This window comes from Mesorhizobium sp. WSM4313 (genome assembly GCF_002294725.1).
Lineage (GTDB): Bacteria > Pseudomonadota > Alphaproteobacteria > Rhizobiales > Rhizobiaceae > Mesorhizobium.
The window spans coordinates 1-55,617 of the sequence record NZ_NSFT01000020.1; the positions used below are offsets into that span (position 1 = coordinate 1).

53 protein-coding genes (1 of these 53 only partly in view) are annotated in these 55,617 nt (G+C 64.8%); 17 read left to right on the forward strand and 36 right to left on the reverse strand.

Annotation, left to right across the window (positions count from 1 at the left end):
• The coding region (locus CK219_RS27555; RefSeq protein ID WP_095769767.1) for an ABC transporter permease at positions 1 to 825 on the reverse strand (825 nt) is incomplete at its 3' end.
• Between the two features lie 439 nt (positions 826 to 1,264).
• Here CK219_RS27555 and CK219_RS27560 point away from each other — a divergent pair.
• The gene (locus CK219_RS27560; protein ID WP_095769768.1) at positions 1,265 to 2,266 is read left to right on the forward strand and encodes an ornithine cyclodeaminase family protein; all 1,002 of its coding nucleotides are present in this window, start codon (positions 1,265 to 1,267) and stop codon (positions 2,264 to 2,266) included.
• Positions 2,263 to 3,759, forward strand: coding sequence for a histidine ammonia-lyase (hutH, locus tag CK219_RS27565; RefSeq protein ID WP_095769769.1), 1,497 nt, complete (start codon positions 2,263 to 2,265; stop codon positions 3,757 to 3,759). Before CK219_RS27560 ends, hutH begins: the two co-directional genes overlap by 4 nt.
• 18 nt (positions 3,760 to 3,777) lie before the next feature.
• On the opposite strand, the gene CK219_RS27570 is transcribed toward hutH, so the two are convergent.
• The 13 genes from CK219_RS27570 to CK219_RS27630 form a co-directional block, all read right to left on the reverse strand.
• On the reverse strand, positions 3,778 to 4,581 hold the full coding sequence (locus CK219_RS27570) for a 3-methyl-2-oxobutanoate hydroxymethyltransferase (RefSeq protein WP_095769770.1): 804 nt from the start codon (positions 4,579 to 4,581) through the stop codon (positions 3,778 to 3,780).
• A gap of 28 nt (positions 4,582 to 4,609) precedes the next feature.
• Positions 4,610 to 4,924, reverse strand: coding sequence for a MocE family 2Fe-2S type ferredoxin (locus CK219_RS27575; protein WP_095769771.1), 315 nt, complete (start codon positions 4,922 to 4,924; stop codon positions 4,610 to 4,612).
• A 28-nt stretch (positions 4,925 to 4,952) separates the two neighbouring features.
• Positions 4,953 to 6,044, reverse strand: coding sequence for a fatty acid desaturase family protein (locus CK219_RS27580; RefSeq protein WP_095769821.1), 1,092 nt, complete (start codon positions 6,042 to 6,044; stop codon positions 4,953 to 4,955).
• 24 nt (positions 6,045 to 6,068) lie between these two features.
• Complete coding sequence (locus CK219_RS27585; RefSeq protein ID WP_095769772.1) at positions 6,069 to 6,983, reverse strand: sugar phosphate isomerase/epimerase; 915 nt, start codon at positions 6,981 to 6,983, stop codon at positions 6,069 to 6,071.
• A 50-nt stretch (positions 6,984 to 7,033) separates the two neighbouring features.
• Positions 7,034 to 8,122 (reverse strand): Gfo/Idh/MocA family oxidoreductase, encoded by a 1,089-nt coding sequence (locus CK219_RS27590; RefSeq protein ID WP_095769773.1) that lies wholly within the window; start codon positions 8,120 to 8,122, stop codon positions 7,034 to 7,036.
• A gap of 77 nt (positions 8,123 to 8,199) precedes the next feature.
• On the reverse strand, positions 8,200 to 9,264 hold the full coding sequence (locus CK219_RS27595; protein ID WP_095769774.1) for an ABC transporter ATP-binding protein: 1,065 nt from the start codon (positions 9,262 to 9,264) through the stop codon (positions 8,200 to 8,202).
• Complete coding sequence (locus tag CK219_RS27600) at positions 9,264 to 10,052, reverse strand: ABC transporter permease (RefSeq protein WP_095769775.1); 789 nt, start codon at positions 10,050 to 10,052, stop codon at positions 9,264 to 9,266. Before CK219_RS27600 ends, CK219_RS27595 begins: the two co-directional genes overlap by 1 nt.
• Complete coding sequence (locus CK219_RS27605; RefSeq protein WP_095769776.1) at positions 10,052 to 10,921, reverse strand: ABC transporter permease; 870 nt, start codon at positions 10,919 to 10,921, stop codon at positions 10,052 to 10,054. The genes CK219_RS27600 and CK219_RS27605 overlap by 1 nt, the downstream gene beginning before the upstream one ends.
• A 27-nt stretch (positions 10,922 to 10,948) precedes the next feature.
• Positions 10,949 to 12,013 (reverse strand): ABC transporter substrate-binding protein, encoded by a 1,065-nt coding sequence (locus CK219_RS27610; protein ID WP_095769777.1) that lies wholly within the window; start codon positions 12,011 to 12,013, stop codon positions 10,949 to 10,951.
• Between the two features lie 39 nt (positions 12,014 to 12,052).
• Entirely contained in the window at positions 12,053 to 13,027 is a 975-nt protein-coding gene (locus tag CK219_RS27615) for a PfkB family carbohydrate kinase (protein ID WP_095769778.1), read from the reverse strand.
• A complete protein-coding gene (locus tag CK219_RS27620) occupies positions 13,027 to 14,055 on the reverse strand; it encodes an ADP-ribosylglycohydrolase family protein (protein ID WP_095769779.1) in 1,029 nt (342 codons plus the stop codon). The genes CK219_RS27615 and CK219_RS27620 overlap by 1 nt, the downstream gene beginning before the upstream one ends.
• 2 nt (positions 14,056 to 14,057) lie before the next feature.
• Complete coding sequence (locus CK219_RS27625; protein ID WP_095769780.1) at positions 14,058 to 14,783, reverse strand: GntR family transcriptional regulator; 726 nt, start codon at positions 14,781 to 14,783, stop codon at positions 14,058 to 14,060.
• Positions 14,784 to 14,917: 134 nt separating this feature from the next.
• Entirely contained in the window at positions 14,918 to 15,688 is a 771-nt protein-coding gene (locus CK219_RS27630) for an IclR family transcriptional regulator C-terminal domain-containing protein (RefSeq protein ID WP_095769781.1), read from the reverse strand.
• A gap of 101 nt (positions 15,689 to 15,789) precedes the next feature.
• Here CK219_RS27630 and CK219_RS27635 point away from each other — a divergent pair, with 101 nt between their 5' ends.
• From CK219_RS27635 to pcaF, 3 genes are read left to right on the forward strand one after another with little or no spacing between them, the layout of a single operon-like run.
• Positions 15,790 to 16,647, forward strand: coding sequence for a CoA transferase subunit A (locus CK219_RS27635; protein WP_095769782.1), 858 nt, complete (start codon positions 15,790 to 15,792; stop codon positions 16,645 to 16,647).
• Complete coding sequence (locus CK219_RS27640; RefSeq protein WP_095769783.1) at positions 16,644 to 17,447, forward strand: CoA-transferase subunit beta; 804 nt, start codon at positions 16,644 to 16,646, stop codon at positions 17,445 to 17,447. The genes CK219_RS27635 and CK219_RS27640 overlap by 4 nt, the downstream gene beginning before the upstream one ends.
• A complete protein-coding gene (gene pcaF, locus CK219_RS27645) occupies positions 17,448 to 18,653 on the forward strand; it encodes a 3-oxoadipyl-CoA thiolase (protein WP_095769784.1) in 1,206 nt (401 codons plus the stop codon).
• 13 nt (positions 18,654 to 18,666) lie between these two features.
• On the opposite strand, the gene pobA is transcribed toward pcaF, so the two are convergent.
• From pobA to pcaD, 6 genes are read right to left on the reverse strand one after another with little or no spacing between them, the layout of a single operon-like run.
• A complete protein-coding gene (gene pobA / locus CK219_RS27650; protein ID WP_095769785.1) occupies positions 18,667 to 19,839 on the reverse strand; it encodes a 4-hydroxybenzoate 3-monooxygenase in 1,173 nt (390 codons plus the stop codon).
• Positions 19,839 to 20,891 carry a 3-carboxy-cis,cis-muconate cycloisomerase gene (locus CK219_RS27655; protein ID WP_095769822.1) on the reverse strand — a complete coding sequence of 351 codons (1,053 nt, stop codon included), beginning with the start codon at positions 20,889 to 20,891 and terminating at the stop codon, positions 19,839 to 19,841. The genes pobA and CK219_RS27655 overlap by 1 nt, the downstream gene beginning before the upstream one ends.
• Positions 20,892 to 20,902: 11 nt before the next feature.
• Positions 20,903 to 21,517, reverse strand: coding sequence for a protocatechuate 3,4-dioxygenase subunit alpha (gene pcaG, locus CK219_RS27660; protein ID WP_095769786.1), 615 nt, complete (start codon positions 21,515 to 21,517; stop codon positions 20,903 to 20,905).
• On the reverse strand, positions 21,517 to 22,269 hold the full coding sequence (gene pcaH, locus CK219_RS27665) for a protocatechuate 3,4-dioxygenase subunit beta (RefSeq protein ID WP_095769787.1): 753 nt from the start codon (positions 22,267 to 22,269) through the stop codon (positions 21,517 to 21,519). Before pcaH ends, pcaG begins: the two co-directional genes overlap by 1 nt.
• Positions 22,262 to 22,660: a 4-carboxymuconolactone decarboxylase gene (pcaC, locus tag CK219_RS27670; protein ID WP_095769788.1), complete on the reverse strand. Its 399-nt coding sequence runs from the start codon at positions 22,658 to 22,660 to the stop codon at positions 22,262 to 22,264. The genes pcaH and pcaC overlap by 8 nt, the downstream gene beginning before the upstream one ends.
• The gene (gene pcaD / locus CK219_RS27675; RefSeq protein WP_176477173.1) at positions 22,653 to 23,489 is read right to left on the reverse strand and encodes a 3-oxoadipate enol-lactonase; all 837 of its coding nucleotides are present in this window, start codon (positions 23,487 to 23,489) and stop codon (positions 22,653 to 22,655) included. Before pcaD ends, pcaC begins: the two co-directional genes overlap by 8 nt.
• A gap of 68 nt (positions 23,490 to 23,557) precedes the next feature.
• On the opposite strand from pcaD, the gene pcaQ reads away from it, so the two are divergent.
• The 8 genes from pcaQ to CK219_RS27715 all read left to right on the forward strand — a co-directional run bounded on the left by pcaQ (position 23,558) and on the right by CK219_RS27715 (position 31,679).
• Positions 23,558 to 24,475 (forward strand): pca operon transcription factor PcaQ, encoded by a 918-nt coding sequence (gene pcaQ / locus CK219_RS27680; RefSeq protein WP_095769789.1) that lies wholly within the window; start codon positions 23,558 to 23,560, stop codon positions 24,473 to 24,475.
• A 181-nt stretch (positions 24,476 to 24,656) separates the two neighbouring features.
• Positions 24,657 to 25,973 (forward strand): ABC transporter substrate-binding protein, encoded by a 1,317-nt coding sequence (locus tag CK219_RS27685; protein ID WP_095769790.1) that lies wholly within the window; start codon positions 24,657 to 24,659, stop codon positions 25,971 to 25,973.
• A gap of 19 nt (positions 25,974 to 25,992) precedes the next feature.
• Positions 25,993 to 26,733, forward strand: a complete 741-nt coding sequence (locus CK219_RS27690) for an ABC transporter ATP-binding protein (RefSeq protein ID WP_280950927.1) — start codon at positions 25,993 to 25,995, stop codon at positions 26,731 to 26,733.
• Positions 26,730 to 27,458: an ABC transporter ATP-binding protein gene (locus tag CK219_RS27695; protein ID WP_095769792.1), complete on the forward strand. Its 729-nt coding sequence runs from the start codon at positions 26,730 to 26,732 to the stop codon at positions 27,456 to 27,458. Before CK219_RS27690 ends, CK219_RS27695 begins: the two co-directional genes overlap by 4 nt.
• Positions 27,455 to 28,351, forward strand: a complete 897-nt coding sequence (locus CK219_RS27700) for a branched-chain amino acid ABC transporter permease (protein WP_095769793.1) — start codon at positions 27,455 to 27,457, stop codon at positions 28,349 to 28,351. The genes CK219_RS27695 and CK219_RS27700 overlap by 4 nt, the downstream gene beginning before the upstream one ends.
• Positions 28,348 to 29,409 carry a branched-chain amino acid ABC transporter permease gene (locus CK219_RS27705; protein WP_095769794.1) on the forward strand — a complete coding sequence of 354 codons (1,062 nt, stop codon included), beginning with the start codon at positions 28,348 to 28,350 and terminating at the stop codon, positions 29,407 to 29,409. Before CK219_RS27700 ends, CK219_RS27705 begins: the two co-directional genes overlap by 4 nt.
• Positions 29,410 to 29,411: 2 nt before the next feature.
• On the forward strand, positions 29,412 to 30,197 hold the full coding sequence (locus CK219_RS27710) for a coniferyl-alcohol dehydrogenase (RefSeq protein ID WP_095769824.1): 786 nt from the start codon (positions 29,412 to 29,414) through the stop codon (positions 30,195 to 30,197).
• Between the two features lie 36 nt (positions 30,198 to 30,233).
• Positions 30,234 to 31,679, forward strand: a complete 1,446-nt coding sequence (locus CK219_RS27715) for an aldehyde dehydrogenase (protein WP_095769795.1) — start codon at positions 30,234 to 30,236, stop codon at positions 31,677 to 31,679.
• Positions 31,680 to 31,846: 167 nt separating this feature from the next.
• Here CK219_RS27715 and CK219_RS27720 read toward each other — a convergent pair whose 3' ends face one another.
• The 5 genes from CK219_RS27720 to CK219_RS27740 form a co-directional block, all read right to left on the reverse strand.
• Positions 31,847 to 32,701: a sugar phosphate isomerase/epimerase family protein gene (locus tag CK219_RS27720; RefSeq protein WP_095769825.1), complete on the reverse strand. Its 855-nt coding sequence runs from the start codon at positions 32,699 to 32,701 to the stop codon at positions 31,847 to 31,849.
• A 1-nt stretch (position 32,702) separates the two neighbouring features.
• The gene (locus CK219_RS27725; protein ID WP_095769796.1) at positions 32,703 to 33,479 is read right to left on the reverse strand and encodes an ATP-binding cassette domain-containing protein; all 777 of its coding nucleotides are present in this window, start codon (positions 33,477 to 33,479) and stop codon (positions 32,703 to 32,705) included.
• A complete protein-coding gene (locus tag CK219_RS27730; RefSeq protein WP_095769797.1) occupies positions 33,476 to 34,462 on the reverse strand; it encodes an ABC transporter permease in 987 nt (328 codons plus the stop codon). Before CK219_RS27730 ends, CK219_RS27725 begins: the two co-directional genes overlap by 4 nt.
• Before the next feature lie 130 nt (positions 34,463 to 34,592).
• Entirely contained in the window at positions 34,593 to 35,582 is a 990-nt protein-coding gene (locus tag CK219_RS27735; RefSeq protein ID WP_095769798.1) for a substrate-binding domain-containing protein, read from the reverse strand.
• 60 nt (positions 35,583 to 35,642) lie between these two features.
• Positions 35,643 to 36,719 carry a LacI family DNA-binding transcriptional regulator gene (locus CK219_RS27740; protein WP_095769799.1) on the reverse strand — a complete coding sequence of 359 codons (1,077 nt, stop codon included), beginning with the start codon at positions 36,717 to 36,719 and terminating at the stop codon, positions 35,643 to 35,645.
• A 146-nt stretch (positions 36,720 to 36,865) separates the two neighbouring features.
• On the opposite strand from CK219_RS27740, the gene CK219_RS27745 reads away from it, so the two are divergent.
• Positions 36,866 to 37,897: a hydroxyacid dehydrogenase gene (locus tag CK219_RS27745; RefSeq protein WP_095769800.1), complete on the forward strand. Its 1,032-nt coding sequence runs from the start codon at positions 36,866 to 36,868 to the stop codon at positions 37,895 to 37,897.
• Positions 37,898 to 38,123: 226 nt separating this feature from the next.
• Here CK219_RS27745 and otsB read toward each other — a convergent pair whose 3' ends face one another.
• The 8 genes from otsB to CK219_RS27785 form a co-directional block, all read right to left on the reverse strand.
• A complete protein-coding gene (gene otsB / locus CK219_RS27750) occupies positions 38,124 to 38,906 on the reverse strand; it encodes a trehalose-phosphatase (protein WP_095769801.1) in 783 nt (260 codons plus the stop codon).
• The gene (locus CK219_RS27755) at positions 38,903 to 40,693 is read right to left on the reverse strand and encodes a trehalose-6-phosphate synthase (RefSeq protein WP_095769802.1); all 1,791 of its coding nucleotides are present in this window, start codon (positions 40,691 to 40,693) and stop codon (positions 38,903 to 38,905) included. The genes otsB and CK219_RS27755 overlap by 4 nt, the downstream gene beginning before the upstream one ends.
• A gap of 148 nt (positions 40,694 to 40,841) precedes the next feature.
• Positions 40,842 to 43,004, reverse strand: a complete 2,163-nt coding sequence (locus tag CK219_RS27760) for an amylo-alpha-1,6-glucosidase (protein WP_095769803.1) — start codon at positions 43,002 to 43,004, stop codon at positions 40,842 to 40,844.
• A gap of 151 nt (positions 43,005 to 43,155) precedes the next feature.
• Positions 43,156 to 44,214, reverse strand: a complete 1,059-nt coding sequence (locus tag CK219_RS27765) for a glycosyltransferase family 4 protein (protein ID WP_095769804.1) — start codon at positions 44,212 to 44,214, stop codon at positions 43,156 to 43,158.
• A gap of 79 nt (positions 44,215 to 44,293) precedes the next feature.
• Positions 44,294 to 45,106: an ABC transporter permease gene (locus tag CK219_RS27770; RefSeq protein WP_095769805.1), complete on the reverse strand. Its 813-nt coding sequence runs from the start codon at positions 45,104 to 45,106 to the stop codon at positions 44,294 to 44,296.
• 3 nt (positions 45,107 to 45,109) lie between these two features.
• Positions 45,110 to 46,390 carry an ABC transporter permease gene (locus CK219_RS27775; RefSeq protein WP_095769806.1) on the reverse strand — a complete coding sequence of 427 codons (1,281 nt, stop codon included), beginning with the start codon at positions 46,388 to 46,390 and terminating at the stop codon, positions 45,110 to 45,112.
• A 9-nt stretch (positions 46,391 to 46,399) separates the two neighbouring features.
• Entirely contained in the window at positions 46,400 to 47,452 is a 1,053-nt protein-coding gene (locus tag CK219_RS27780) for an ABC transporter substrate-binding protein (RefSeq protein WP_095769807.1), read from the reverse strand.
• On the reverse strand, positions 47,449 to 48,594 hold the full coding sequence (locus CK219_RS27785; protein WP_095769808.1) for an ABC transporter ATP-binding protein: 1,146 nt from the start codon (positions 48,592 to 48,594) through the stop codon (positions 47,449 to 47,451). Before CK219_RS27785 ends, CK219_RS27780 begins: the two co-directional genes overlap by 4 nt.
• A gap of 284 nt (positions 48,595 to 48,878) precedes the next feature.
• Here CK219_RS27785 and CK219_RS27790 point away from each other — a divergent pair, with 284 nt between their 5' ends.
• The 3 genes from CK219_RS27790 to CK219_RS27800 all read left to right on the forward strand — a co-directional run bounded on the left by CK219_RS27790 (position 48,879) and on the right by CK219_RS27800 (position 52,860).
• Complete coding sequence (locus CK219_RS27790; protein WP_095769809.1) at positions 48,879 to 50,267, forward strand: PLP-dependent aminotransferase family protein; 1,389 nt, start codon at positions 48,879 to 48,881, stop codon at positions 50,265 to 50,267.
• A gap of 4 nt (positions 50,268 to 50,271) precedes the next feature.
• Positions 50,272 to 51,516, forward strand: a complete 1,245-nt coding sequence (locus tag CK219_RS27795; RefSeq protein WP_095769810.1) for an FAD-dependent oxidoreductase — start codon at positions 50,272 to 50,274, stop codon at positions 51,514 to 51,516.
• Positions 51,517 to 51,654: 138 nt separating this feature from the next.
• Positions 51,655 to 52,860 (forward strand): ROK family transcriptional regulator, encoded by a 1,206-nt coding sequence (locus tag CK219_RS27800; protein WP_095769811.1) that lies wholly within the window; start codon positions 51,655 to 51,657, stop codon positions 52,858 to 52,860.
• Between the two features lie 23 nt (positions 52,861 to 52,883).
• Here CK219_RS27800 and CK219_RS27805 read toward each other — a convergent pair whose 3' ends face one another.
• From CK219_RS27805 to CK219_RS27815, 3 genes are all read right to left on the reverse strand, one after another.
• A complete protein-coding gene (locus CK219_RS27805) occupies positions 52,884 to 54,176 on the reverse strand; it encodes a sorbosone dehydrogenase family protein (protein ID WP_224523341.1) in 1,293 nt (430 codons plus the stop codon).
• Between the two features lie 40 nt (positions 54,177 to 54,216).
• Complete coding sequence (locus tag CK219_RS27810) at positions 54,217 to 54,669, reverse strand: DUF2231 domain-containing protein (RefSeq protein WP_095769813.1); 453 nt, start codon at positions 54,667 to 54,669, stop codon at positions 54,217 to 54,219.
• 142 nt (positions 54,670 to 54,811) lie between these two features.
• Positions 54,812 to 55,617, reverse strand: partial view of an aspartate aminotransferase family protein gene (locus CK219_RS27815; protein ID WP_095769814.1) — the 3' portion only. 571 nt of this gene lie beyond the right edge of the window; only the last 806 of its 1,377 coding nucleotides appear in the window; the start codon falls outside the window, past its right edge — the gene reads right to left on this strand; its stop codon occupies positions 54,812 to 54,814.

A 55,617-nucleotide genomic window follows, 5' to 3' on the forward strand; every position in this document is an offset into this window, starting at 1 on the left:
CACCAGCACATTGCGCACCCCGCCCCTGCCGCCCGAAAGGCCGATGCCGCCGATCACCGCCACCAGGACGATGTCGTAGAGCAGCGTCGAGTTGACGATGCGGGTGTTGATCGAATGCAGGCTGGCTGCCGTCAAAAGCCCGGCGACCAGCGCCACGAACGCCGAGAGCACGTAGCGCAGCACCAGCATGGGCCGTACCGGAACGCCGATGTTGCGGGCAGCGACCGGATTGTCGCCGGCGAAATAGATGAAGCGGCCCCATTTGGTGTAGCGCAGGAACAGGAACACCAGGAAAGCCAAACCGGCGAAGACGAACACCTCGACCGGAATATCGAGGAAGCGGACGCCGCCGAGCAGCTCGACCCAGTGTCCGCCGGGCACCGGCACGGCATCCTGCGTGATCAGTTGCGAGCGCACATAGCCGAACACAAAGGAGCCGGTGGCCAAGGTCACGAAGATCGCCGGCACGTCGGCATAGGCGACGAGAAAGCCGTTGAGCAGGCCGATGGCCAGTACGCCCGCCAGCACATAGACGAAGGCGAGTCCGTCCGAGGTTCCGGTGTTGAGCAGTTGCAGGTACCAGGCGACCGACATCGCCATGATCGCCACCGCCGACAGGTCGATGCCGCGGCCGATGATGACGACCGCCATGCCAAGCGCCAGAATGCCGAGCACCGAGACCGAGCGCACGATGGCCACCAGATTGTCGGCGGTCAGGAAACCGGGCAGGCCCAGCGCAGCGGCGGCGAACAACAGGATGGCGATGGCAAAGACGATGCCTTCCTGATTAAGGCGCCTCCAGTTCGGCCAGCCGGTCGCATTCATCGCTTGTGTCTTTCGCCCCGAGGGCAAGGCCTTGCCGGCCTGCACCCCGCACGAAAGCTAATCGGCTCAACAGCGGCTCGTCAAATGAATCCGCGTTCAAGAACCGCGCCTCTCCGACTATTTTCCGAGTGGACGCATCGATTGCCGTAACTGGCGCAATTGGCGGAAACTCTTGGGCTTTTGGCAGTTCGTTGCCGTGATCGCACGGCGCGCGAAAGAACCTGTTCGGACCCCGCGGGACCGGCGCAATTCGAGTCCGCAAAATGCGCCCGACACGACGTCAATTGTTCGCTGAATGGCCTGAAATCTCGGCGCGGCATCGGCCGGCAGGACTAGGCAAACATCGCCGTGGCGCCGGCCCAGTCCAAAGCTTATTCAACAAACTTCCGTGTCGCCGTTTCGCCTGTTATGGATGAGCCGGGGTGGCCGAGGAAAACGCATGAAGCCGATTTATATCGACTATCTCAATGCTCTCGACATCGAAGCGCTTGCCATGACCGACGCCGAGATCATCGGCGCCGTCGAAGCCGGGCTCGTCGCGCAGGGCAACGGCCAGACGGTGATCGAGCCGCGCGTCCATCTCGAGCCGGATCCCTCCTTCCACGGCCACTTCAACGTCCTGCGCGGCTATGTGGCGCCGCTCGACGCCGCCGGCGTGAAGATCGTCGGTGACTATGTCGAGAACTACAGGCACGGCCTGCCGTCGGAATTCGGCATTCTCAATCTTTTCGATCCGCGCACCGGCACGCCGCGCGCCATCCTCGACGCCACTGTCATCACCGATATGCGCACCGGCGCGGTCACCGCCATCGGCGCCAAGCATCTGGCGAAGAAGTCGTCCAAGGTGCTCGGCCATATCGGCGCGCGCGGCACCGCCTATTGGAACGTGCGCCTGCTCGACCATCTCTTCGACTTCGACGAGATCCGCGTCCACTCACGCCGCCCCGAAAGCCGCGATAGCTTTGTCGCGAAGCTGGCGGCCGATCTCGGCAAGCCGGTCATGGCCGTGGCCGACTGGAAAAGCTGCGTCGAAGGCGCCGACATCGTCGTCGAAGCCTCGCGGCTGCCGGAACCGCAGCCGCTGCTCAAGACCGAATGGATCAAGCGCGGCGCGTTGGTCGTGCCCTATGGCACGATGAGCGCGGTCGAGCTGTCATTGACCGATATCATGCAGAAGATCGTCGTCGACGACTGGGGCCAATGCAAGGGCGGCAAGTTCGGCTCGCTGCGCGCCCATGTCGAGACGGGACGGCTGAGCGAGGCGACGCTGCATGCCGAGCTCGGCCAGATCGCGGCCGGCCTCAAAGCCGGCCGGCAAAGCGATGGCGAGACGATCCTGTTCTGGCATCGCGGCCTCTCGCTGTCGGACATCGCGCTCGGCAAGGCCATGCTCGCCAAGGCCGGCGAAAACGGCATCGGCCAGAGGCTGCGCTTCGCATGAGCCCGCTCGTTCTCACCGGCGCCGGCGTCAGCATCGAGGATGTGGTTGCCGCCGCGCGCAACGCCTGCAAGGTCGAGATCACGCCTGCCGTGCTTGAAAAGCTCGACAAGGCTCGCCAGGTCCTCGATGCCGCCGCGGCCGGCGGCCAGCAGATCTACGGACTGAACAGAGGCCTCGGCGCCAATCTCGTCACGTCTGTCGAAGGCGACGCCGGCGCCTTCCAGCGCCAGCTGATCGAAGGCCGCAGCGCCGCAGTCGGCGAGGCGCTGCCGGTGCCGGTGGTGCGGGCGGCGATGTTCGCCCGTCTTGCGATGCTCGCCGCCGGCGGCTCGGGCCTGTCGCCGCGCGTGTTCACCGCGCTGGTCGAAGCGCTCAATGCCGGCGTGCATCCGGTGATGCCGTCGCTGGGTTCGATCGGCGCCGGCGATCTTCTGCTGATGACGGCGGTCGCCCGCGTGCTGATCGGCGAAGGCGAAGCCGAATATCAGGGTCGCCGCATGCCTGCCGCCAAGGCGCTGATGATGGCGCGGCTGGCACCGGTCACTTTCTCGCCGAAGGACGGTCTGTCGCTGATCAACGCTTCGGCGGTTTCCACCGGGACCGGGGCACTGGTGCTGACCGATGCGCTGTCGGCGCTCGACCAACAGCAGCAGGCCGGCGCGCTGACGATGGAAGGCATCGGCGCCAACCGCACCATCCTCGACCCGCGCCAGCATCAGGCGCGTCCGGGCGCCTGCCAGCAACTTGCGGCGAAGGCGCTCCGCGACCTTCTGGCGCGCGATGAGGCGCCGGCGCCGACCACCATCCAGGACCCACTGTCGATCCGTTGCATGCCCTCGATCCACGGCGCGCTGATCCAGGCAATCGACCATGCCAGGCTGGCTGTCGAGATCGAGCTCAACGCCGCCGCCGACAATCCACTGGTGCTTGCCGAGGATGAGCTGGTCATGTCGACCGGCAACTTCCATACCGCGTCGCTGGCGCTCGCCTTCGAGACGCTTGGCCTGGCGATCGCGCAATGTGCGGCAGCGTCCGCCGCCCGCTTCGTCCAGCTCACCGGCTCGACGCGTCACGGCCTGCCGAAATATCTGTCGCCGGTCGGCGGCGCCTCGGCCGGCTTCGTGCCGTTGCAGAAGACGGTGACGGCGATCCTGGCCGCGATCCGCCACAAGGCCAATCCGGTGATGCTCGATTTCCTGCCCGTGTCCGAGGGTGTCGAGGATCACGCGACGCAGACGCCGCTCGCCGTCGCCAAATGCGCCGAGATGATCGTGCTGTGGCGGCGGCTGATCGCCTTCGAGCTGATGGCGGCGGCGCAGGCCGTCGATTTGCGCGAGGGCATAGCGCTCGCGCCGGCTACCGGCGCAATCCACGCGGCCGTGCGTTCGCATGTGGCGACGCTCAAGGAAGACAGGCCGCTGGGCATTGATTCCGAGGCGCTTTACGCCGCCCTCGCCAGCGGAATCTGGCAAGGTCCCCCGGCAACGGTCTGAAGCTTTTCGACTCCTGGATCAGGACTTTACGTCCACCTTCTTCATGAAGAGGGTGAGTTCTTCCGGATCCATATGCACGACATGCCTGTCTTCGGGATAGGCGCCGCTGTTGATGTCGGCCACATATTCCGAGAAGGCGGCGATGCGCTCCTGCTGCAGCCGGTCATATTCGGCGGCGAAGTTGCGATAGACCTTCGAGTGGCGCGGCATGTGACCGCGATTTGTGCCGAGAATATCCTCGGCGAACAGATATTGCGCGTCGCAGCCCGTGCCCGCGCCCATCGACAGCATGATCAGCGGGGTGCGCTCCGAGATCGCCTTCGCCACTTCCACCGGCACCACCTCGATCTCGGCCCCGATCGCGCCGGCCGCTTCCAGCTGCTTGACCGCCTCGAACACCTGCATGGCCGTATCCGCGGTCTTCCCGACCGCCTTGAAGCCGCCGGTCCAGGTCGCGCGCGACGGGATCAGGCCGACATGGCCGATGACTGGGATGGCGTCGTCGGCCATGCGCTTGATCGTGGCGTAGCCGGCGCTGCAATAGACCGCGTCGGCGCCGGCTTTGTAGAGCCGGAACGACCAGCGCACGAAATCGTCGGCCGTGCCGATCTCGAAGAAATTGTCGCCCGGCATGGTGAAAAGGCTGGGCGCAGCGTCGCGATATTGCGGGTTGAGAACCAGTTCCGGCGGCACCGAGACGATGTCGACCCCTGCCCGCTCGGCAGCCTCGGCTTCCTCCAGCGTCAGCACGCGCAACATGGTCAGCTGCCGCTTGCCCTTCATGGCGCGCAGGTCGGCAACGGTCGGTCTCTTTCGGCTCATCGGTACATCCTGTTTTGTCTGACGGCTTTCAGCCGATATCGATCATCACCTTACCGGCCTCGACCTTGACCGGATAGGTCTTGAGGTTGACGCAGACCGGCGCGCCCTTGGCCTGGCCGGTCTTGTAGTTGAAGCGGCCATTGTGCTTGGGGCATTCGATGATGTCGTCCATCACCAGCCCGTCGGCTAGATGGGCCTTTTCATGCGTGCAGAAGCCGTCGGTGGCGAAGAACGCGTCCTCCGGCGAGCGGTAAATCGCGAATGTGCGGCCGCCATGGTCGAAGCGGATCACATCCTCCTCGTCCACATCCTCGACCGCGCATGCTTCAACCCACTCCGCCATCGTCTGTCTCCATTTTGCCAAGCTGCGCCTATTCGGCGGCCGCGGCCGTTATGTCGAGATCATGGAATTCGCCGCGATAAGGCTTGGCCGTCGGCGGCAATTCGCGCTTGAGATAATAGTCCTCGTATTTCAGCTGCCTGAGCAGCACCGGCCAGACCTCGCGATAGGCGTGCCACATCGACGGGTTCGCCACTGGCAGATCGTGCTTGATCAATTCATGCAGTTTCGGCAGCGCGTGGTACGGAACCATCGGGAACATGTGGTGCTCCACATGGTAGTTCATGTTCCAGTAGATGAAGCGGCTGACCGGGTTCATGTAGACGGTGCGCGTGTTCAGCCGGTGATCGGTGACGTTGTCGGCCAGCCCGATATGCTGCAACAGCCCCGTCAGCACCATATGCCAGGTGCCGTAGAGCCGCGGCAGGCCGATCAGCACCAGCGGTATCCATGACCCAAGCGCGATCGCGACAGCGATCGTTGCGGCGTAGACGACCATGTGCCAGCGCGCAGCGGTCACCGCCTTGTGCTGCTCCATCTCCGGGATGTAGCTCTTCTCGTCGTCCGACAATGTGCCGAAGGCCTGGCGCACCAGGATCGGCAGCGAATAGCGGAAATCGAGGATGCCGGTGAAGGCCAAAGCCGCCTTGACGAGGTCCGGCGGCCGCATCACCGCGATCTCGGCGTCGCGGCCGACGATGATGGTGTCGGTGTGGTGGCGCGCATGGCTCCAGCGCCACTGCACCGGATTGCGCATCAGCATGAAGGAAGCGATGTGATAGACGACGTTGTTCATCCAGCGCGTGCGGAAGGCCGTGCCGTGGCCGCATTCGTGCCAGCGCGAGTCGCTCGACGAGCCGTAGAGCACGCCATAGACGAACAGGAACGGCACGATCCACCAACTGCCCCAGAACCAGACGATGCCGGCCGCCGAGCCCAGGATCGCAACGATCCAGATGATGGTGTCGCGGATCGCCGGCCCGTCGGAGCGCTGCATCAATTCCTTCATGGTCTTGCGCGGCACGTCCGTGTGGTACCACTCGGCGGAGGCGAGCCCGGTCTCGATCGCAAGCCGAGTGCTTTCGCCGACAAGGCTGTAGTCGCGCTTGGTGCTGCCGGCCATCGCCATCGTCATATTCCCCAGCCGTCAAACTCCGTTGGCGCAGAATTTCTCATCGAGGAATTTTTTCGCGCGCGGCACGTCCTCCTCGGTCAGGTGCTCGATGATCACCGGAATGTTCGGATGCTTCTCGCTGAGCCGCTTCAGATAGAGGTCGTAGTTCAGCGCGCCGAGGCCCGGCGCCGGCAGCTCGATCTCGCCAACGCCGCGGAAGGTAAGCCCCTCATGCGCGTCCGCGTCACCGATATCGGCATGCTTTTCGGTTTTGTCGCTGCCCGAGCGCTTGACGTCCTTGGCATGCGCGATCCTGATCTTGTCGCTCAGCGTGTCGAACACCTGGTTCAGCACCTGGTCCATGCGGTCGATGTTGTGCGCCTCGAAGTAATTGGTCGGATCCATCAACAGGCCGAGGCCGGGGTGGTCGACCTGTGCGAACATCCTGACCGTCTCCTCGACCGAACCGACGACGTTGTTGACATAGGTCTCAAGCAGAAACACTGCGCCGTGGTCGTAAGCCGTCCGGGCAAGGTCGGAAATCACTTTGCGGCATTCCTCGAACCCCTCCTCGGTCTTGTTCTTCGGGTGGTGAACCCAGTCGGATTCGGTGTTGTAGGTGCCGGTCTCCGAGATCACGTAAGGGCTGCCGAATTCGCGTGCGTTGCGGATAATTTCCTTCAGATACGCCAGTCGCCTGTCGCGCTCGGTCTTGTCCGGATGAATGATGTTGGTGTAGCCGGACACGCAGCAGACTGGCAGGTTATGATCGCGAAAAGTGTCACGCACTTTCCGCGCCTTGTCCGTGGAGATCTGCCCGGCCGACAGGTCGATATCCTTGAAATGCAGGTCGAGCTGCACGGTGTTGAAGCCGAGCGCACGGATGCGCCTGGCGGACTCTTCCAGCTCGTAGGGAAAATAGCCTGTGAAGATACCTGCCTGCATCATGAGGTGAAGTCCTCTGGGTAAGCGATTCAGTTGCCCTGCCTTTTAGTCGCCTAGTCGACAGAGATTTCGGACAGCCTGATCGTGCGACCTTCCGCCATCGAGCGGTAGCCCGCCTCGACCAGCGCCATGGTCTTGACGTTGTCGGCGACCGACAGCGCCGGCGGCGTGCCGGTCTTCAGCGCGTATTGCAACTGCTCCATGACGCCGATGAATGCATGCGGGAACCACATCGTCTCCCAGCTTGGGCTGACCCATTTGCCGCCCGTCGTTTCGCTCGAGGCATGGGTCAACGTCGACGCGACGCCCTTCGGCCATCCAATCGTGCCCTTGGCGACGCCCTTGATGCCGTCGACCCGCCAATTGATGTGCTGATCGTCCTCGTAACCCTCCTGGCGCGGGCCGGACCAGACGTCCTCCAGCGAAACGGCAAGCACGCCCGAGGGGAAGCGCAGCGTCGACACGGTGATGCCGTCCGAGTGCTCGAACGCCGTGCGCGGATCCTTGCGCGTCAGCGTGGTTATCTCCTCCGGTTCGCCAAAAAGGAAACGCAGCACGTCGAGATGATGCACGCTCATATTGGCGAGCGTCAGTCGGTCGTAATCGGCAAGGAAGGTCTGCCAGTGCGGGATCGCGTGCATGTCGATCTCGGCAAAGACGATGTCGCCAAGCGCGCCGCTGTCTATGATCTGCTTCAAGACGCGCATCGACTGATCATAGCGCATGTTCTGATTGACCGAGAGGATCTTGCCGGAGGCAGCCGCTTCGTCGCGCAGCTTCACAGCTTCCTTGACCGAAAGCGCCAGCGGCTTCTGCGCCAAGATCGCTTTGACGTGCGGCTGCTTCAACGCATGGCGGATCAAAGCCGGTTGCTGATCGGGCGGAAAGGCCAGATCGACGATCTCGACCTGGCTGTCCTCGATCAATTGCTCCGGCGCCTCGTGGACGGTCGCAATATTCCAGCGATCGGCGACCTTCTGCGCATTGGCCTTGGTGCGCGATGCTATGGCGACTACCGGAAAACCGGCTTCGTGATAGGCGGCGAGATGGCATTCGGCCATGATCATGCCGGCGCCGATGCAGCCGATCCGGTATTCCCTGACCCGAACTGTCACGTCCGGTTCGAAGCCTATACTCGCCATCCATTCCTCCCTTGGAGGATGGGTATAACGCCATGGTCCGGACCTCAGCCAAGGCCCGCGCCATCATTTCCCATCAGTCAGGCCGCGATCAGCACCGTGCTGTCCGGCGACCAGCTCAGCACGACGGGCTGACCCTCTGCGAGGCGCTCGGCGCCGGTGTTCTGGACGATCACCTTCAGCGTCTGGCCGAAGCGGTCGACGAAATAGGTGCTGTTGTTGCCGGCAAAGATGCGTTTCGAGACCTGCCCCGTGAGCGTGTTGACATTGGCTGGATCGGGCTTTGCCGCGCCGGGCGAAATCCGGATGCGCTCGGGCCGAACGGCGCAGCTCGCCTTGGCGCCGGCCGGCACCGATGCGCCTGTCGAAGCCGCGATCGTCGTGCCGTCGGGCAGCCTGATCCCTGAGCCGGTCGCGTTGCCGTGAAAGATATTGGCGTCGCCGAGGAAAGTCGCGGCGAACTCGCTTTGCGGCCTGTCGTAGATCTCTTCCGGCGGTCCTTCCTGCACCAGCCTGCCGTCGCGCAATATGCCGATGCGGTCGCTCATCGTCAGCGCCTCTTCCTGGTCGTGGGTGACGAAAATGGTCGTGATGCCGATCTCGCGCTGGATGCGCTTCAGCTCGATCTGCATGTCGACGCGCAATGCCTTGTCGAGCGCGCCGAGCGGCTCGTCGAGCAAGAGCACGCGCGGCTTGGTAACGATGGCCCGCGCCAGCGCCACGCGCTGGCGCTGGCCGCCGGAGAGCTGGTGCGGCTTTCGCCCGCCGAGCTTGCCGAGCTGTACGAGATCGAGCGCGCGTTGCACTTCCGCAGCGATTGTCGCTTTCGGCTCGCCGCGCACCGACAGGCCGAAGGCGATATTGTCGGCGACGCTCATATTGGGAAACAGCGCATAGTTCTGGAACACCATGCCGATGCGCCGCTTTTCGACCGGCACGCGCTCGACGCTCTCGCCGCCGATCGCAATGCGGCCGGAATCCGGAAAATCGAAGCCGGCGATCTGGCGGAGCAGCGTGGTCTTCCCGCTGCCCGAAGGTCCGAGCAGCGCGTAGAAGCCGCCATCGGCAAAATCGATCGAGACATCGTCCAGCGCCTTGTGCGCGCCGAAGCTGCGCGAGACGTTCGCGACCTGGACGCCAGCCATTATTTCTCTCCACCAAACTTGAAGAAGCGCGCCGTGAGCAGCATCAGCGCCATCGACACGACAATGATGATCGTCGAGACCGCGTTGATCTCGGGCGTGAAACCCTTGCGGATCGCGGCATAGATTTCGACCGGCAATGTCGTCTGGCCGGGCGTCGACAGGAAATACGAGACCACGAACTGGTCGAACGACACGGCGAAGGCGAACAGCCCGCCGGCGATCACCCCAGGCATGATCCACGGCAAAGTAACCCGCGTGGTCACCTGCCACTGGTTGGCGCCGAGCGAGCGCGCCGCTTCCTCCAGCTCTGGCGCGAAGGTCTGCAGCCGGGCCGACACGACGACGATCACATAAGGCAGCGCCAGCGCGACATGGCCGAGCAGGATTGCCACCAGCCCGCGGCCGATGCCGACGCCGAAGAAGAAGATCAGCATTGCCGTGCCGGTGATCAGCCACGGGATGGCGATCGGTGGGAAGAGCAGCGCCTGCAGGACTTTCTTGCCGCGGAAGTCGTAACGGTAGAGCGCCAGCGAGGCCATCGAGCCCAGCACCGTCGAGATCAAAGTGGTGATGACGGCGATCTCGATGCTGTTCCAGGTCGCGGCGATCAACTGGTCGTTCTGCCAGAGCGATGAATACCAGTCCGTCGTCCATTCGAACGGCAATTGGTAGAAGGGCGAAGCGTTGAAGGACATCGCCGCCATGATGATGATCGGCAAATAGAGGAAGCCGAGCAAAAGCACGATGTAGAAGCGCCCGAGCCATTCGAGGATGCGCGTCGTCGCCATCACGCAGCCCTCCGCAGGACAGGCGCGGCCAGCGCCAGGATGATCAGCACGACCGCGAGCAGGATAAAGGAGAGTGCCGCGCCCAGCGGCCAGTTGAAGACGGCGACGAACTGGTCCTCGATGATGGTGCCGTAGAAGGTACCGGTGCGGCCGCCGAGGATGCGCGGCTCCATGAAGGAGCCGACTACCGGCACGAAGATCAGCGCGGCACCCGCGATCAGGCCCGGCATCGACAGCGGGATGATCACCCGCCACAGCACCTGTCGCCGCGATGCGCCAAGCGAGCGGCCCGCCTCGATCAGCGAATCATCGATGGCCTGCAGCGTGAGATAGCAGGTCAGCACCATATAGGGCACATAGGAGTGCACCAGGCCGATGATGACGGCTGGGTAGGAATACATGAGATCAATGTTGATCTTGAACGGCAGCACCGCATTGAGCGCGGTGTCGAGGATGCCGCCTTCGCGCAGCACCATCGCCCAGGAGAAGATGCGCACCAGCCCGTTCGACCAGAAGGGCAGGATGACGAGCAGGAAGATCGCCTCGCGGCTGCGCCCTTTCAGCACCTTCGCAAGCACATAGGCCGCCGGGTAGCCGACGACGACGCACCACAGCGTCACCTCCAGCCCGAGCCGCAGCGATGAAAACAACAGCGTCGAATAGAGGCTCTGCGAGAAGAAGGCGGCGTAATTGCCGAGCGTGAACGACCATTCCTTTCCGGCCAGCGGCAGGTCGGTCATGAAGGAGAAGAACACCATGGCCGACAGCGGCAGGAAGATCGCCACCGTCAGCCACAGATAGGCAGGGAGGAGAAGCGGCAGGGCCGGCTTCAGTCCGCGGCGCGAACCGATCGCAAGCTGGTCAGCCATCTTTGCCTCTCCTCCCCGAAGACGTGATTACTTCACGTTGACCTTTAGCTCCTGCCAAAGCGCCAGGTATTTCTCGCGCTGCTCGTCGGTGATCGGCGCCTGGAACTGGATGCGCTTTGCGACCTCGGGGCTGCCCATGACCTTGCGGTTGAAGGCGTCCTCGGGCAGCGCGTCGACAGCCTTGGTGTTGGCCGAAACCGGCGCGCCGACCTTGGTCACCCATTCGACGTAGAATTTCGGGTCAATCATATAGTTGATGAAGGCCTCGGCGCCCGCGACATTCTTCGAGCCGACCGGGATCGAGAAGGCGTCGAGCCAGGCGACGGCGCCTTCCTGCGGGATGACCAGCGAGACCGGCAGCTTGAAATGGGTCTTGGCGCGGTCGGCCGAGCCGCTCCAATAGGTGCCGATGTCGATCTGGTTGGAGGCGACCATCTGGTTCCAGTCGTTCTCCGAGCTCCAGAAGGTCTTGATCTGCGGCATCAGCGAGGTGAGCTTCGCCTTGACCGCGTCCATATCCTTGATGTCGTTGATGTCCTGACCCGAAGCGATCGCGCCGAACTGCACCGCCTCGACGGCGTCGTCGCGGATGATGACGCGGCCCTTATGCGCCGGGTTCCACATCTCGGCGATGCTCGTCGGCGGCTTGTCGAAGGACTTGTCGTTGATCGCCAGAGCCGTCAGGCCCCACACCCACGGCACGCCATAGACCTTGCCGTCATGGTTGAGCATCGGCGAGCTGGCCTTGTCCTTAGCGATGTCGGCATAGTTGGAAAGCTTCGAGACATCGATCGGCTGGATCAGCTTGCCGGCCATAGCCTGGTCGTTGAAGGCGGCGTTGATCATGACGACGTCGTAGAGGCCGGGATTGGTGCGGATCTTGGTCAGCATCTCCTGTTCGGAGTTGAAGAAGTCGTTGACCACCTTGAAGCCGGTCGCCTTCTCGAAATTGGCGACCGCCCATGGCTCGTCGGCGCCATAGCCTTTCCAGTTGAGCACATGCACTTCCTCGGCGGCCCGTGCGGCCAGCGTGAAGGCTGAGACGAAGACGGCGGTCGCCGTCAGGAAAGCGGTCAGTCTGAGCATGCGCATGTTCTTTTCCTCTCATTGTTTGCCCGATTGACAGGCTTGTTAAGTTGCAGTCGCTTCCGCCCGGTCGAGCGCGGTCGTCGCTTCGCCGCGCTCGGTCAGGAACTCCTGGATTTCCATGTCGGTCGGCGCTGAGGACCCGCCATGGCGGGTGACCGAAAGCGCGGCGGCCGCATTGGCATAGCGTGCCGCCTCGCAAGCGCCCATGCTGCGCGAAAGGCCGCTGACGAAGGCGCCGATATGCGTGTCGCCGGCCCCATTGGTGTCGACGGCTTCCACCTTAAAACCCGGCACCGCGCGGGTGCCGCCATCGGCCATGCGCACCAGGCAGCCATGCGCGCCGGCGCGGATGACGACGCCTTCGGCCCTGGGGCAATGTTCGCCGAGCAATCGGATCGCGACGGTCTGGGCATCGCCGGCGCCGGCAATCTCGGCGGCCTCATTAGTGTTGCAGCTCAGCCAAGTCGTACGCGCCAGAACCCTGTCCAGGATCGGCCGTGGAATATCCGCGATCACCGGTGTCGGATCGAAGACGAAAGGAATGCCGGCCGGCAGCGCCTCGATCCAGTCCGTGAGCACGTCGCGACTGCCAGGATAGCTCAGCGTGTAGCCGGAGGTAAAAACCCAATCGCCCGGAACGACTTGCACTGGCTTCATCATGTCCGGCGTGAGCCGGCTCTCGGCGCCCGGCCAGGAGACGAAAGTGCGTTCGGCGTCGCCGCTGATCATCGCGACGCAATTGCCGCTGTCCATCGAAGGCGATGGCGGCGTCAGCGTCTCGATGCCTTCGGCCGCGAAGGCTTTGCGCAGGAAGTCTCCGTCCGGCCCGGTGCCGAGCTGGCCGCCGAACACCACCTTCATGCCGGTGCGGCTCGCCGCCACCATCATATTGAAGCCGCCACCGGCGACCCGCGCGTAAGCTGACGCGGTCTTTTCCGTGCCGGCCGCCGGCAACGCATCGATGCGGTAGACATAGTCGACCACGGCGCTGCCGACATGGACGAGCCGCCCGCTCATCAGGCAACCTCCTGGCCTGGGCCGGTCTTGGAGCCGCGTGCGGCGAGCAGATCCCCAGCCAGCGCGCGGACGTCCGCAATGTCGATGCCATGCAGCCGGGCGATGCGGTCCGGCGGCAGCCTCGACAGGCCGGCGCAGGCGCCAGCCATGCCGGCGGCAATCGCACCGATCGTGTCGGTGTCGCCTCCGAGATTGGCGCCGATGACGGCCGCTCGCCACGCATCGCCTTGCGCGACCTCCAGCACGGCGAAGGCCGCCGGCACCGACTCCTGGCTGGCGACGCCGGTGCCGACCAGGTCGACGATCAGCTTGATGGCTTCCTTCTCCGCCTTGCCGCGGACAAGCTCCTGTGCCCAGACGATGCGCGCGGCGATGTCGCCGCCGGTTACCCAATGGCCGAGCGCAGCACCTAGCCTTGCCGCCGAGACGGCATGGCCGAAAGCGGTGCGCCAGTCGCCGCCCGAGACGCCGAGGCTGACGGCGGCGGCGACAGCGGCAGCCGATGCAATGGCGATCGAGGTATTATGCGTGGCCCGGCAGGTTTCCGCCACCTTGGAGACCAGAATGTCGAGCGGCTCCGGCGGCATCATGATGCCGACCGGCGCGATGCGCATCGCAGCGCCATTGGTGTCGCCGCCGCGGCCGGCTTCCTCCGCCGGCACGCCACTGTTGATGGCATCGATGGCGCGCTTGGTCGATGGTCCAAGCAGATCGTAGCTGCCGCGCGCCTTGACCTCGCGCTCCCAGTCGAGCAGCGCGTTGACCCAGCGCGCATGATCGAAACGCTCGCCGGATTCGACGAGGATGCGGCCAAGCAGCAGCGCCTGTTCGGTGTCGTCGGTGATCGCGCCGGCCGGCAGCCCTTTCGACACCGGATGATCGGCGGCAGGCGCGACGAAATCCTCGACATGGCCGTAGAGCTCGGCGATGCGGGCCGGCGACAGAAGCTGCGTCGGCATGCCCAGCGCATCGCCCAGCGCACCACCGATCAGCGCGCCCATAGCCCGGTCCATCGGGTCGGCCGCCATGCTCAGAACTCCAGGTGCAGCGCGAAATGCGCCGGGTTGAGCAGGCTGGTGACGAATTCGATGGCGCGTCCGTCGGCGGCGCGCGTCAGGCGGCGCGTGCGCAGGAACGGCGTGCCGGGCGCGCAGGCGAGGATCGTCGCGTCGGCGGCGCTCAGCATCTCGATGTCGACCCATTCCTCACCGTGATCGGGAACGAGCCCTGCCCCGCGCAGCGTCTGGTGCAGCGAGCCCTCCCGTAGTCCGCGCAGCGGTATGTCTTCCAACTCCGGCGACAGCGGCAGCCGGCTGCGCTCAATCGAGATGGCATGACCGTCGTCGGCATTGGTGCGGGCGCGATCGACGGCGATGAAGGACGAGCTCTCGACGCCGAGCCTGGCAGCCAGTTCGGCGTCCTCGATGATCTCGAGCCGCAATGTGCGGGTCTCGGCATTGGCGCCCGCATTGGCAAGCGCGCGCGACCAGCCGATCGCGTCGTCGACCGGCATGCCGTCGAAGGTGACGAAGGAGCCGATGCCGACCTTGGTGGTGATCAGCCCGCGGCTCGATAGTTCCTCGAGCCCTTTGCGGACCGTGTTGCGGCTGACGGAGAAGCGCTGGACAAGCTCGTTTTCGCTCTGCAGGCGGTCGCCGAAGCCGAGCAGGCCGGAGCGTATCTCATGCTCCAGAACCGTCGCGATCTGCTCGGGCTTGCCCGTGCCGGGAGTGATCTGCGTCGCGCGACGAGCCATATCAATACCTGTACAGTGAACCTGTATAATCCTGTTCAATATCGGATTTGAGTTTCTCCGTCAACGAAGCTTCACGGTTCAAGAATGGAGGGTTAGGCGCGGAATGAACCTGGGCCCGCATCAACCGGCGCCGTTCAAACGAAGAAGAACTCCTCGACACGCTGCTTGGCCTGCCGCAGCGCCGGCAGGATGTCGCGCTCCATCGCCTCGACCGAGAAACGGGCGGATTGCGTCGAGACGTTGATGGCGGCGACGGTACGGCCGGCGCGATCGACGATCGGCACCGCGATCGAGCGCAGGCCGAGTTCCAGTTCCTCGTCGACGATGGCAAAGCCATCCGCCCTCGCCTTGTCGATGGCCTTGCCGAGCGCGGCGCGGCCGGTGATCGTCTTCGGCGTCCGCCGCTCGATCTTCACTTGCGCCAGGAAGGTCTGCAACTCGTCCGCCGCCAGACCGGAAAGCAGCACCCGCCCCATCGACGTGCAATAGGCCGGCAGCCGCGTGCCGACATCGAGCGCGACGCTTAAGATTCGCCGTCCGGGGATGCGCGCGACATAGACGACGTCCTCGCCCGACAGCACCGCCGCGTTGCAGGCTTCGTCGAATTTGCCGGCCACCTCGCGCATGATGGGCGCGGCGAAGGTCCAGAGCGAGGCGCCGCCGAGCCAGGTCCGCGCGACCGCCAAAAGACGCGGCGACAGCGAGAATAGCCGGCCGGACTGGGTGGCATAGCCCGTGGCGACCAATGTCAGCAGAAAACGGCGCGCGCCCGCGCGGGTGAGGTCCGCCTGCTCGGCCATCTCGGTCAGCGTCATGCCGGCCGGATGGCGCGCGAGGATTTCCATCACTGTAAGGCCGCGTTCCAGCGAGCCGACATGATCGCGCGAAATGGCTTCCTCTTCCATGGGCGCCTCCAGGCCGGTGTTGACTCAATGCAAAGGCTGGAGCTAAAAATATCTCATATAAAACATATGTTCGCAATACGAACTTTTCACGGAGCCCGGCGATGGTCAAGTTCCTGCCGCTGAAAGAAGCGGTCGCGGAAAATCTACATGACGGCGACACCGTCGCTTTCGAGGGCTTCACCCATCTGATACCCACCGCCGCCGCGCATGAGGCGATCCGCCAGGGCTTTTGCGACCTGACGCTGATCCGCATGACGCCCGACCTGATCTACGACCAGATGATCGGCATGGGCATGGCGAGGAAAATCGTCTTCTCCTATGTCGGTAATCCGGGCGTAGGCCTGCTCAGGCGCGCCCGCGACGCCATCGAGAACGGCTTTCCGCGCGTCATCGAGGTCGAGGAGTACAGCCACGCCGGCATGGCCAATGCCTATGAGGCGGGCGCCGCCGGCCTGCCCTGCGCGGTGTTTCGCGGCTATCGCGGCGCCGGTCTTGCCGCGGTCAATCCCAACATCAAATCGGTCACCTGCCCGTTCACAGGCGAGGTGCTGGCGGCCGTTCCGGCGATAAGGCCCGACGTCACCTTCATCCACGCGCAGAAGGCGGACCGGAAGGGCAACGTGCTGGTCGAGGGCATCATCGGCATCCAGAAGGAAGCCGTTCTTGCCGCAAAGCGGGCAGTGGTTACGGTCGAGGAAGTGGTCGACAATTTCGCCGATCTGCACCCAAACCTCACCGTGCTGCCGAACTGGACAATCGCGGCGATTTCCGTCGTGCCGGGCGGCTCGCACCCCTCCTACACGCATGGCTATTACGAGCGCGACAACGCCGCCTATCTCGAATGGGACGAGATCGCCGCCGACCGTGACCGCTTCCAGGCGTGGATCCGGAAGAACGTCATCGAGAGCAGCGCGGACGTCTTTGCCGGCCGCGTCGAGCACCTGAGGAAAGCCGCATGAGCGACGCGGACAATCTGGGCTTCACCTCGAACGAGATGATGACGATCGCCGCCAGCCGCGCGCTGAAAAGCGAGGATGTCTGCTTCGTCGGCATCGGCGCGCCATCGGCAGCCTGCAATGTCGCGCGACTGACCCATGCGCCCGACATCACGCTGATCTATGAGAGCGGCACCATCGGCACCGCGCCCGACGTGCTGCCGCTGTCGATCGGTGATGGCGAATTGTGCGAGACGGCGGTCACCACTGTCGCCGTGCCGGAGATGTTCCGCTACTGGCTGCAGGGCGGCCGCATCTCGATCGGCTTCCTGGGCGCCGCCCAGCTCGACAAATTCGGCAACATCAACACCACCGTCATCGGCGACTATGCGCATCCCAAGACCCGCCTGCCCGGCGGCGGCGGTGCGCCGGAGATCGCCACCTCGTCGCGACAGGTCTACATCACCATGGCCCAGTCGAAGCGGGGCATGGTCGAGAAGATCGACTTCTTCACCTCCTTTGGCCATGGCGACGGTGGCGATCATCGCAAGCGGCTCGGCATCGATACCGCAGGGCCGACGCTTTTGATCACCGACCTCGCCATCTGGAAGCCGGACCCGGCGACCAAGGAGTTTACCGTGGTGTCGCTTCATCCCGGCGCAACGCGCGAGCAGGTGCAGGAGACTTGTGGCTGGGTCGTAAAATTCGCCGAGGCCCTTGACGAGACGCCGGCGCCGACGGAACTCGAGCTGAAGACATTGCGCGACCTGCAGGCCCGCACCAAGGCGGCGCATCAAGGGACCGCCAAAGGGAGAGCTGCATAGATGGCCGAAGCCTTCATCTGCGACTACATCCGCACGCCCATCGGTCGCTTCGGCGGCGCGTTGTCCTCCGTCCGCGCCGACGATCTCGGCGCAATCCCACTGAGGGCGCTGGTCGAGCGCAATGCCGGCGTGGACTGGGCGGCGGTCGATGACGTCGTTTATGGCTGCGCCAACCAGGCCGGCGAGGACAACCGCAACGTGGCACGCATGGCGCTGCTGCTTGCCGGTCTCCCGCAGGACATCCCCGGTTCGACGGTCAACCGCTTGTGCGGCTCGGGCATGGATGCCGTCACCATCGCCGCGCGCGCCATCAAGTCCGGCGAGGCCGAGCTGATGATCGCCGGCGGCGTGGAATCGATGAGCCGCGCGCCCTTTGTCATGCCGAAGGCGGACGCCGCCTTCTCGCGCAACGCCGAGATCTACGACACCACCATCGGCTGGCGCTTCGTCAACCCGCTGATGAAGAAGCAATATGGCGTCGAGTCCATGCCGGAGACCGGCGAGAACGTCGCCGAGGATTTTTCCGTTTCCCGCGCGAACCAGGACGCCTTCGCGGTGCGCAGCCAGGACAAGGCCGTTGCCGCTCAAGGCAGCGGCCGGCTGGCGAAAGAGATCACGTCCGTGACGATCCCGCAGAAGAAAGGCGATCCGGTCGTCGTCTCGAAGGACGAGCATCCACGCGCCGGCACCACCGTCGAGACCCTGGCCAAACTGCCGGCGCCATTCCGCCAGGGCGGCACCGTGACGGCCGGCAACGCCTCAGGCGTCAATGACGGTGCGGCCGCCCTCATCATCGCTTCGGAAGCCGCGGCGAAGAAGCATGGCGTGACGCCGATCGCCCGCATCCTCGGGGGTGCCGTCGCCGGTGTGGCGCCGCGCATCATGGGCATCGGTCCGGCCCCGGCCACCAAGAAGCTTTGCGCCCGCCTTGGCCTGACGCCCGAGCAATTCGATGTCGTCGAATTGAACGAAGCTTTCGCCTCGCAAGGCATTGCCGTGCTGCGCCAGCTTGGCATCGCCGAGGATGCCGCGCACGTCAATCCGAACGGCGGCGCGATCGCGCTCGGTCACCCGCTCGGCATGTCGGGCGCGCGCATCACCGGCACGGCGGCGCTCGAGCTTCGCGAGCGCGGCGGCAAGCTGGCTTTGGCCACCATGTGCATAGGCGTCGGCCAGGGCATCGCCCTCGCGCTGGAGCGGGTTTGACCAGTCAGGCAGATCAATAGGGCAAGCCGACGTAGTTTTCGGCGAGCGCGGTCGATGCGGCTCTCGAATGCACGAGATAGTCGAGCTCGGCTTCCTGGATGCGTTGGCCGAACTCTCCCGTCTCCGGAAAACGGTGCAGCATCGTCGTCATCCACCAGGAAAAGCGCACCGCTTTCCACACCCGCGCCAGCGCCTTGGCCGAATAGGCGTCGAGCCCGGCGTCTGACTTTTCGCGGTAGAATTCACGAAGCCCGGCAAACAGATAGCGCACGTCGCTGGCCGCGAGGTTGAGGCCCTTGGCGCCGGTCGGCGGCACGATATGGGCGGCGTCACCGACCAGGAACAGCCGGCCGAAGCGCATCGGCTCGGCGACGAAGGAGCGCAGCGGCGCGATCGACTTCTCGAACGATGGGCCGGTGGTGACTGCGGCAGCCGTCGCCGGCGGCAGGCGGCGGCGCAACTCGTCCCAGAAGCGGTCGTCCGACCAGGCCTCGACGCGCTCGTCGGCGGGAACCTGCACATAGTAGCGGCTGCGCTGCGGCGAGCGCATCGAACAGAGCGCGAAGCCGCGCTCGTGATTGGCATAGACCAGCTCATGGTCGGCCGGCGGCACCTCGGCCAGCACGCCCAGCCAGCCGAACGGATAGTGGCGCTCGAACGTCTTCAAGGCGTTTTCCGGCACTGATCTGCGGCTGACGCCGTGATAGCCGTCGCAGCCGGCAATGAAGTCGCAATCGATGCGGTGCGTGACGCTGTCCTTCTCGTAGGTGACGAAGGGCGACGTGCCATCGAAACCATGCAGCGCGACATTCGACGTTTCGAAGAAAGTCACCAAGTCCGCCGCCTCGCGCTTCCGCATCAGATCGAGCGTCACCTCGGTCTGGCCATAGACAGTGACATGCTTGCCGCCGGTGAGCGCGGTCATGTCGATGCGGTGCGCGCGGCCGTCGAAGGCGAGCGAAATGCCTTCATGCGGCAGGCCCTGTTCATAGAGCCTCTCCGCCGCGCCCGCTTCGCCGAGCAGGTCCACCGTGCCCTGCTCGAGCACGCCCGCGCGTACCCGGCCAAGCACATGCTCGCGGCTCGACCGCTCGAGTATGATCGTCTCGACGCCAATCGTGGCAAGCAATTGGCCGAGCAGCAGCCCGGACGGCCCCGAGCCAATGATGGCGACTTGCGTGCGCATCAATGACCGAGGCTCTCGATCTGTCTGGCCAACTCGGCTGCAAGCCCGAGCGCGGCCGCCGTCGCCACGACCATTTGCGGCAGGATGAGCCATTCCAGCGTCCAGGCCGAACCCGAGCGCTCCTGCTCATGCACCAGCGCCTGGTGCATGCCGGAAAGCTGGACGGCATTGAAGCGGGCGAGGGCCACCAGGGCTTCCGCCTTCACGGGATTCTGCTTGTGCGGCATGGTAGATGAACCGCCGCCGCCGGACAGCTTGATGTCAGTGCCCGCCTGCGCCATCAGCGCAACGTCCTTCCCGAACTTGCCGAGGCTGCCGGTCACCAGCGACAGCCAGCCGGCGAACTCGGCGAGCGCGTCGCGCTGATTGTGCCATTGCGGCGCGTCAGCGAGGCCAAGCTTCGCGGCAAGCGCGGCGCGCACTGCGGCGGCCTTGTCGCCGAGCTTTTCCAGCGTGCCGGCGGCGCCGCCGAACTGCACGACAAGCAGTCGGCCGGAGAGCTCCTTCAACCGTTCCTGGTGACGCTGGAGCGGCGCTCGCCAGGAAGCGATCCGGTCGGTCACGACGATCGGTATCGCCGGCTGCATGCGCGTCACCGCCATCATCGCCCTGCCCTCGAAATCCTGTTCGAGTCCGGCGAGCCGCACGACGTTCTCGCTGAGCAGCAGGCCGACATGCTCGACCGCCCCGCTCAGGCGCAGCACCAGCGATGTATCGATCACATCCTGGCTGGTGGCGCCGAAATGAACGAATGCATCGTGCGGCACGCCAACAGCAGCCTTGATCTGTCGCACCAGTTCCGGCACCACGACGCCGTCGGCGGCGACGCCGGCGCGCAGCTTCGCCGTATCCGGCCGGAACGCCGCCAGCGCCTTCGAGATCGCCGTCGCCGCATCGCGGGAAATCGCGCCGCACTCGGCCTCCGCCTCGGCCAGCGCCCGCTCGAAGCTGAGCATCGCGGCGATGTCGGCTTCGACGGAAAAATGTCTGGCCGCCTCTTCGTCGCCGAGCAGGCCGGAAAGCAGCGGGTGATCAAAGGGCGAAACGGTCATGGCGGCCACGGTCAGCTGTCGAAGAAGACCGTCTCCTTTTCGCCCTGCAGGTGGATGTCGAAGACGTAAGTATCGCCCCGGCGCTCGGCGATCAGCGTCGGCACACGCAGGCGGTGCTCGATGCGGGCGAGGATCGGGTCCTCGGCATTGGCCTTTTCCTCGTCGGAAAAATAGAGCCTGGTGTGCAGGCCGACATTGATGCCGCGCGCCACGATCCACAGCGTGATGTGCGGCGCCATCAGCCGGCCGTCGCGAAACGGCACGCGGCCCGGCTTGATCGTCCGGAACAGGCAGACGCCCGTTTCCATGTCGGTCGGCTGCCGGCCCCATCCAGGGAAATTCGGATCGGCGGCGCCGCGCAATTCCGACGGCGAATTGTAGAGCCCGTTGGCGTCCGCCTGCCAGATCTCGATCAGCGCATCCTTGAGCGGCGTGCCGGTGCCGTCGAGCACGCGGATGCGCAGCTCGATGCGCTCGCCCTTGGTCTCGCCGTTGAGCATCGTCGAGCCAAGGTCGTTCGCATAGACGCCGCCGATGCCGCAGAAATTGGGCGTCAGCCCGATATGCACGTAAGGGCCGGCGGTCTGCGAAGGGCTTTCCTTCAACCGGTCGAGCGACTGCGCCATCAATTACCCTCCGGCCTGTTCTCGAACAATGTCGAGCGGCGCCCGCGCAGCACGATGTCGAACTTGTAGGCGAGCGCATCCATCGGGATGGTCGACTGCATGTCGAGCGCGGCGATCAGCGCCTCGATAGCTTCCCTGTTGGAAACACCGCCGACGATCGGACAACGCCAGATCAGCGGATCGCCCTCGAAATACATCTGTGTGATCAGCCGCTGCGCGAAGCCATGGCCGAACACGGAAAAATGGATATGCGCCGGCCGCCAGTCGTTCGGCCCATTCGGCCACGGATAGGGCCCGGGCCTGACCGTGCGAAAGGCGTAGCTGCCGTCTTCGCCGGTGATCGTGCGGCCGCAGCCGCCGAAATTCGGATCAAGGGGGGCGAGATAGGCGTCCTTCTTGTGACGGTAGCGGCCGCCGGCATTGGCCTGCCAGAATTCGAGCAGCACGCCAGGCACGCCCTTGCCCCGCTCGTCGAGCACGCGTCCATGGACGATGATGCGCTCGCCGAGGGCACTCTCGCCAGGCCTGGCGAAATTGTGGATCAGGTCGTTGTCGAGCTCGCCGAGCATCGCGTGCCCGAAGACCGGTCCGGTCAGTTCCGACAGCGTGTTGTCGAATGCCACCAATGCCCGTTGCGGCGAGCGCAGCACCGAGCTCTTGTAGTTCGGCGTGAAGGCGGCCGGATGCCACTGGCGGTCGCGCTGGAAGAAGGCGCCGGTCTCGGGTGAACGGTTCGAGCCTTGCTCAGCCATGGGCGGCTCCGTCCATCTGCGCGAACACCTCCTTGGCGATCTTGAAGGCGCGGTTGGCGGCCGGAACCCCGGCATAGATCGCGACATGCAGGAAGGCTTCGCAGATGTCGTCGCGCGACGCGCCGGTATTGGCGGTGGCGCGCACATGCATGGCGACCTCCTCGTCATGGCCAAGTGCTGCAAGCAGCGCCAGCGTCACGATCGAGCGTTCGCGCTTCGACCAGCCCGGCCGCGCCCACACCGTTCCCCAGGCAGCCTCGGTGATCAATTGCTGGAACGGCCGGTCGAAATCGGTCGCGGCATCCTCGGCGCGGTCGACGTGGGGATCGCCAAGCACGGAGCGGCGGACCTCGAGACCCGTCCGGTAGCGGTTCTTCGTGACATCATCCATGGGCAGACGTTTCCTCAGGCAATGAGGTGGCGAAATCGCGGATCAAGGTGACGAGCGCCTCGGGCTGCTCGATGCACGGGATGTGCGCGGCATCGCGGATCATTTCGAAGCGGGCGCCTGGGATCAGATCCGCCAGCGAGCGAACAAGGTCGGGTGGCGTCGAGCCGTCCTGATCGCCGACGATGCAGAGCGTCGGCGCAGTGATACGCCGCGCCGCGTCGGTAAGATCGGCATCGCGCACCGCCATGCAGGTGCCGATGTAGCCAGACAGAGCCTGCCTGGTCAGCATGTTGCAGCAGCCGGCCAGGTCCGCCGCACGCTTGGCATGGAATTGCGGCGTGAACCACACTTTCATGATGCCTTCGGCGATCGCCTCGATGCCGTCGCGCTCGACAGTCGCGATGCGCGTGTTCCAGCTCTCATCCGTGCCGATCTTGTGCGCGGTGTCGCTGAGGATCAGAGCCTCGACACATTTGGGGTGGCGGGTATAGAGCCGCTGCGCGATCAGGCCGCCGACCGACAAGCCGCACAGCACGACCTTCCCGAAGCCGAAATGATCGATGAGGCCCAGCAGGTCGTCGACATGGTCGTCGATCGAGCGCACGCCGCCACCGATATCCGACAACCCATGCCCGCGCTTGTCGTAGACGAGCATCGGTATTTCGCCGGCAAGCCGCGCGACGACGTCGTCCCAGATCCGGAAATCGGTGCCCAGCGAATTGATGAAGATGATCGGACGCGACGTGCCCGTCGCCTCGATGTAGCGGTGATGCAGCGTCACGCCGCCTATGCTGACGAATGGCACGATTTCGATCCTCCAAAGCCACATTGCACCAGCGGTTTGGTTCGGTAAAATGATATTTTGCGGCGTTTCATTAACTCTGAGGTTATCGAACCATGGCCGAAAGCCGGATCCGCTTCCGCCATCTGCAGGCCTTTCTCGAAGTCGCTCGGCAAGGCAGCGTGGCGCGCGCGGCCGACTTCCTGCATGTCAGTGCGCCGGCCGTGACCAAGACCTTGCGTGAGCTGGAGGAAGCGCTCGGCGTCGCCGTAGTCGAGCGCGACGGGCGCGGCATCCGGGTCACGCGTCTCGGCGAGATCTTCCTCGGCCATGCCGGCTCGGCGATCTCGGCGCTGAAGCGCGGCGTCGATTCCGTGCGCCAGGACGGCGCTCTCCATCGCGACCCGATCCGCATCGGCGCGCTACCGACGGTGTCGGCGCGCGTGATGCCGCTCGCCATGAACCTGTTCCTCGAGGAAAACACCGGCGCCGCGCTCAAGATCGTCACCGGCGAGAACGCCGTGCTGCTCGAACAGTTGCGCGTCGGCGCGCTCGACCTCGTCGTCGGCCGGCTCGCGGCGCCGGAGCACATGACCGGCTTCTTCTTCGAACATCTCTATTCCGAGCAGGTGCTGTTCGTGGTGCGGGCCGGGCATCCCCTGTCGGAACCCGGGGCAGACATCTTCGCGCGGCTCGACGACTTCCCCGTCCTGATGCCGACGCGGGAATCCGTCATACGCCCCTTCGTCGACCGGCTCTTCATCACCAACGGCATGACCGCGCCCGCCACGGAGATCGAAACCGTTTCTGATTCCTTCGGCCGTTCCTTCATGCGCCAGAGCAATGCGGTGTGGATCATCTCGGCCGGCGTCGTTGCCAATGAGATCGCCAGCGGCGCTTTCGTCGCACTGCCGGTGGATACGGAGGAGACCAAAGGGCCGGTGGGTTTGACCATGCGCACCGACACCGCGCCCTCGCCCGCCTTCACCATCCTGTTGCAGACGATCCGCGAAGCCGCGCGGCACCACGCCTGACGATCGGGCTAGCAGTTCGAATTTCGCTAACCCAGCGGTTAATAAAACACCGTAAAATATCATTTTACCGAACCAAACCGCTAGTGCAATGTGATCTCCGGAGGATCGAAAGCCGTGCCGTCCGGCCGCAAGCGGAAGACCCGTTTGCCGTCGTGTCGAACGGCGACTGAGGGAGGAGCAGATGTCTCATAAAATCGGCAGCAAGCCCGCCATATCGGGCATTTCACGACGCCAGTTCATCGCCACATCGATGGCCGGTGGCGCAGCACTTGCGTTCGGCCGCGGCAAGGCTTTCGCGCAGGCCGCCGACACGCTCAAGGTCGGCTTCGTCAGCCCGCGCACCGGCCCGCTCGCCGGCTTCGGCGAAACCGACGGCTATGTGCTTGACCTCGCCCGCAAGGCCCTGGCCAACGGCATCGAGCTCGGCGGCAAGAAATACAGCGTCGAGATCCTCGACCAGGACACCCAGTCGGATCCGTCGCGCGCCGGCCAGTTGGCAAAAGACCTGATCAACAACCAGGCCATCGACCTGATGCTGGCCGTTTCCACGCCCGAGGTGATCAACCCGGTCGCCGATGCCTGCGAGGCGGCCGGCGTGCCGTGCCTCTCCACCGTCATGCCGTGGGAGGCGTGGTATTTCGGCCGCGGCGCCAAGCCGGGCGCGCCCTCGCCTTTCAAATGGACCTATCATTTCGGCTTCGGCGTCGGCGAATTCTTCAAGACCTATATTTCGCAGTGGAACCTGATCGAGACCAACAAGAAGGTCGGCGTCATGTATCCGAACGACGCCGACGGCAACGCCATTCGCGCCAACCTCGCGCCGCTCCTGGCCAAGCAGGGTTTTACGATCGTCGATCCCGGCGCCTATGAGACCGGCACAACCGACTATTCCTCGCAGATCGCGCTGTTCAAGCAGGAAGGCGTCGAGATCTTCAACTCCTTCCCGATCCCGCCGGACTTCGCCGCCTTCTGGCGCCAGGCCGCGCAGCAGGGGCTGACCCGGCAGATCAAGATCGCCCAGGTCGCCAAGACCGGCCTGTTCCCCTCCGACATCGAGGCGCTCGGCGATCTCGGCATGAAGATCTCGAGCGCCGCCTATTGGCACAAGGCCTTCCCCTACAAGTCGCCGCTGACCGGCGTCTCCGGCACCGAGCTTGCCGACGGTTACGAGGCGGCGAGCGGCAAGCAGTGGACACAGCAGCTCGGCGCCTCGATGTCGCTGCTCGACGCCGGCTTCGAAGCCCTGAAGGCGAGTTCCAACGCCAAGGACAAGGCGGCGGTCGCCAAGGCACTGAGCGTGCTGAAGACCGAGACCATGATCGGCAAGGTCGACTTCACCAGCGGCCCCGTCGCGAACGTGTCCCCCGGCCCGATCATCGGCACGCAATGGGTCGCCGCCAAGGAAGGCTCGAAATTCCCGCTCGACTATGTCGTGACCGAGAACGCCACCGACCCGAACGTGCCGGTCGGGGCCAAGCTCCAGCCTTACAACGGCTGATTAAGTCGGGGCCCGCATCGTGAACGCGACGCCCAACGGTGCCGTCCTCAGCGCCGCCGGCATCCACAAGCGCTTCGGCGCGCTTGTGGTGCTCGACGACATCGACTTCGCCATGGGCGCCGAGGAAGCGGTCGGCATCGTCGGCCCGAACGGCGCCGGCAAGACGACGCTGCTCAGCGTGCTCTCCGGCGCCTATCCGCCGAGCGCCGGAACCATCGCCTTCAAGGGCGACGATGTGACCGCGCTGCCGGCCACGCAGCGCTGCCGGCTGGGCCTTGTGCGCACCCATCAGGTACCGAAACCCTTCGGCGGCATGACCGTCTTCGAGAATGTCTTCGTCGCCGCCTCGCATGGCGCCGGACTCGGCCGCGACGAGGCTTATGAGGAAGCGCTCGGCTCGCTGAAGCTCTGCGGCATGCTCAGCATAGCCAACCGCCGCGCCGAAACGCTCGGCCTGCTCGACCGCAAGCGGCTGGAGCTCGCCCGCGCGCTCGCCGCGAAACCGACGCTGCTTCTGCTCGACGAGATCGGCGGCGGCCTGACCGACGGCGAGGCGGGCGAGCTCGTCGAGACCATCCGCGAATTGCGCCGCCGCAGGATAGGCATCGTCTGGATCGAGCACATCGTCCACGTGCTTTTGCAAGTGGCCGAACGGCTGATCTGCATGGACGCCGGCAAGATTATCGCCGACGGCGAGCCGCAGGCGGTGATGGCCGACCCGCAGGTGATCAGCGCCTATCTCGGCGGAGGCCCGAAATGAGCCTGCTGTCGGCCGAGGATCTCGTTGTCCGCCACGGCCTGCTGCAGGCGGTGCGCGGCGTCAGCTTCAGCCTCGAGCGCGGCGAGACGCTGGCGCTGGTCGGCGCCAACGGCGCGGGCAAGACGACGCTGCTGCGCGCAATCGCCGGCGCGCACCAGGCGGCCTCGGGCCGTGTGGCCTTCGACGGCGACGATCTCTCCGGTGTGCCTTCGCATGAACGCGTCCGCAAGGGCATCGCCCTGGTTCCCGAAGGCCGGCGGCTGTTCGTGCAGATGACGGTCGAGGAAAACCTTCTGCTTGGCCGCACTGCCGGCCGCCCCGGCGACTGGAGCGTCGAACGCGTGCTCGACACCTTCCCCAACTTGAAGCCGCGCCGCCATGCCAAGGCCGGGCATCTTTCCGGCGGCGAGCAGCAGGCGACCGCAATCGGCCGTGCGCTGATGAGCAATCCCGACCTGCTCCTGCTCGACGAGGTCTCGCTCGGCCTGTCGCCGCTGGTCGTCGACCGCGTCTATGCCTCCCTGCAGGGGTTGATCGGCTCCGGCACGACGATCATCCTGGTCGAGCAGGACCTCAACCGCGCGCTCTCCGTCTCCGACAAGGTGATCTGCATGCTGGAGGGCCGGATCGTCCTTGCCGGCGACAGCAAGAGCGTGTCGCGCGACGAGGTGACCAAGGCCTATTTCGGCCTGCACCGGAAGGGCGCCGGAGGCGTGCCGGCATGATGAACCAGATCGTCCAGGGCGTCCTGCTCGGCGGCTATTACGCGCTGATCGCCTGCGGCCTCTCCTTCATGTTCTCGGTGATGCGCATCATCAACCTGGCGCATGGCAGCCTCGCCGTGCTGTCGGCCTTCGCGCTGTGGCTGCTCGCCTCGCGCTTCCACATCTCGCCATTTCTGGGCCTGCTCGTCGTGCTGCCGCTGATGGCCGCGATTGGCTGGGCCCTGCAGCACTTCCTGCTCGAGCGCAGCGCGCGCGGCGGCGCGCTGCTGCCGATCCTCACAACCTTCGGCCTCGCCATCGTCATCGACAATTTGCTGTTCGAACAGTTCGGCGCCGACACGCGCTCGCTGGCGCCCTTCATCGGCAGCCTGTCCTACGATTCCTGGGAATGGCCGGGCAGCCTCTATGTCGGCAAGCTCGCGGTGATCATCTTCATCACCGCCGTCGTCCTGCTTGGTGGACTGCAACTGTTCCTCACCCGCACCGGGTTAGGCCGCTCGATCCGCGCGACCTCGGAAGACCCTGATACCGCCGGCATTGTCGGTGTCGACGCGCGCCGCTCCATGGCAATAGCCGCGGCAATCGCCATGGTCACGGTCGGTCTCGCCGGCGCCTTCCTCGGCATGCGCGCCACCTTCGATCCCTATGCCGGCGCAACGCAACTGCTGTTCGCCTTCGAAGCCGCCGTCATCGGCGGCGCCGGCTCGCTCTGGGGAACGCTGATCGGCGGCATCGTGCTGGCGCTCGCCCAGACGCTCGGCGCCAGGATCCATCCGCAAGGTTTCCTCATCGGCGGCCACGTCGCTTTCCTGATCGTTCTGTTCATCCGGCTGTACACTTCCGGCCTCGGCCTGCGCGGCCTGCTGCGCCTCTCCACGCGGAAAGCCTCATGAACACCGCCTCCCTGGTCATCGAGCGTGGCACGCCCGCTTCGCGCAGCGCCGGCATCGGCGTTTTAACCATCATTCTGCTACTCGCCATCGCGCCGCAATTCCTGTCGGCCGGCGCGGTCGATCGCATGACGGCGCTGTTCATCTATGTGATCCTCGCCGCCATGTGGAATGCGCTGGCCGGTTTCGGCGGGCTGGTCTCGGTCGGCCAGCAGGTGTTCTTCGGCCTTGGCGCCTACTTCGCCATCCGCCTCGCCAATGCCGGGCTCAATCCGTTTGTCTCGCTCTTCGTTTCGGCGGTCATTGTCGGCGCGGTGTCCTGGCCGATCTCGTTGTTCATGCTGCGCTTGAGGAACGGCGAGTTCGCCATCGGCATGTGGGTGATCGCAGCGCTCACCCACCTGCTCGTCAATCTCGACCGGCTGATCCAGGGCGAGACCGGCACGTCGCTGATCTCGCTCAACGTCTACGATGCATCGACACGCAGGCTGACCATCTATTGGCTGGCGTTGGCGTCGATGACCGCCCTGCTCGCGATCCTGTTCAGCCTGCTGCGCGGCAGCACCGGCGCCGCCATTCGCGCCATCCGCGACAATGAGGATGCGGCGGCCTCCGTCGGCGTGCGCGTCACCGGTACCAAGCGGCAGCTCTTCGTGCTCGCCGCCTTCGGCATCGGCGTCGCCGGCGCGCTGTGGCTGGCCACCGCGATCACCTTCCAGCCGAAGACCTATTTCAACGTGCAGTGGACCGCTTACATGATCTTCATGGTGCTGGTCGGCGGTATCGGCACCTTCGAGGGCGCCATCCTCGGCGCGCTGCTCTTCTTCCTCATCGAGACCTGGTTCGGCGGCACCGGCGTCTGGTACTTGATTGGGCTCGGCGCCGCGGCACTGGCCTTCTCGCTGCTCTTGCCGCGCGGCCTCTGGGGCACGCTCGAAGAGCGTTTTGGTTGGCGCCTGCTGTCGGTCGGCTACCGCGTCAGGCTTCCCGCCAGCGCGGCGGATCCGACCGGCGAGGCCATTTCACCAGCACCCACTGCGGCACACAGCGAGAAGGCATGAGCATGCTGTTCGGCAAGACGATTCTCATCACCGGCGTCGCCTCGGGCATCGGCGCCCGCACGGCGGAACTCGCGGGCCAACTAGGCGCCGATGTGATCGGCGTCGATTTGCGCGAGCCGGCCGGCCAACAGGGCGTCTTCGTCCAGGCCGACATCTCGTCCAATGCCGGCGTCGACGATCTCGTCGCGCGGCTGCCGCAGCGCCTCGACGCGCTCTGCAACGTCGCCGGCCTCTCCGGCAACACCGGTGCCGCGCCGACGCTCGCCGTTAACTTCTACGGCCTGCGCGCGCTTTCCGAGGCGCTGGCGCCCAGGCTTCGCGAAGGCGGCGCCATCGTCAATGTCGCCTCCATTGCCGGCTATGGCTGGCGCGCCAACCTGAACCGCGCTGCCTCGATGGTCAGCATCGAAGGCTTTCCCGACGTCGCCAAGGTGATTGCCGACCATGCGGTGAAGAACGAGGAAGGCTACCCGGTCTCGAAGGAGCTTTTGCTCCTGTGGACCTTCCGCGCGGCGCATCACGACCTGTTCAAGAGCCGTGGCATCCGCGTCAACGCGGTCAGCCCAGGCCCGGTCGAGACGCCGATCCTGAAACAGTTCCGCTCGGTCCTCGGTGACGCCAAGGTCGACAGCGATATCGCGCGCGTCGGCCGAGCCGGCACATCGGGCGACATCGCGCCCGTCGTGCTATTCCTGTGCTCCGACGGGGCGCGCTGGATCAACGGCGCCAACGTGCCGGTCGACGGCGGCCTCGAAGCGTCGATCAACGCGCAAGTGCTTGGCTTCTAATTTTGCAACGCTCCAGCGGAAGCGAGGGAGAAACCCATGGACATCGGACTTCTGATTGACGGCGACGAAAGGGCGGCGACCGGCAAAGCCTCTTACGAGCGCCTGGACCCCTTCACCGGCAAGCTCGCGACGCGCGCCGCCGCCGCAAGCATTGCCGACGCCAACGCCGCGGCAGATGCGGCGGCGGCAGCCTTCGACGCCTGGTCGAAGACCGGACCTGGCGAGCGCCGGATGCTGCTTTTGAAGGCGGCCGACGTCATGGCCTCGAAGGTCGGGGAATTCACCAAGCTGATGATGGAAGAGACCGGCGCCACCGGACCCTGGGCGGGCTTCAACGTCATGCTGGCGTCCAACATGCTGCGCGAGGCGGCGGCGATGACCACGCAGATTTCCGGCGAGGTTATTCCATCCGACAAGCCGGGCACGCTCGCCATGGCGATCCGCCAGCCGGCAGGCGTGTGCCTCGGCATCGCGCCGTGGAACGCGCCGGTCATCCTCGGCACGCGTGCGCTGGCGATGCCGCTCGCCTGCGGCAACACGGTGGTGCTGAAGGCCTCCGAACTATGCCCCGGCACGCATCGCCTGATCGGTCAGGTGCTGGTCGAGGCCGGCCTGCCCAAGGGCGTCGTCAATGTCGTCACCAACGACCCGAAGGACGCGGCGGCAATCGTCGAGGCGCTGATCGCGCATCCGGCGGTGAAGCGCGTCAATTTCACCGGCTCGACCAAGGTCGGCCGCATCATCGCCGAGCTCTCGGGGCGGCACCTCAAGCCGGCGCTGCTCGAGCTCGGCGGCAAGGCGCCACTGGTCGTGCTGGACGACGCCGATATCGACGCTGCCGTGAATGCCGCGACCTTCGGCGCCTTCATGCATCAGGGCCAGATCTGCATGTCGACCGAACGCCTGATCGTCGACGAGAAGATCGCCGACGAGTTCGTCGCCAAGCTTGCCGCGCGTGCCTCGCAACTGCCGGCCGGCGACCCGCGCGGTCATGTCGTGCTCGGCTCGCTGATCAGCAGCCAGGCGGCGGATAAGATGGAGGAGCTGATTGCCGACGCGACCGCGAAGGGTGCAACGCTCGCGGCCGGCGGCAAGCGGACAGGAACGGTGGTGGAAGCGACGCTCCTCGACCACGTGACGCCCGCGATGCGCGTCTATTCGGAAGAATCCTTCGGCCCGGTGAAGCCGGTCATCCGCGTGAAAGGCGAGGACGAGGCGGTGCGCGTCGCCAACGACACCGAATACGGCCTGTCGTCCGCCGTCTTCAGCCGCGACATCCGCCGTGCCATGGCCGTTGCCGCGCGCATCCACGCCGGCATCTGCCACATCAACGGCCCGACCGTCGGCGACGAGGCGCAGATGCCTTTCGGCGGCGTCAAGGGTTCGGGCTATGGCCGCTTCGGCGGCAAGGCCTCGATCGCCGAATTCACCGACCTGCGCTGGGTGACGATCGAGGACCCGGGCCAGCACTACCCGTTCTGATTGGCCGCTTCTTCCTTCTTCCCTGTGGGAGAAGGTAGATCGGCGCGCAGCGCCGAGACGGATGAGGGGTGTTCCAGCAGAGTGAGACGCTGGCTTTCCCTGGAGCACCCCTCATCCGACCTCGCTTAGCGAGGCCGCCGTCCCCACAAGGGAAGGAAGAAATGCCCTCACCCCAGCGTCAGCCCGGCCTTCATCGCCTCCTCGCGCAAGAACGGCAGGCCGACCTCGATCACGTCGCGCGGATCTTCCGCCACGGGCCGCCAGACGGCGAGCCCGCCGGCGATGTCGACATCGACATGGTTCATGCTTTCGAGCGTGATCGCGCCCTGGTAGCCGATGTCGGCGATGGCCTTCATGCAGGCCGCCCAGTTGAGCATGCCTCGTCCCGGCACGCCGCGGTTGGCTTCCGACACATGCACATAGCCGAGATAGGGCGCCGCCGCCTCGAAACCGGAAGCAAAGCTCTCTTCCTCGATATGCATGTGGTAGGTGTCGAGATGAATGAAGATGTTGGGCGCGCCGATGCGCTCGATGATCTTTGCCGCGTCGATGCCGCGGTTGATCAGGTGCGTCTCATAGCGGTTGCAGGGCTCGATGCCGAGCTTCAGGCCGCGCGACTTCGCCGCCTTCGCCGCGCGTTCGAGGAAACGGCACATACCGTCGATTTCCCTTTGCGTCGGCGCGCGGCCGGTGGTCTTGCCGATCGTGCCGTAGGTGACGCCGCCGAGCGCTTCCGCGCCGACCTCATTGCAGACCCGGAAAGCCGGTTCGAGGAAATCCAGCGCCTCGTCCGGCCGTTCGACCACATCGAGCGCGCGCGGCAGGCCGAGCGAGGGGACCAGTTCAACACGATAGTGATTGGCAAAGCTGCGCGTCCGCTTGGTGTCGATCTCCTCAGGCCGAAGCAAAGGGATCTCCATCAGCCCGATGCCGTATTCCTTGAGCCTGTCCATCTGCGGCTCGATGCGGGCGAGGTCCCAGACCGGTGCGATGGCGAAAGTGTGCAGTCCGAAGGTGTTCATGTCAGCCTCGTTGCTCATGCGCCGCCGCTGCGGCCGTATCGCCGCCGCCGACGATGCGGCTGACGACTTCGTTCATGTTGGTCCTGGCGGTGACGAGATCGGCGTCCGCCCTGCCGTGGCGCAGCACGACAATGCGGTCGGTGACCGACAGCACGTCGTTCAGCCGGTGCGAGATCAGGATGACGGCGATGCCTTCGGACTTCAGCCGCCGGATGAGATCGAGCACGCTCTGCACCTCGCGCACGGCCAGCGCCGCAGTCGGCTCATCCATGATGACGAGCTTCGGATCGAAGGTGAGCGCCCGCGCGATCGCCACCGTCTGCTGTTGGCCGCCGGAGAACGAACCGACCGACCGGTTTATCGACGGCAGATGCGCGCCCAGCCGCTCGATCATTTTCGACGCTTGGCGATCCATCTCGCTTTTGTCGACGAAGCCGGGGAATAGGCCGAGCAACTTTTTCGTCGGTTCGCGTCCGAGGAAGATATTCGACGCCACGTCCTGTTGCTTGGCCAAAGACAGATCCTGGTAAATCATTTCGATGCCGAGGCGCCGCCGCTGACCGGGGTCCAGCGCCAGGATATCCTTGCCATCGAACTCGATCGAGCCGGTGTCGGCACGGTAGATGCCGGTGATGGTCTTCATCAGCGTCGACTTGCCGGCGCCATTGTCGCCGACCAGTCCGACCACCTCGCCGGCCGCGACCGAAAGGTCGACGCCATGCAAGACATCGACCGCGCCGAAGCTTTTGCGGATGCCGCGCAGCGAAAGCAGGGTCATACGCGCGACTCCTTCCGCACCTGGTATTGGTCGATGAAGACCGCGAGGATCAGCACCGCGCCGATCGCCATCTGCTGGTAATAGGATTGCACGGCAAGCAGCGTCAGCCCGTTCTGCAAGACGCCCATGATCAGCGCGCCGATCATGGTGCCGAGGATCGAGGCGCGGCCGCCGAACAGATTGGTGCCGCCGATGATCGCCGCCGTGATGGCGGTGAGCTCGTAATTGATGCCGGCGGTCGGATCGCCGGCATTGACGCGGGCTGTGAACAGCAGACCGGCAAGCCCGGCGAGCGCGCCCGACAGCGTGTAGATGATGCGGCGGTGATGCTCGACGCGGATGCCCGCGGCTCGCGCAGCACCTTCGCTATCGCCCAGCGCCAGCGTGTGGCGGCCGAAGCGCGTATAGGCGAGCACCGCATGCGCGACGATGGCCGTCAGCACCAGGATGATCACCGGCATAGGGACGCCGAACGGCCGCCCCTGCCCGATATAGACGATCTCGGGCGGCAGGCCGTAGATCGCCCTGCCCTTCGAGATGACCAGCGCCAAACCGCGCGCCAGGCCTAGCATGCCGAGCGTGACGATGAAGGCCGGCACGAAGGCGCGGGTGACCAGCTGGCCGTTGATGTAGCCGGCGATCCCGCCGGCCAAGATGCAGGCGATCACTGCGAAGACCGACGGCCAGCCGAGATTGACCGCCACGAAAGCGCCTGCGACGCCCGCAAGCCCCATGACCGAGCCGAGCGACAGATCGAGCCCGCCGGAACCGATGACGAAAGTGGCGGCGATCGCCAGCACGCCGATCGTCGAGGTCGCGAGCAGGATGTTGAGGAAATTGCTGAGCGACAGGAAATAGGGCGACAGGAGCGCCATCGCCGTGCTCAGCGCCAGAAGCACCACCAGCGACTCCAGCCGGATGTGGAGCCTTTCGACGGATGCGCGCTGCACCCTAGCCCAGAAGCCGGGCTGTTCAGAAGCCATTTTTTCTACCCTTCGGGTAAGGGAGTAGGGGAGTAGGGGAGTAGGTTAGTAGAGGAGTAGGGAAGATGGGCGAAGCGCAAACGCGCTCCCCTACTCCCCTACTGCCTTACTCCCCTACTCCCTTCCTTCCTCACTTCACATATTGCAGCATCGGCTCCTTGCCGGCGTCGAGCACGTCCTTGGTCAGCACCAAAGTCGGCACGGCAATGCTTTCCGGAACCTTCTCGCCGCCGAGCGCCTTCTTGACGTTCTCCACCGCCTGCTTGCCGACCAGATAGGGAAGCTGCGCGACAGAGGCATTGAGGCGGCCTTCCTTGATCGATTTCACCGCATCGACATTGCCATCGACGCCGATGATCGTCACCTGCGAACCCTTGCCCGCCGCATAGACAGACTCGACTGCACCAAGCGCCATGCCGTCATTGGCGCAGAAGATGGCGACGAGATCAGGATGCGCGGTCAGCGTGTCGGTGGCGATCGAAGCGGCCTTGCCGCGGTCCCAGTCGCCCGGCAGCGAAGCGACGATTTCGAGGCCGGGCGCCAGCTCCTTCAGCTTCTCGGCAAAACCCTTGGCACGCTTCTCGCCGGTGATGTTGCCGGACAGGCCTTCGATCACCAGCACCGGACCCTTGGCGTCCTTGCCGAGCTTGTTGGCGAGATATTCCGCGCCCTGCGCGCCGGCGGCGATGTTGTCGGAGCCGATATGGAAGGTGACCTTGACGCCTTCCTTGTCGAGCACCGCCTGGTCGAGATTGTTGTCGAGGTCGACGATCTTGATGCCGGCCTCCTGCGCCGACTTCAGGCAAGGTAGAAGGTTGGTCGAGTTGATGGCCGCGGTGATCATCGCCACCGGCTTGCGCTCAAGCATGGTGTTGCAAAGGTTGAGCTGCGGTTCGGCTGCCTGATCGCTCTCGGCCGCCTGCTGGAAATACTTAACCCCGGCTTCCTTGGCGCCGTCCGCGACACCCTGCGCCATCGCGCCCCAGAACGGGTTGGCCAGTGTCTTCATCAGCACGCCATATTCGCCGTCCTCGGCCTTGGCAACGCCGACGGCGGAAAATGCAAGCGCGACGCCCACGGCAAGGGTAAATCGATTTATCCTTGGGAAATGCGAAATCATTCTATCCTCCGTTGATCCTTGGCGCCGGATGCCACGGCCAGGGCCGGCGCATGCTTCCGCTCACGACAATGGGGGCTGTTGTCGGTCTCCTCCCCCGGAATGCGGACCGCTGCCTGGCGAGCCAACGGATTCCCGCATCAACACCTGGCAGGGCTCGAGCCGCGCCGTGGGTGGTCCCACATCACCCTCGACCCTGCGAAACAAAAGGTTCATCGCCTCGCTGGCGATCTGCCGCACCGGCTGCACCACGGCCGCGATCGCCGGCCATGTCACCTGCATCCATTCGGCGTCGTCGAAGCCGACCAGCGAGATATCGTCCGGGCAGTGCCAGCCGCGGCGGCGGAATTCCGACAGCGCGACAAGCGTGCCCTTCAAAAGCAGCGAATAGACCGCGGTCGGCCGCTCGCCGCGCCCGAAATAGTCGCGCAGCGACGACCGCAGCGGCGCGACGCTGACTTCGGACGTGATGACGTCGATGCGCACCGACGGGTTGAGCGCCAGCGCCTGGCTGCGAAAACCTTCCAGGCGCGCCCGCACGGTCGCCGCCTGCTCGGCAAGGCCGATAACCAGTATATGGCTGTGCCCATTGCCGATCAGCATCCGCGCCACTTCGGCGCTGGCGGCAGCGCTGTCGGCCGAGACGGTGTCGAAGGCGTCGTCGGACAGCACACGGTCGATCAGCACGCCGGTCATGCCGTGGGCTTTCATGAAGGCAGCCGCCGGCCCGTGCTCATTGCGCACCGGCGCCAGCACCACGCCGGCAACGCGCCAGTCATGCATGCGGGCGAGGATCTCTTTCTCGCGCGTCTCCGATTCTCGGCTCGATGCCGCGACCAGCGTATAGCCGCGCTGCTCGGCAAGGCCTTCCAGCTCGGTGACCATCGAACCGAAGAACTCGCTTTCGAATTCCGGCATGATGGCGCCGATGATGCGGCGCTTGGCCCTGCGCATGTCGGAGGCTAGAGGATCGACGCGATAGCCCAGATGCTCGACGGCATCGAAGACGCGCTGCGCGTTTTCAGGCTTCACCGTGGTGACACCGGCCAGCACCTTGGAGACGGTGGCCGCGGACACGCCGGCATGGCTTGCCACGTCATGGATCGACGGACGCCTTTGCCGGGCTTCCGGTTGCGCCATTGACTTCCTCCCGAGGACAGGCAGCCGATCAGCCACCTCGCCATTCCATTCGATAAATCGATTTTTCGTTCTTGTAAATCGTTTCACCGGGAGTAAGACTGGAAAGAAGTGATTGACGCGATCCAGTCGTGTCCCGGGAGGAAAACATGTCCGACAACACCTTGCCGCTGGTGATCAGCGCACCCGAACCGCGCACGCTCGACCTGATCTTCACGCCGCCGCAACTGGCGCGCCTGCGCAGCCACTATCGCATTGTCGAGACCACGCCGGAAGACGTTTCCGCCCTACCCGCCGAAACTTTGGCCGAGGCGCGCTATATCATCGGTCAGCCACCGATTTCATCCGAAACGCTGGAAAAGCTGAAGGCGCTGCGCTGCGTCTTCAACGTCGAGACCAACCTCCTCAACAACATGCCTTATGAGACGCTGTTTTCGCGCGGCATCCATGTCGTCACCACCGGCCTGGTCTTTGCCGAGCCGGTCGCGGAGCTCGGCCTGGCCATGGCGCTGAACCTTGCCAGAAACATCGTCGACGCCGACCTCGCTTTCCGGCAGGGCAAGGAATTGTGGGGCGGCGACGGCAACCAGGCGGCGCGCCTGCTTTCCGGCGCCGATGTCGGCATCATCGGCTTCGGCGATCTCGGCCGCGCGCTCAACCGCCTGCTGACCGGCTTCCGCACCCGCACGAAAGTTTTTGATCCATGGCTGCCGCCATCGATCCTGATCGACAATGGCGTCGAGCCGGCCTCGCTGGACGAGGTGCTGTCGCAAAGCGATTTCGTCTTCGTCGTTGCTTCCGTCACCAGCGAGAATGAAGGTTTCCTGGGCGCCGACGCCTTTGCCAGGATGCGCAAGGGCGCGGCCTTCATCCTGCTCAGCCGCGCCGGAGTCGTCGATTTCCCGGCATTGATGCAAGCGGTGAAGAGCGGCCACATCGTCGCCGCGAGCGACGTCTTCCCGGAGGAGCCGCTGGCAAAGGACCATCCCGTCCGCACCCTGCCCGGCTTCCTGCGTTCGGCGCATCGCGCCGGCGCGCTCGATATCGCCTTCAAGCGCATGGGCGACATGGTGCTGGAGGATATGGACCTTATCGACCGCGGCCTGCCGCCCCTGCGCTCCAGGCGCGCCGAGCGCGAGACGGTTTCGCGCATGCGCTCCAAGCCGGTCGACAGGAACTAGTGGCACTGCACGGGATTTCGAAGGGTTGCCGTTTGTCTTGGCGCAGAATTTTCCGTTCATGTCCGTGAAATCGGCGCAACGCCGGGGATTGATTGCGGCCGCCCCAACGTCGTCATCCTATGGCGGAGTAAGGAGCGAAGCGACGCAGCGCAGACCATAGAATGACGATCGCGATGGCGTTTCGGCCAATCTCCAACGCATGCCACCTGCCGACGCAAACAGAGGCCTAAACGACGAGATCGCTCCTTGGCGTTTGCATGGCCGGCCCTCCGAAATTGGCCTCGAGCCAGGCAATGGCGCTCGCAACATCCTCGATGGCGAAGCGCGCAGTGGTCTCGCCCTGCGGCTTGACCCGGATCGAAATTCCCCCGGCGGCATTGACCGTGTCGAAGCCGTTCTCGTCGGACGTGTCGTCGCCAAGGAACACAGGACGCCTGCCGCTGAACGGACCCGTCTGCATGAAGCGCCGGATCGCAGCGCCCTTGGCTGCCTCAAGCGGCATCAGCTCGACGCCGGCATTGCCGGCGATCACACGGTAGCCTTTGGGCAGGCGCTCAAGCGCTGCCTCGACCAGTTCCGTCGCCCGTGCCAGAAGCTGGGGCGCTGCTCTCGTATGGATGGCGAGCACAGGTCCCTTGCGCTCGACATAGACGGCCTTGCTTGCCAGCTCCAGTTCGATCTCGTCGGCGAGCGCCGCCATGTCCGCCGGCTCGTCGGCGGCCTCGATCCGGCCATCCGGCGCAAGCCTGTGTTCCAACCCATAGAGGCCGGCGATCCTGAGCTTCAAGGGATTGAACAGATGGTCCACGGCCGCGATCGAGCGGCCGGTGATGAAGGCGAGCGCTCCGTCCAGCCGTCGTTCGATCGTCTGCAGCAATTGCCGCAACTCGGCGCTGACCGACACGCTGTCGGGATGCGCCGCGTGCTCCAGCAAGGTGCCGTCGATGTCGAGGAAAAGCGCCCACCGGCCTTCGGGAAGCGGCGGGGTAAGGTCTGCCTGACTATTCATCGGAATCCGACTGCCTGTTTGCGTTCGAACATGGAAACGACGTTGTCGCCGGTGGGACCTGCCGGCCGGTCGTATAGGGCCGTGACCCGGTCGAGGTCGCCGCGCTTCCTGAGCCGCGCCGCGTCGAGCAGCATGCTGCCGGCCCAGCGATAGACATTGTTGTCGCGCACGATGTCGCGCATGCGCCGCATGCGCTCATGCTGCTCGTCCGGCCCCATGGTCATCGCCTGCAGCATCGCCTCGCTCATCATCGCCGCGTCGTACGGATTGACGATCAGCGCCTCCAGCAATTCGCGCGAGGCGCCCGCGAAGGTGCTGAGCAGCAGCACGCCCTGCTCGTCGTCGCGCGACGCCACGAACTCCTTGGCGACGAGATTCATGCCGTCATGCAGGCTGGTGACGAGGCAGATGTCCGCGGCGCGATAAAGCTCATAGACCGCGGCTTGCGAATGGTGCTCGGCCACCATGACGACCGGCTGATAGGATTTGCTGCCGTAGCGCTGGTTGAGCTCGTCGGCATAGCGCAGGCATTCTTCGTGAAGCTGCTTGTAGGCAGGCAGCGTGCCCCGGCTTGGTGCAGCGATCTGCAGGAATACGACGTTACCGATCGTTTCTGGATGACGGATGAACAGTTCCTCAAGCGCATGGAAGCGATCGAGGATGCCTTTGGTGTAGTCGAGCCGTTCGACGCCAACGCAAAGCTTGGCGCCAGCTGGAATTCTGAACCGCTTGCGCACGCGCGCCCGGCACTCCTCGACGCTCGGAAGCTTTTTCAGCAGCTCGACCGGCCACTCGATCGAGATCGGATAGGAATGCACGAGCGTCACCTGGCCGCCATAGGAAATGGCCGCGTCGGCTCGCTCGATCCGGCTTTCCATGAAACGGTCGACGCTTTCGGTGAAGTTGTTGGCGTGGAACTGGGTGTGGAAGCCCACGATCGAGCTGCCGAGCAGGCCGTCGAGGATACGCTCGCGCCACGGGCAGATGCTGAACACTTCCGAGTTCGGCCACGGTATGTGCCAGAAGGTGATGACGATCGCCTCCGGCAGGCGCTCGCGGATCATGCGCGGCAGAAGCGCGAAGTGATAGTCCTGGACCAGCACGATCGGCCGCTCGTTGCGCGCCTCGGCAACCACCGTCTCGGCGAATTTGCGGTTGACGGCCTCATAGGCCTCCCAGTCGGATTCGCGGAAGATCGGGCGCGTGAACGCGATATGACAGAGCGGCCACAGGCCCTCATTGGCGAAGCCAAGATAATAGCCCTGATATTCGTCGTCGCTCAGCCAGACGCGGCGCAGCGTGTAGGAAGGATTGCCGGGCGGCACCTGCACCCGGTCGTTCCTGTCCACCACCGTCCGGTCGGCAGTGCCGCCGCCATAGGCGATCCAGGTGCCGGCGCAAGCGCGCGTGATCGGTTCCAGCGCCGAGACCAGTCCGCTCGCCGGCACGACAAGCTCGACATCGCCGTTCCTGGTTTCGTTGTGGATATAAGGCTCGCGATTGGAGACGATGATGACCTGCGCATCCGGCAACTCGTCAGCGAGGATCTTGCGCAACGTCTCCGGCGACCATGTGACCAGAGCCGCGTCGACCGACTGCCCGTTCTTTTCGAATTCGCGCAGCACCTTGCGCGCGGCCTCTGTGGCGAAGTCGTCGCCGGGGCCTGCCACAGCCGAAATCCTCGGGTGATTGCGACGGTACCGGGATATCGAAATGAAAATGGCGAATGCGGAAAGTCCAAGGCTTGCGAGAATAAGGACCAGTAACAGAACGCTGTATTGTGTCATTGAAATGCCAGGCTGCCTCCGGCTGTCCGCTCATTATTTTCGTTCTTGCCGGCTGCGGACGGCAGACCGGTCCACCTGTGCAACGCACAAGCCGGCCATGGGTTCCGACATTTTTCGGTTGTTGAACGCGGGCTTGCGACGCCTTCTTCTAAGTCCGCACGATAAGCGGCACCTGGCCTTCATGACGATCGGAAAGGAAGGCGGCGACACGGTCGCCGACCCGCTGGAAGGTCACATCGACGACCTTGTCCCCGACACTCAGATGCCGGAGCATCAGGGTGTCGATACCGATCGGCAGCCTCGGGCGCGTGACATGCAATTCGCCTTTCCAGCCATCGATTTCCAGGCCCAGACAGGCCTGCATCAGCATGAAGGTTGAGCCTGCCGACCAGGCTTGCGGCAGGCAGGCCACCGGATAGGCGATCGGCGCTTCGCCCGGCGCCCGGGCGAAACCGCAGAACAATTCAGGCAGCCGCATATTGAAATGAACGGCCGATTCGAAAGTGCCGCTCATCAGCCGCACAACGCTGTCGCGTTCGCCGTAGCGGGCGAGGCCCACGCCGCAAAGCGCAGTGTCGTGCGGCCAGATCGAGCCGTTGTGGTAGGACATCGGGTTGAAGAACACTGCATCGTCGGCGAGCGTCCGCAGCCCCCAGCCGGAATGGAAGGCGGCCGACAGCAGCTGCTCGGCGACCAGCTTGGCGCGGTCGGGCTGCGGCAGCCCGACAAAAAGCAGGTGCCCGGCATTTGTCGTTCGAACCTTGCAGGGCTGGCCCTCGCCATCGATGGCCAAGGCGTAGAAATTCAGGTCGTCCAGCCAGAAATCGCGTTCCACGGCGATCCGCATTTCCTCGGCGCGGCCCTCCCAGTGCTCGGCGTCGGCGAATTCGCCGCGGCGGCGTGCAAGCGCCGCCATGCCGCGGAAGGCGGCAAAGACATAGCCCTGCACCTCGACCAGCGCGATCGGCCCCTTTGGGATGCGCCCATCGGCGTGGAAGACCGAATCGAAGCTGTCCTTCCACCCCTGGTTGGCGAGGCCGGACTCGGCGGCGCGCTGGTAGGTGACGAAACCGGTGGCGCGGCTCGCCTCCTCCGTCCAGTCGGCAGCGGCTTTCAGCGAAGGCCAAAGCTTGTCGATGAAGGCCATGTCGCCGGTGCGGTCGGCATAGGCGGAAGCCAGATGGATATAGAGCGGCGTGGTGTCGACGCCTCCGTAATAGCGGCCGAAAGGAAGCTCGCGCAGCGCCGCCATCTCGCCCTTGCGCGTCTCATGCATGATCTTGCCGGGCTGCGAATCCGAAAAGGGCGACGTTTCGGTCGCCTGGTGCTCGGCCAGAAAAGCAAGCACCCCGCGCGCCAAGCCGGGATTGAGCCAAAGCATCTGCAGGCTTGAGATCACGCCGTCGCGCCCGAATGCGGTCGAAAACCATGGGATGCCGGCATAGGGATAGGGGCCGGTCGGAAGCTCGGTGGTAAGCAGCGCCACGTCGGCGCGGGCGCGCTCGACCCAATCGTTGAACACGCGCCCCGAGCTGTGCACCGTGGCGCCGTGCCTGCGCTTGGCGCGCATGCCGAACCGCGCGCGCGCCGCCGCGGCGCGGAAGCGGTCGCGATCGGGCGGGTCGGCGATCGCGGGGCCGACCTCGACATAAAGCACCTTTCGGCTGCGCTTGGTCACGGCGATGAGGAAATCGGCGCGATTGTCGCTCAACTGGTCTGGCGCCTGCGAAAAGGAGATTGCCGAAAGTCGCGGCAAGCCGTCCAGGCCGTCATAGCCGAGCAGGACCGTGGTCTTGTCGGTCTTGGCGATATGCGTGGTGCCCCGCTTCACCCGGGTCGAGCCGCGCACCTCGAACATGTCGCGAAAGTCGGCGGCGAAATGCAGCGAGGCGGTTATGGTGGAATGCTCGCGGCTGTAATTGGAAAGCGTGATGCGCTCGAACAGCCTGTCCTGCCAGATCAGCCTGACGCGCTCAATATGGATCGCGCCCTGCGGCATATCGCGGCCGGCAGCGCTTTGAATAGGCAGGTTGGTCAGGTTGGACGTGAACAGCACATTGTCTTGGCTGAGCGATGCACCGAGCAGCGACATCGGCCTGCCGCCGATGGTCAGCCGGAATTCGGACAGCACGCGCGTGTCGTCGCGGAAGAACCCGTCGCCCGAACCCCTGATGTCGCCATAGGCGTCGGCGACGGCGAAGCAGTCGCCCTGCTTGAGGGCAAAAAGCCGGTGCGGTTCTCGCGGCGCCGTCTCGTCGAGCGAGGAAAGGGCCACGGCAGGATCGAGCTTGCGCTCGTCGAGCTCCGTCATTCGTCACCTCTTCGGTTGCCCCACCCTAGAGCATGATGCCGAAAAGTGTGAGGCGGTTTTCGGACGACATCATGCTCTATCTCTTTGATTTGGAGCCGGATTCAGATTTCAGGTCGAACAGACCTGAAATCATCCGGCTCTAGGCAGTCGGTCAGGAGGCCCTGGCCTCCGGCATGCCGGTCAGACGCATATAGGCAGAAAGGTAGTCGCGCGCCATTCTTGTCGCCGAGAACCTTTTCTCGAAGACCGCCCTCACCTGTCGCCGGTCGAGTTCGAGAAGCGCGGGCATCGATGCGACCGCATCGTCGACATTGTCCACGACGAAGCCGGTGACGCCATTGTCGACGATCTCCGGCAGGGCGCCGTTGTCCCAGGCGATCACCGGTGTGCCGCAAGCCATGGCCTCGATCGCGACGAGGCCGAACGGTTCCGGCCAGTCGATCGGGAACAGCAGGCCTGCCGCGTTGCCCAGGAATTCGGCCTTCTCGTCTTCCGTGATCTCGCCGACATAGTCGATACGGTCGCCATCGATGAGCGCCTCGATATTATCGCGGAAATAGGCGCGGTCGTCGTCGCCGATCTTGGCCGCCAGCTTCAGCTTCAACCCGGACCGGCGCGCGATCTCGATGGCGCGGTCCGGTCGCTTGTCGCGCGACAGGCGGCCGAGGAAAGCGAGATACGGCTCTTCCCCATGTGGTTCATAGGTCGGCTGGTAGGCATCGAGCGGCAGTCCGTGATGGATCGTGGCCAGCCAGTTCGCATCCGGCAAACCGCGCTTCTGACTGTGCGAGATCGAGATCATCGGGAAACGCGGGAAACGTTTGTAGGCCGGCGCCAGGTCGACATAGTCGAGCCTGCCATGCGGCGTCGTCACCGTGCGACCCGCGATCTGCTCGAAGAACGGAAAATGCAGGAAATGGCTGAGATGGAAATGAATGACGTCGAATTCGCCGGCGCGTTCGCTCACATCGGCGAGCATCGCCAGATGCGCGGCGATTTCCGATTTCTTCGGCCGCGGATCGAGGCGTATCGCCTGGTCGCGGCCTGGCACCAGTCGCGCCGATGTCTCGCTGTCACCGCTCGCGAACAGCGTGACGTCATGCCCGAGCTCGACGAGTGCCTCGGTGATGTAGAAGACGATCCGCTCCGTGCCGCCGTAAAGTTTCGGCGGCACGGCTTCATAAAGCGGCGCGACATGGGCTATGCGCATCTGGTCCCTCAGCTGTTGACGCGAGGCAAAATGCGTCAGCCGCGAGATCGTTCCTTGCCCAATTGGTCGCGGGTTAGCCTCAGGACTTACGGCTGCGCCGTGCCAAAATGTTCGCCACCAGCAAAAGCAGGATGGATAGCGCCATCATTAGGGTCGCCGCGGCAGTGATGGCGGGCGAGAGTTTTTCGCGCAGGCCGATGAACATTTCGAGCGGCATGGTGCGCTGGCTGGCGCTGGCCAGGAACTGCACGACGACCACTTCATCGAAGGAGGTGACGAAGGCGAAGGCCGCGCCCGAAAGCACGCCGGGCAGAATCAGCGGCAGCATGACGCGGAAGAACGACGTCAGGGGTTTGGCGCCGGAGATCGCCGCGGCTCGCATCAGGTTGCGGTCGAAGCCGGTCAGGCTAGCGCCTACCGTCACCACCACGAAGGGGCTGGCCAAGGCGGTATGCGCCAGGATGATGCCGGCATAGGTGCTGGCGAGCCCAACGCGGGCGTAGAATAGATAGGAACCGACGGCTGTGATCACCACCGGCACGATCAGCGGCGAAAGAAGCAGCGGCATGATAATGCGCCGACCCGGAAACTTCTCGTCGGAAAGTGCGATCGCCGTCAGTGTCCCGAGCGTCGTCGCGATCACCGTCGTCCCGAGGGCGATGATCAGGCTATTGCCGATCCCCGACTGCCAGCGCTGGGTGCCGAGCACGACCTCGTACCAGCGCGTCGAGATGCCCTCCAGCGGGAAGATGAAGAAGGCGCCGCTGTTGAAGGAGAGCGGCACCGGGATGAGGATCGGCACCAACAGGAACAGGATGACCAGCCCGCACCAAATCCACAGCAGCGTGATGCGGATGCGTTCGCCTGTTGTGGGATAGGGAGAGAGCAGCATGGGCTACACCAGCTTCAGGCGGTCGAGGCCGAGGACGCGGGCAAAAATGCCGAACAGCGCCAAGGTGAAGACGAGCAGGATGAAGGACAGCGCCGCCGCCATCTCCCAGTTCAGTTCGACATTGACGTAATTGGCGATGAAATTGCTGATGAGTTGGTCGCCTGCCCCGCCTATCAGCGCCGGCGTGATGTAATAGCCGAGGCACAGGATGAAGGTGAGCATGCAACCGGCCATCACGCCCGGAAACACCTGCGGGATGTAGATACGGCGAAACGCGGTGAAAGGCCTGGCGCCTAGCGAATAGGCGGCCTTCATCTGCGAAGGCGGGATGGTGCGCATGACGCTGTAGATCGGCAGCAGCGTGAACGGCAACTGGATATGCGTCATGGCGATGACCAGCCCGATGCGGCTGTACATCAGGTCGAGCCGGTCGCTGGTGACGCCGATAAGAAGCAGGAAATCATTGACCAGGCCGAACTTTTGCAAAAGCACGGTCCAGGCCGCGGTGCGCACCAGGATCGAGGTCCAGAACGGCAGCAGCACCGCAACGGTCAGGATGGCGGCCAGCCCTTTCGGCACGTTGGCGATGAGATAGGCGAGCGGAAAGCCCAGGATCAACGTTGCTAGCGTCACCGACGCCGCAACGAAGAAAGTGCGCAGGAACACCTGTATGAAGATCGCCTGCTCGGGTGGCACCCGCTCGATGCCGCCATCGGCGTTCCAGCGCAGATCGAGCGCGCTGAGCAGGTAGAACGAGGTAAGGCTGCTTGTGCCGCTCTGGATCACCGGCCAGGTCGATGGTACAGACCAGAACGGCACCGATTTCATGGTGTCGAGCGCGGCCTGACCGTCGGCGCTTTCCAGCTTGCGAACCGTCTTCAACACCTGGCTGCGGGCTCCAGGCAGCCGCGCGTTCAGGCTCTTGGCCAGTTCATAGGCTGTGCCCTTGACCTGGTTTTCCTTGAGGTCCGCCGCCAACGCGGCGAAGGCGTCGTCGCCGGGAAGGCCCTGGCCGTTCCAGCCGGCCAGGGCCGCGGTCGTCTTGGGCAGTGCGTCCGCGATGGTCGGGTCATAGACCGCGCGGGACAAAAGCAGCACGATCGGAATACCGAAACTTAGGGCCAGAAGGACGAGCAGCGGCGCTGCCAGAAGCAACGAGCGCATCCGGTCGCCGAGTTCGGCGCGGCGGAGCGCTGCCGACACGGATTTCAGATCCGCGTCGGCGGCTGACCGGTCGCGGGCCAGCGTCGGCCGGTCGATTTCGCTGGGCTGGAACGCCGACATCCCGCCTTCCTACTGAGCAAGCCAGGCGTTGAAGCGCTTGACAAGGTCCTCGCCATAGTCGCCCCAGAACTCGGTGTCGGCGACGAGATAGGCGCCGGCGAGATGATCGGGAGCATTGGGTAGCTTCGGCAGCGCGTCGGGTGCGACGAAGGAAGCCGCGTCGGTGCGCACCGGCCCATAGGTGATGTAGCTTGCGAGCTTGGCGTTGTTCTCGGGCTTGCTGATATACGCGAGATATTTGTAGGCAAGCTCCGGATTGCGCGCGCCCTTCGGAATGCTGATCATGTCGTATTCGAGGATCTGGTTGTTCCAGACGATCTTGAACGGCTTCTTGTCGGTGTCGATCGCGTTCTGGATGCGGCCGTTCCAGGCGGTGGTCATCACCACTTCCTTGGAAGCGAGAAGCTGTGCCGGCTGCGCGCCGGCGTCCCACCAGACGATATCCTTCTTGATTGTGTCGAGCTTCTTGAACGCACGGTCAACGCCTTCCGGCGTGGCCAGCACCTTATAGACGTCGGCGGGTGCGACGCCGTCCGCCATCAGCGCCCATTCGAGGTTCTGCGCCGGGAACTTGCGCATGGCGCGCTTTCCCGGGAATTTCGTCGTGTCGAAGAGGTCGAGGACCGAGGTCGGAGCTTCCTTCAGCACGGTCGGGTCATAAGCAAGGATATCGCCGTAAGCATCGAGGCCGACTCCACAATCCAGCGCCGAGCCTTCGATGAATTTGTCGCGCGGCCCGATCTTGGAATAGTCGAGCCGCTCGAGGATGCCGGCGTCGCAACCCTGCAGCACGGTCGCGGTCTCGACCGTCACCAGGTCGATCGGCACATTGCCGGTCTCAACCATCGCTTTCACCTTGCCGAGATCGCCGAGATATTCCTGTTCCAGGATTTTTGCTCCGGTCTCCTTGCTGAACGGCTCGAACCATGCCTTGCGCTGCGCATCTTGCCAGGCGCCGCCGCTCGCCATGATCGACAATTCGTCCGCGAAGGCTGCGCCGGCAATGCTCATGCAGGCCGTGGCGGCCGCGAGCGAGAGTAGTCGTGTTCTCAATTGTGTCATTGCATTTTCCCCTGTTTTGGAATGGCGCCGCCCGTTCCGGCATCAGCCGGGAAGGCGCGGCAATCGTTGGGCGCGCAGGAGACCGTCACGGTCTCGCCGTTCGCCATCGTCGCTTCGGGGCCGACCTTGACGGTCAGCACCTGGTCGTTGGCGAGCCTGGCCAGCAGGCGCAGGTGATCGCCGAGATAGATGCGCCCATCGACGGTCGCCGCCAGCGCGTTGCCGCCACCGGCGGCAGCCGTCAGGCTGAGCCGCTCGGGCCGGACGGCGACGTGGCAGGCGGCGCCTTGCGTCACCCCGACCGCCAGCGCGTTGATCTCGCCGCCGCCATTCAGCCTGACGCGGCACTCTCCACCCGAGACGCGTTCGACCACGCCTTCCAGCGTGTTGTTCTCGCCGATGAAGCTCGCCACGAATGAGCTTTGCGGGGTGTTGTAGAGATCGTCTGGCGAGCCCAACTGGGCGATGCCGCCATTGTTGAACACCGCGACGCGGTCCGACATCGTCAGCGCCTCGCTCTGGTCGTGCGTGACATAGACGATGGTGACGCCGAGCATGGTGTGGATCTGCTTGATTTCGAGCTGCATATGCTCGCGCAATTTCTTGTCGAGCGCGCCGAGCGGCTCGTCCATCAGCACCAGGTTCGGCTGAAAGACCAGCGCGCGGGCCAGCGCCACGCGCTGCTGCTGGCCGCCGGAAAGCTGCGTCGGGCGGCGATCGCCGAATTGCTTCAGCCGCACCATGTCGAGCGCGCGGCCCACACGGGCCGCGATGTCGGCCTTGCTCACCTGGCGGACGGAAAGCGGAAAGCCGACATTCTCCTCTACCGTCATATGCGGGAACAGCGCATAGTTCTGAAACACCATGCCGATATTGCGCTGGTAGGGCGGCAGCCGATCGACCGGCTGGCCCTCTAGCGTGATCGTGCCATGCGTCGGTCGCTCGAAGCCGGCGAGCATATTGAGCGTGGTGGTCTTGCCGGAGCCGGATGGGCCGAGCAGCGTCAGGAACTCACCGCGCGCGACGGCAAGGTTCATCCGCGTCACCGCGAAGCTGCGTCCGTCATAGGACTTCTCGACGTCGGCGAATTCGACAAAGCCTTGGTTGGCGCTTGCCGACACGACGGTCTGGCCGGCGCTCATCGCGCGCCTTCCCGGCTGCCGCGGGGCGATTCGGTCTGCTGCTTGCGATCCATGCCTCGTCCTCCCGGAACCGGCCCGCTGAACAGGAAGCGTCCGGCTTGTATGATCACACAATAAGGCTGAAAGTGACCATAGATGCGGACAACTTTCACCGTCAAGCGCAAAAATGCGATGTTGTGTGATAATTTTGATCAGATTGAGTGCCGTACAACCTCTATTGTATGGATCGTTGTCTTATGCTAGATGCCCGACAAGTGAGACGTCAGCCGCAGTTCGAATCCCTCATGCTCGAAAATCTTCGCCTCACCGAGGATGAAAGTCCGGTCTATCGCCGTCTTGCCGACGCGATCGCCGAACGCATTGCCGCGGGCACGCTTGCCGTCGGCGACCGGCTGCCGCCGCAACGCGAGATCGCCCGTGCATTGGGCATCAATGTCACGACCGTGACGCGGGCACTGTCCACCTTGCAGGAGCAAGGCTTGCTCGAGGCGCGCCCCGGGCGCGGCACCACGGTCGCCGCCCGCGACATTGTCGAGCGTCCGGGATTCGTGTCGGCGCCGAGCGACCAGAGCGGCATCGTCGATCTTTCCGTCAACAGGCCGCCCACGTCAGCCTATCTCGACGCCGTCGCGGCGCTGATGCCGCGCCTTTCCAAGGATCGTCACTACGCCTCGCTGCAGGATTATCATCCGCCGGAGGGGCCGCTTTGGGGCCGTGTCGCGGTCGCCGATTGGCTGAAATCGGTCGCCGGCGATGGCGATCCCGGCCGCGTCGTGCTCGCAGCCGGCGCCCAACACGGCCTCGACTGCGTGCTCGGCGCCGTCACCAGGGATGGCGAAGTAATACTTGCCGACGAGGTGACCTATCAGGGCATCAACGCGCTGTGTCGCGTCCATGGTCTCGATCTGCGTGGCATCGCGATGGATCGCGGCGGCATGCGTCCGGATGCCCTCGAGGCAGCTTGCGTTCAGCTCCGCCCCCGTGCCGTTTTTCTGGTGCCGACACTGCACAATCCGACGACGATCACGCTGAGCGAGGAGCGGCGGCATGAATTGGCGGCCGTCGCACGCCGTCACAACGTGCTGATCATCGAGGACGACGTCTACCGTCCATTGGCCGACGATCCGCCGCCCTCCTTCGCCAGCCTCGAGCCGGAGCTGACGATCCATCTCGGCGCATTGTCGAAATGCCTAGCGCCCGGCCTGCGCCTCGGCTTCGTCATCGCCCCGCGCCCGATCGCCGGCCAGGTCGCCGCGGCGCTCCGCATCAATTGCTGGAGCATCAGCCCGCTCACGGCGTTGATCGGCGCCAGGCTGATCGAGGAAGGGGCTGCCGCCCGCATCATCGACATCCAGAAGCAGGAGTTGCGCCAGCGCCAGGCGATCTTGAGCGAAATCCTCGGCCGTTTCGACGTCCAAAGCAACCCGATCTCGACGCATGCCTGGCTGCGCCTGCCCGAGCCCTGGCGTGGCGCCGGCTTTGCCCGCACCTGCCTGGAGCGCGGCGTCGCCGTGCTGCCGGGCGACGCTTTCGCCGTCGGGCGCGAGCCGGTGCAGCACGGCGTGCGCATCAATGTCGGCGCGGCGCGATCGCAGGAGGACCTGCGTTCGGCGCTGACCATCATGGCCGAGCTGCTCGCCGCCGGCCATCTGCAATTGCCGGGCTTCGTCTGAGGCCATGACCTCCGCGCCGAAATCAGTCGAGATCGCCATCATCGGCGCCGGCGTCGTCGGGCTGGCTACGGCCTTGCGCCTTGCCGGCGAAGGACGCGAGGTCCTGGTCATCGACCCGAACGAGCCCGGCTCGGGCGCTTCGTTCGGCAATGCCGGCACAATCGCCGAATATGCCTGCATGCCGGTCGGTAATCCTGGTGTGCTGCGCGCGCTGCCGAAACTGCTGCTCGATCCCGACAGCCCGTTCTCGCTGCGCTGGGCAGCACTTTTCCAGCTCGCGCCATGGCTGGTTCGCTTTGTTCGCCAATCGCTGCCGGCGGCAACCCGAGCCAATGCGCTGGCGCTAGCCGGCCTGCTCGCCGAAGCCCTGCCGGCCTGGGGCGAAATGGTGCAGGAGGCCGGGCTTCAGGATCTGATGCGCCGAAACGGCTGCCTCTATGTCTACCGCCGCGACAGCGATTTTGCCGCCTCCGAGGGCGGACGGGCTTTGCGGGCCGAACTCGGCGTCCATCAGCAGGTTCTGACCGCCGATGAGGTGGCCGCGCTGGAGCCGCGGCTCGCGGCGTTCGAGGCCAAAGGCCTCTATTTCCCGGATTCGATCAATGTCAGCGATCCTAGGACGGTGATGGCGCGGCTGGCGGCAGCCGCTGCCGCCAAGGGTGCTCAATTCATGCGCGCGAGCGTGACCGGTCTCGCAGCGGGTGCCGGCGTGCGGCTGAGCGGCCCAGGGCTTGTCATCGCGGCGCAAAAAGTGGTGATTGCGGCTGGCGCGCGATCCCGCCCGCTCACGGCCCAGGCCGGCGACCGCATCCCACTGGACACCGAGCGCGGCTACCATCTGGAGTTTCCGACCACGGCACCTTTGCTCAACCGCCCGGTCTGCCCGGTCGATCTCGGTTTCTATATGACGCCGATGGACGGCAGGCTCCGGGTTGCCGGCACTGTCGAGCTCGGCGGGCTCAATGCGCCGCCCAATCCGCGCCGGCTGGCGCTGCTCGGTCGCGGCGTGCGGCAGTTTTTCCCCGACATCGGCAAGCCTTCGTCGCAATGGCTGGGCTTCAGGCCCTCGCTGCCGGACTCTCGCCCGGTGATCGGACCCTCGACGGAATCGCCTGATGTGATCTATGCCTTCGGCCATGGCCATCTGGGGCTGACGCTGGCCCCGGTGACAGCACGCTGGGTCGCCAGCTTAATCGCCGGCCGATCCCTGCCATCGGCCGCCGATTTTTCCGCGGCCCGTTTCGGCTGAACGGCCGAGCCTGGCAATCGATTCCGATATGTGAAATGCGAGCCTGTGGACCGGCCTAAGCTTTCGGCCAGCCGATAATCAAATCAACTTGATTTTCTAAAGTGGCATTCTAGGGTTGCCGCGGCTGGTAACTATCTCATGATCCCCAAGAAAGCCATCTCCGGCACCAATCTCGAGCAGGCGAAATCGCACAACCGGCGTGTGGTGATCGAAGCGATCCGCATCAATGGCGCGCTGTCGCGGGCGGCGATCGCGAGGCTGACGGCGCTGTCGTCGCAGACCATTTCCAACATCGTCGAGGAATTGGAAGCGGCCGGGCTGCTGCAACCTGAAGCAACGCTGAAAGGCGCGCGCGGCCAACCCGCCGTCCCCTACTCGGTCAACCCCGATGGCGGTTATTCGATCGGCCTGCAGCTCGACCACCAGCTGGCCGTCGGCGTCGTCACCGATCTCTCCGGCACCGTGCGCGTGCGCATCGAGAGAGATGTCGACCGCCCGACTCCCACGCAGGCCATGCCGCTGCTAGCTGCGATCTCGAGCGACCTGATCGCAACCAGCCGGCTGGACCGCACGAGACTGCTCGGCATAGGGATGGCAATGCCCGGGCCGTTCGGCGTTGACGGCATGACTTCGGTCGGCCCGACCGCCCTTCCCGGCTGGCAGGACTTTCCGGTGGCCGAAGAACTGGAGCGCCTGACCGGCATCGCCGTGATCGTCGAGAACGACGCCACAGCGGCGGCAGTAGGCGAGCGGCTTTATGGCGTTGCCCGCAAGCTCGACAGCTTCGTCTATCTCTTCATCGGAACAGGCCTCGGCGCCGGCCTCTTCCTCGACGGCCATCTCTACAAGGGCAGCCGCCACAATGCCGGCGAGATCGGCCACATCATCGTGCGGCCGGGCGGCCTGCCCTGCGATTGCGGCAAGCGCGGCTGCCTGGAGCGCTACGTCTCGCTGCGCGCCGCCTATGACAGGCTCGACCTGCCGGATCCGGACCATGCCTCACCCGACCTGCTGGAAGAGCTTTTGGCAAGCGGCGACAGCCGGTTCGAAGCATGGCTCGCCGAGGCGGTCGAGCCATTGCGGCAGGCGATCGACGTCCTTGAAATGGCGCTCGACCCCGAGACCGTCGTGCTCGGCGGCTTCATGCCGCTGCCGGTGCTCGAGGCACTGGCCGGCCGGCTGGAACCGCTCCATCTCTCGGTGAGCTCGACCAGCGCCCGTACCACGCCGCGCGTCGTGGTCGGCGCCGCGGGAAAGGACACATCCGTCCTCGGCGCAGCGGCCCTGCCGATCTTCTCGGAAACCAACCCGCAATTCGACGTGCTGCAGAAGCCGGTCGGCTGATACGTCGGCGTTGAGCCAGGTTCCTACGAGGAACCGGGTGCCGCAGCGGTCACCCGCCACACCGTGTTGCCGACATCGTCGGCGATCAGCAGCGCGCCGGACTTATCGACGGCAACACCGACCGGACGGCCCCTCGCCTCGCCCTTGTCGTTGAGGAAGCCGGTGACGACGTCCTGCGCCATGCCGTTGGGATGCCCGCCGCTGAACGGCACGAAGACGACTTTGTAGCCGTTGAAGCGGGAGCGGTTCCAGCTGCCATGCTCGCCGACAAAGGCGCCGCCGCGATAGGATTGCGGCAGATTGTTCGCGGTATAGAAGGCAAGCCCGAGCGGCGCGACGTGCGAGCTCAGCGCGTAGTCCGGCGGGATGGCCTTCGCCACCATGTCCGGCCGCTGCGGCATCACGCGCGGATCGACATGCTGGCCATAGTAGCTGTAGGGCCAGCCATAGAAGGCGCCGTCCTTCACCGAGGTCATGTAATCCGGCACCAGGTTCGGCCCGAGCTCGTCGCGCTCGTTGACAACCGTCCAAAGCGCCTTGCTTTCAGGTTCGAACGTCAGGCCATTGGGATTGCGCAGCCCGCTGGCGAAAATGCGCGAGCGGCCGGTGGCGCGGTCGACCTCCCAGATCGCAGCGCGGTCCTTCTCGGCCTGGATGCCGTTCTCGGTAATGTTGGAGTTCGAGCCGACGCCGACATAGAGCAGCGAACCGTCCGGGCTCGCCACCAGGCTCTTCGTCCAGTGGTGATCGATCGGCCCGCCCGGCAGTTCCGTCAGCACCTTGCCCGGCGCCGTGATCTTCGTGTCGCCCGGCTGATAGGGATAGCGCATGATGGCATCGGTGTTGGCGACATAGAAGTCGTTGCCGACCAGCGCCACGCCGAAGGGCGCGTTGAGATGGTCGAGGAACACGCCCTGGTAATCCGGCTTGCCGTCGCCATTGGTGTCGCGCAAGATTGTGATGCGGTTGCTCGGGCCGGTGTCGCCGCCGGAGGTGACCCAGCTTTCGACCAGCCCCATGACGATGTCCTTCGGCCGCTTGACCGACGCTTCTTTCGGCGCCTTGGACTCCACCACCAGGATGTCGCCATTGGGCAGCATGTAAACCGAACGCGGATGCTGAAGCCCCTTGGCCATCGCCTCGATCTGCAGGCCTTGCGCGACCGTCGGCTTTTCATCGTTTTTCCAGCCGACCACCGAGGCCAGATGCATCGGCGGGAATAGGTATTGCTTTATCTCCGGCAGTTTCGGATTCGGGCCGATCTGTGCGTTCGGGTCGGTGTTGTCGTCGCTGCAGCCGGCAACGCCCAGGGCCATTGCGCAGCAAAGCGCCGCCGTCGTCCATTTGATTGCGCTGTCAAGTCGCCTCATCGGCCACTCCTACATGATGGCGATAGACCAGAGCCCAGCCGAGCCAGCCGGTGAAGATCAGGATGATCACCACCAGCGCCGACAAGATCAGCCCGGTCGGCACCACGGATGTCCAGGCGTCGCGCGTGTGGACGAGCATGTTGAAGAAGGACAGCACGAGCACGACGAGGTTACCTCCCATGTGCAGCCATGCGGTCGGCTGAGCGCGTATCCTGCGGTCCCCAAGAAAGTCGGTAAGTCCTGCAATGGCGGCCAGGATGGCGACAATGACGCCCACGGTCAGGAGCCAGGCCGAGAAATTGGCCCAGGTCATTTCCGCTGTCCGCCAGTAGGCAATATCGGTGAACAGGGTTCCGACGAAACAGGCGATCGGGATGGTGACAAGCATGGGATGTATGGGATGGCCGGCAATGCTCGCCGTGGATTGCGGATTTTCCATGCGGAAGCTCCTTTCCGCGCTGCAGCTTGGATGTAACAGCGCAAAAAGGCGAATGTTCCGCCGGAATTTCTCGCGCTCACCGGAAGGTGAACGTCCGATTGTCAGCCCCCAGGCTACTGCCGGCCAGGCCTTCGCGGCTTGGTCAGCTCCGCGGGTGGACCTGCGGTATCGCCTCGTCGAGCGAGCGCTCGAACGCATCGACCAAGGCGTCGACCTGCGCCTCGGTGATGATCAACGGCGGACAGAAGGCGATCGCGTCGCCCATATTGCGTGAGATGACGCCGTTCCGCTGCAGCAAGCCATTGACCAGCGCGCCGAGCGCTGCCGGCTTGCCCCAGGGAGCCTTGGTTGCCTTGTCGGCGACGAGCTCGACGGCGGCGATGAGACCGACGCCGCGCACCTCGCCCACCAGCGGATGCGATGCGAGTTGGCTGAGTCGCGCCTGCAGATGCGCGCCGACCTTGCGCGCATTGCCGACCAGGTCGCGCTCCTCGATCAGCTTGATATTCTCCAGCGCAACGGCGGCTGCGACCGGATGACCGCCGCCGGTGAAACCGTGGCCGAACGTGCCGATGCGGTCGCTCTCGTCGGCCATCGGCTCGAACACACGATCGTTGATCAGCAGCGCCGAGATCGGCAGGTATGATGACGAGATCTGCTTCGACAGCACCATGATGTCTGGCTTGATGCCGAAGGTCTGCGAGCCGAACATCTCGCCGGTGCGGCCGAAGCCACAGATCACCTCGTCGGCCACCAGCAGGATGTCGTGTTTCGCCAGCACCGCCTGGATCCTCTCCCAATAGCCGGCAGGCGGAACGACGACCCCGCCGGCGCCCATGATCGGCTCGCCGATGAAGGCGGCGATCGTTTCGGGACCCTCGGCAAGGATGAGCTTTTCCAAATCGTCGGCGAGCCGCGCGGAATACTGCTCCTCGCTTTCGCCAGGCT

What these genes read in the sequence shown, in the direction of transcription:
- CK219_RS27755 (WP_095769802.1), bottom strand. Translation starts at nt 40,693, where the DNA reads ATGACACAATACAGCGTTCTGTTACTGGTCCTTATTCTCGCAAGCCTT.
- CK219_RS27705 (WP_095769794.1), top strand. Translation starts at nt 28,348, where the DNA reads ATGAACACCGCCTCCCTGGTCATCGAGCGTGGCACGCCCGCTTCGCGC.
- hutH (WP_095769769.1), top strand. Translation starts at nt 2,263, where the DNA reads ATGAGCCCGCTCGTTCTCACCGGCGCCGGCGTCAGCATCGAGGATGTG.
- CK219_RS27725 (WP_095769796.1), bottom strand. Translation starts at nt 33,479, where the DNA reads ATGACCCTGCTTTCGCTGCGCGGCATCCGCAAAAGCTTCGGCGCGGTC.
- CK219_RS27810 (WP_095769813.1), bottom strand. Translation starts at nt 54,669, where the DNA reads ATGGAAAATCCGCAATCCACGGCGAGCATTGCCGGCCATCCCATACAT.
- CK219_RS27720 (WP_095769825.1), bottom strand. Translation starts at nt 32,701, where the DNA reads ATGAACACCTTCGGACTGCACACTTTCGCCATCGCACCGGTCTGGGAC.
- CK219_RS27695 (WP_095769792.1), top strand. Translation starts at nt 26,730, where the DNA reads ATGAGCCTGCTGTCGGCCGAGGATCTCGTTGTCCGCCACGGCCTGCTG.
- CK219_RS27735 (WP_095769798.1), bottom strand. Translation starts at nt 35,582, where the DNA reads ATGATTTCGCATTTCCCAAGGATAAATCGATTTACCCTTGCCGTGGGC.
- CK219_RS27805 (WP_224523341.1), bottom strand. Translation starts at nt 54,176, where the DNA reads ATGGCCCTGGGCGTTGCCGGCTGCAGCGACGACAACACCGACCCGAAC.
- CK219_RS27630 (WP_095769781.1), bottom strand. Translation starts at nt 15,688, where the DNA reads ATGGAAGAGGAAGCCATTTCGCGCGATCATGTCGGCTCGCTGGAACGC.
- pcaH (WP_095769787.1), bottom strand. Translation starts at nt 22,269, where the DNA reads ATGGCTGAGCAAGGCTCGAACCGTTCACCCGAGACCGGCGCCTTCTTC.
- pcaC (WP_095769788.1), bottom strand. Translation starts at nt 22,660, where the DNA reads ATGGATGATGTCACGAAGAACCGCTACCGGACGGGTCTCGAGGTCCGC.
- CK219_RS27795 (WP_095769810.1), top strand. Translation starts at nt 50,272, where the DNA reads ATGACCTCCGCGCCGAAATCAGTCGAGATCGCCATCATCGGCGCCGGC.
- pobA (WP_095769785.1), bottom strand. Translation starts at nt 19,839, where the DNA reads ATGCGCACGCAAGTCGCCATCATTGGCTCGGGGCCGTCCGGGCTGCTG.
- CK219_RS27685 (WP_095769790.1), top strand. Translation starts at nt 24,657, where the DNA reads ATGTCTCATAAAATCGGCAGCAAGCCCGCCATATCGGGCATTTCACGA.
- CK219_RS27580 (WP_095769821.1), bottom strand. Translation starts at nt 6,044, where the DNA reads ATGGCCGGCAGCACCAAGCGCGACTACAGCCTTGTCGGCGAAAGCACT.
- CK219_RS27610 (WP_095769777.1), bottom strand. Translation starts at nt 12,013, where the DNA reads ATGCGCATGCTCAGACTGACCGCTTTCCTGACGGCGACCGCCGTCTTC.
- CK219_RS27600 (WP_095769775.1), bottom strand. Translation starts at nt 10,052, where the DNA reads ATGGCGACGACGCGCATCCTCGAATGGCTCGGGCGCTTCTACATCGTG.
- CK219_RS27585 (WP_095769772.1), bottom strand. Translation starts at nt 6,983, where the DNA reads ATGATGCAGGCAGGTATCTTCACAGGCTATTTTCCCTACGAGCTGGAA.
- CK219_RS27715 (WP_095769795.1), top strand. Translation starts at nt 30,234, where the DNA reads ATGGACATCGGACTTCTGATTGACGGCGACGAAAGGGCGGCGACCGGC.
- CK219_RS27790 (WP_095769809.1), top strand. Translation starts at nt 48,879, where the DNA reads ATGCTCGAAAATCTTCGCCTCACCGAGGATGAAAGTCCGGTCTATCGC.
- CK219_RS27605 (WP_095769776.1), bottom strand. Translation starts at nt 10,921, where the DNA reads ATGGCTGACCAGCTTGCGATCGGTTCGCGCCGCGGACTGAAGCCGGCC.
- otsB (WP_095769801.1), bottom strand. Translation starts at nt 38,906, where the DNA reads ATGAATAGTCAGGCAGACCTTACCCCGCCGCTTCCCGAAGGCCGGTGG.
- CK219_RS27760 (WP_095769803.1), bottom strand. Translation starts at nt 43,004, where the DNA reads ATGACGGAGCTCGACGAGCGCAAGCTCGATCCTGCCGTGGCCCTTTCC.
- CK219_RS27640 (WP_095769783.1), top strand. Translation starts at nt 16,644, where the DNA reads ATGAGCGACGCGGACAATCTGGGCTTCACCTCGAACGAGATGATGACG.
- CK219_RS27710 (WP_095769824.1), top strand. Translation starts at nt 29,412, where the DNA reads ATGCTGTTCGGCAAGACGATTCTCATCACCGGCGTCGCCTCGGGCATC.
- CK219_RS27780 (WP_095769807.1), bottom strand. Translation starts at nt 47,452, where the DNA reads ATGACACAATTGAGAACACGACTACTCTCGCTCGCGGCCGCCACGGCC.
- pcaQ (WP_095769789.1), top strand. Translation starts at nt 23,558, where the DNA reads ATGGCCGAAAGCCGGATCCGCTTCCGCCATCTGCAGGCCTTTCTCGAA.
- pcaG (WP_095769786.1), bottom strand. Translation starts at nt 21,517, where the DNA reads ATGGCGCAGTCGCTCGACCGGTTGAAGGAAAGCCCTTCGCAGACCGCC.
- CK219_RS27745 (WP_095769800.1), top strand. Translation starts at nt 36,866, where the DNA reads ATGTCCGACAACACCTTGCCGCTGGTGATCAGCGCACCCGAACCGCGC.
- CK219_RS27625 (WP_095769780.1), bottom strand. Translation starts at nt 14,783, where the DNA reads ATGGCTCGTCGCGCGACGCAGATCACTCCCGGCACGGGCAAGCCCGAG.
- CK219_RS27595 (WP_095769774.1), bottom strand. Translation starts at nt 9,264, where the DNA reads ATGGCTGGCGTCCAGGTCGCGAACGTCTCGCGCAGCTTCGGCGCGCAC.
- CK219_RS27770 (WP_095769805.1), bottom strand. Translation starts at nt 45,106, where the DNA reads ATGCTGCTCTCTCCCTATCCCACAACAGGCGAACGCATCCGCATCACG.
- CK219_RS27590 (WP_095769773.1), bottom strand. Translation starts at nt 8,122, where the DNA reads ATGGCGAGTATAGGCTTCGAACCGGACGTGACAGTTCGGGTCAGGGAA.
- CK219_RS27730 (WP_095769797.1), bottom strand. Translation starts at nt 34,462, where the DNA reads ATGGCTTCTGAACAGCCCGGCTTCTGGGCTAGGGTGCAGCGCGCATCC.
- CK219_RS27740 (WP_095769799.1), bottom strand. Translation starts at nt 36,719, where the DNA reads ATGGCGCAACCGGAAGCCCGGCAAAGGCGTCCGTCGATCCATGACGTG.
- CK219_RS27800 (WP_095769811.1), top strand. Translation starts at nt 51,655, where the DNA reads ATGATCCCCAAGAAAGCCATCTCCGGCACCAATCTCGAGCAGGCGAAA.
- CK219_RS27700 (WP_095769793.1), top strand. Translation starts at nt 27,455, where the DNA reads ATGATGAACCAGATCGTCCAGGGCGTCCTGCTCGGCGGCTATTACGCG.
- CK219_RS27635 (WP_095769782.1), top strand. Translation starts at nt 15,790, where the DNA reads ATGGTCAAGTTCCTGCCGCTGAAAGAAGCGGTCGCGGAAAATCTACAT.
- CK219_RS27615 (WP_095769778.1), bottom strand. Translation starts at nt 13,027, where the DNA reads ATGAGCGGGCGGCTCGTCCATGTCGGCAGCGCCGTGGTCGACTATGTC.
- CK219_RS27655 (WP_095769822.1), bottom strand. Translation starts at nt 20,891, where the DNA reads ATGACCGTTTCGCCCTTTGATCACCCGCTGCTTTCCGGCCTGCTCGGC.
- CK219_RS27620 (WP_095769779.1), bottom strand. Translation starts at nt 14,055, where the DNA reads ATGGCGGCCGACCCGATGGACCGGGCTATGGGCGCGCTGATCGGTGGT.
- CK219_RS27575 (WP_095769771.1), bottom strand. Translation starts at nt 4,924, where the DNA reads ATGGCGGAGTGGGTTGAAGCATGCGCGGTCGAGGATGTGGACGAGGAG.
- pcaD (WP_176477173.1), bottom strand. Translation starts at nt 23,489, where the DNA reads ATGTGGCTTTGGAGGATCGAAATCGTGCCATTCGTCAGCATAGGCGGC.
- CK219_RS27785 (WP_095769808.1), bottom strand. Translation starts at nt 48,594, where the DNA reads ATGAGCGCCGGCCAGACCGTCGTGTCGGCAAGCGCCAACCAAGGCTTT.
- CK219_RS27570 (WP_095769770.1), bottom strand. Translation starts at nt 4,581, where the DNA reads ATGAGCCGAAAGAGACCGACCGTTGCCGACCTGCGCGCCATGAAGGGC.
- CK219_RS27775 (WP_095769806.1), bottom strand. Translation starts at nt 46,390, where the DNA reads ATGTCGGCGTTCCAGCCCAGCGAAATCGACCGGCCGACGCTGGCCCGC.
- CK219_RS27765 (WP_095769804.1), bottom strand. Translation starts at nt 44,214, where the DNA reads ATGCGCATAGCCCATGTCGCGCCGCTTTATGAAGCCGTGCCGCCGAAA.
- pcaF (WP_095769784.1), top strand. Translation starts at nt 17,448, where the DNA reads ATGGCCGAAGCCTTCATCTGCGACTACATCCGCACGCCCATCGGTCGC.
- CK219_RS27560 (WP_095769768.1), top strand. Translation starts at nt 1,265, where the DNA reads ATGAAGCCGATTTATATCGACTATCTCAATGCTCTCGACATCGAAGCG.